We start from the raw sequence: 57,671 nt of genomic DNA on the forward strand, positions 1-57,671 counted from the left end.
TATGGCAGAATCCCCAGGGTCAATCCGTCACCCGCAACCGTTTGCATTCCCATCTGCTTCCTCATCATGGGAACATCCGTCGTCTTTCCGTCCATCAATACAAAGGGGCATGGCCGCGTGGCATGTTCAGAAAACGCATTGGCCCAGGACCCTTTGAAGTGAATGGCACTTGCCAGGAACATCAGCGTCTCTGCATCGACCGTCTCGCGGGATGCAAGATCGCGTATCAGTTCGTTGGTTGAATTGGACACCCAATCATTGATCGCACGGATTGATTCATTTTGTTGGTGCTTGAAATCAAGCTGACTGAATCCGGCAAATCGACTGGTAAGGGAAGCCGCATAGTCGGGACGAAGTTCCAGCCCGGCGCGGAGCCAAAGGTGAGATGCCATTTTGATATCCGCGCCCATTTGATCCTGGTCGTTCATCATCTCGATGAAGGGACGATACAACGTCGAAACGTTGGCATCGCGATACAGTAGCGATTGAAACTCTTCGCGTGTTTTGCCACGACTGCCGGACTCAAGAAGAGCCAGTGCCATATGAATGTTCACGGGCGAACAGAACACGTTTTTGTCGTCTTCCTTGCTCAGCCGACGCAAAAAATCGATAGACAATCGGTTCTGTTCGGTCACAAGCGGCGTAAAATCAACGGGGTCGGCGTTGGCTTGCTCGGAGGTCGATTGGGCCGCAATGATGGTCAGCGGCAGCGTGACGAGAGCAAAGAACAGGCCAAACGCAATAGGATTGACGCGGAAACACATCCGATGAAGTGTCTGGAAAGGGAAACGAAACATGATGAAAATCCTAACGGGATTCGAGTAGAGGAAAAAGTAAAGACAACGATCGAGATGAAATGGATCCTGGCCGATACTGGCTAGCTTCCAAATCCGATGAACATAGCTGGCATGTCGCGAGTTGATGCAGGAGACGGATCGGCAATCGATTGTGTCGGTTTCTCCTCGGCTCTTCGCGGCGGATCCTGACGTGGTGGAACAACGATCCGCTGTTCTGCGATTGTGCGAACGTTTTGAGCCTGCGTGGTGAACGTAGCGATGGCGTTTTGCAACTTAGCAGAAAGCATCGATTCAACGACTTGCATCTGATTCTTGAGGTCACGATGAATCTGTGTCGCTTGATCCAATGTCATTGAAAGTGTGGACAGGCCTTTGGGAGTGGGGATCTCCAACTTCATCTTGCTCAGAATGGGATCGAGCAACGCGTCGACAATCTTGTTGAGTGGCTTCAGAATGATCCCGGCGATATCCTGAGGCTTCTCGAGCACCTCGCGAACATTGAAACGCTTCGTCTGACGAGTGATTGGGTTTTTGATGTTGATTTGCTTGGTGATTACCGAATCAATCTTTCCGACAAGCTCTTCAGCACCTTTGATTGTGTCTCCGCTACGGCGTACGGAGTCATGTACGATGGAGAATGCTGCGAACACCCCATCGATTATTTGGAAGGACGAAGCGATTTTCTGTGTCTCAGCGCTAACCTGAGCAATACCGTCAGCAGTCGTCCGGATCGTCCAACGACTACGCGATGCAACGTCATCCAACGAACTCGTTAAATGAGGGTGGTATTTGGCTAACTCCGTCGCGCTTACCAAAGCCTGTCGATAGGCATCGATCTCGCGTTTGCAGGAATCCAGTTTTGCCCGCCCAATGGCGATGGTTTGACGTAGGTTCTTAACGCGTTGCTTGGCTGGCTTGAGGACATCTCGCTCGAAGGCGTCGGCCTTTTTGCGAACGCTAGCGACTTGCTTTTGGACGCGGTCGATATTCTTCTTCAGATGACGGGCTACGGTGCGGACGTGCGGCAAAGACTGGTAGGGCGTCAGGCGATCGGAGAGGCGTTTGAGGCGGCGATCGAAGTCACGGATCAATGACGTCGTTTTGATGCCCACCTTGATGCCTTCCTCGAATCGCCATGCGGCTTGATCGAGGTCAACCAATTGAGACTGGAAAGTACTGCATTGCGAATCAAGTCGCTTCAGATCCGCATCGATGGCCGCGCAGTTGGGGAAACGCGCAGAAATCGCAGCTGATGCCGACGGGGTGGGCAAAACCAATGATAGACCACAAAGAAGCGTGAGGGTGGTCAGGATATTTCGGAACATGCGTCCAGGCTCGGCTCAAGGGGCGGCAAAATGTCGCGGCCAACATGGCACTGACCCTCATCCCAGCGGACGCGGCGTCCAACAGGGGACACCCTTTGCCAAAGAATCTTCCAAGTTTTGGCGGAATACGGATCTCCGGGGATAAAACTGGCTCATCCGACGGAAGCGCGCGGAACCCAGACTCGAGGTTTTTTGGAGGTTTGGCTCCGGTGTCCAATGATCTCTTAAGAAAGAGTCCCCAACGGACGGTCGTCCGCTGGGAACCGGTAGCACCCTTGGCGCACCGTCGACCGGGATATCCCTTGTCAAGTTGCACCTCTGCAGAGCTCCACTCCGTTTCTCCCGGCAACTGCACGATAACAAGTGAAAATAGCTCCTGCCAGCAATGATTGGACACCGGAGAGATGCCTCGAAAACCTCCTGCGCACGCTTCCGCCAGATGAGCCTAAAACTCTGACGCCGGCGTAGCCGAAACGCTAGACATGGCGCGCTGTACGGCGAGCGAGAAAAAACATGGCGACAGGCAACAACAGCAACGTACCGTAAACGATAGCCATCATTCTGTAGTCGGTGCCATTCGAGGTGTCGCCCTCGGCCAAAACAAAGACAATTCCAAATAGGGCGAAGGCCACGCCGAAGGCGAAGGGTTGCGTCTTGGCACGCCAAAGGCGATGGATCACAACGATGGAAATCGACGAAGAAAGAAAGAGGGTGAACGCCCAAAGCAGCATCGAGAAACGATGTCCCATGAGGCCATCGAGAGTCGAGACGAACAAAACCCAAAGCAGCAAAGTAAGCCCGATTGCTAGTGTGGCAGGCACGAGGGAAGCGAGGAACCGTAGACGCGAATGAGGAGCTGCATCCGATGTCGGCGATGTCGGTGACTGATAGGGGTTTACCGTTTTCATTCAGATCGCTGTCAAGCTTCGGTCGGACAATGAATCATTTTGCGTGGGTGAGACGGTCGCGTTGATTCTCCCATGGGATCTCAGGTAATTCTAACGAAAGACTGCACCATCGTGTGTCGGTGTAGCGAAGTTGCTTCGTTTGGCCGATGGTTACCATTATCGCTGGGTTAGCACGGACACGCTGTTTGGTATCCGGTGACGTTTGTTCGCAGAGTTTAATCGTGACCAGCAGTTGCGATTCAGCAACGGTGAGTGCATGCACCGTTGTGATAGCAAACAGGCTAGCGATGAGCGGAGCGGTACCGATGGCGATCCAACAGGAGTTAACCACAGAGGACACGGAGAACACAGAGAAAGGCGAGCCAATGCCTCGGTGGACTCTGCGCTCTCAGTGGTTCAATATAGCCCTCACCCATTCGACGATAGAGACCGGCGAGGGGATCGATTGAATCGACGTAGCCATGATCCAATCGGCTTGCCGATCACTTACCGTGGCAAAAAATTCTCAACGGCGCGTCGTGCGGCCGACGGCGACTGCGGCGTCGCATCCAAGGTTTACCTAAACGTCTAGCAGCTTCTCGGAACTTTATCCGCATTCAGCCTGAGTGTTATGTCAAAGCAGCAATACTCGATAAAGAGCCTGTGCCTAACAGTTACCCAGGCGGGATTCACACCCGCTAATCTTCAAACCAATTCCAGTCCGCATCGTACACGCGTTGGGATTTGACCTATTGCGTGCGTTTGTGTTCCATGCCTTTGATCCTCAAGTGTGCATTTAGGAATGCAACGATCTCTTGGTATTTTTCACGGTTGGCCGTCAGCAAATCATTGTGAGCCACACCCTCGAAGACGACAAGCTGTTTCGGTTCACGGGCAGCATCGAAAAGCCGTTGAGTTTCTGACAGTGTCGTGTGAGCGTCACAGTCTCCACCGGCAACGAGAATTGGACACCCCGCATTCTCAATATGATCAATGGGGCGCAGTTGCGACGGCAAAACACCCAGCCGAGGGTTCAACTGAACAAGCAGAGCGGGAGTAAGGAAATAGCTTAACGCACCCAGCCGCATCGACACACGGTTGTGCACTGCCTCGCTAATCGTTGGATAGACCGACTCCAGGACTAAGGCGTCAAGATCGAGGGGAGATGCCAAGAGAGCCGCAGCGCCACCAAGAGAACACCCAATCAGACCAATTCGGTGATTTGGATTCCTGCTACGCGCAAACGCCACTGCCGCCACTGCATCGAGCCGTTCGCGATATCCTGCGGTAATGTTGTCGCCGAGAGACTCACCATGTCCCTGGAGGTCAATCAGTAGCGTCGCGTAGCCGACGTCGTGGAGCAACATGGCACGGCCCAACATTGACCGTCGGTCGCCACGAATAGGGTGAAGCAATATCACTGTAGCCGTCGCGTTTTCACAAGGAACGAACCAAGCCGCTAGTGACGAACCAGAACCGGAAGGAATGGTCGTGGATTCGATTCGATACCCACTGGGAGGAGGCCCGACCGCGTGATTCGAAGGCGCAACGAGAGCACCGGCGACGAACCATACCGTGCCAGCGAACGCTATCCCTGAAATCGCACAAACGACAAACAGCAGTTGTCGGATTCGTTGCCGATTCATTGGGCGGGTCACAGAACGGTACCGACGTGGAGCATGTGGCTTGACACCTTTTGATCGAGCATCCCGTCAGATAGGAAATCCAACGGCCAGGGGCGTGACGATGAGTCTAGCAGTGAGCCATCGGCCGATCAATCATTTTTTCGTTGCGTGGATGCTATGAAGCACCGTGCAATGCCGAACGGAAGCGACAGTAATATGACGCGTCCTATTCATAGGATTCGGATCTTGATTGACGCCGACTCCGTGCCGTCATGGGCTTCGCAAAAAGGTTAGGGATCCTGCTGTGGCACAAACCAATCAGGTGTGCCGAACCAGTCATGCATTTCTTTTTCAAACGGAGCGACCACCTGTTGCGGTTCTGGAAACTCGCCCTGGTCCTGAGTTTCGACGATCCACACCGCCAGTGCGGCCCTCATCCGAAGCAGCGTCTCTCGATGTTCCGGCTTCGGCGAATCGGCTAAGTTGTGAATTTCATGAGGATCATGGACCGTGTCAAAAAGCTGCTCTTCTGCAACGCGCGGCGACATCAACTCCGCTGCGGGCCCTTGCAATTTCCCCGCCGCCATCAGCTCACGCATCAACGGCTTGATCGGAAAACATTTCTCTTTGTAGCGGTTCAATGATGTAAAGTGGCGATCGGGATAGTAGTTGCGGATGTAGTGGTAACGCTTGCCTCGCACGCTACGGATCCGGTTCACTGTTTCGTCGATACGGTCACGTGCTGAAAAAGCATACTGCCGTTCGGGACCAACCGCGTCACCCAGGAAAGCACGCCCCTGCATTCCCAGCGGACGGTCGATACCCGCAAAGCCAAGCGTCGTCGGGGTCACGTCAATCAGACTGATGACTTGATTGCTAACCGTCCCAGGTTTGTAGTTTGCGGGTGCCGGAAAGTCTTTGGGCCAATACACGATCATCGGCACATGCAAGCCCGTGTCGTAGCACCAGTGAATGCCACGAGGTTCGATGCGGCCGTTGTCTCCAAAGAACAGGATCACCGTGTTGTCCGCCAGTCCATCCTCGGCTAACTGGTCCAAGATTCGTCCAATGGTCTTGTCCATTCCCGAAATGGAGTTCAAGTAGCGTGCCCACTCCTTCCTCACCAGCGGATGGTCAGGGTAATAGGGTGGCGGTGTCACGTTGTCTTCCGTGGCGATCTGCTCGTGCGTTCGCTCACCCTTCCATTCGACGCGAGGCTGCTGCCATGTCTGACGATCATAGATGTCGTACTCGGCCTCGAGAGTATTCACCTGAGCGAAGAACGGTTGGTGCTCCTTCAGATCTTCCCATCGGTTCGAATCGTAGAGCGGCCCTTCGTTGACAAAGTTCAAGTCCAACTTCCCAGAGCCTACTTCCTGGTCTCCCACCGTCTTGATGTTTGCCGTGAAATACCCCGCCTGCTTCAGGCGGTGCGTGATTGGACGCACTCCTTCCGGCAATCGATATCCATCATCGCGATGTGACCGCATGTTGTGGGTGTCGGTCGTCGTTTGATACATACCGACAAAGAACGCGCTGCGGCTAGGCGCACAAACCGGTGAGGTGGAAAACACATGCGTGTACCGCATTCCCCTTTCCGCCAGGCGATCGAGCACCGGCGTTTGGACATTCCTGGCGCCATAGCAGCCCAAATCGAGCTTCAGGTTCTCGCCGACAATCCAAAGGATATTCGGCTGAGCAGCGGCGGAAAAACCGGAAATCGAAAGGGGCGTCATTGCCAGAATGGACGCAAGCAGCCAATTTTTCATGTCTCTCTCTCTCAGAATGCCCCAAGAACGTGAGGGGTGAATGGATTTGGGTCCGCAGCGAGCCGGAGCACGAAGTCGCCCCCGGTCACGATACGAGCGAACACTCAAGCATCATGTATAATGCAGCCGTGCCGTTTGAAGAAGACATCCACGTCCCACCCCAATGGCCTCCGCTAACTCTCCCACCTCCTCCCGCCCCCAAAAGCAAGCATGTTACGGCGCACCCCTGCCCTTTTCGTTATCGGTTTGATGCTATGGAGTCCCACGACGTCACAGGGACAAGCCACCCCAAACGCTTATCGATGGATCGAAGGCGAAACGGGTAATGCCAATGGGGAAGTGAATGTGACCGGCTGGGGCAACACCGAGTTTCTGTCGGAGGGCCAGTGGTTGCATTGCAGTATCGCTCCGAACGAAGTGGACAAGCAAGTCGCCGATGAGGGACTGCTGATTCAGTATCCCTTCGAGGTAACCGACGAAGCAACGTACCAAATTTGGAGCCGGATCGGGTTCGAGTTTGCCAGATCACCCTTTGATTGGCGAATCGACGATGGCGAGTTCCAGCGAATCGAAGCGGACGAACTGACGTCCGATTTGATGGAGATCGATTTTTGGTGTGAAGTCGCATGGCTGCAGTTAGGCGAGCAGTCGCTTACCAAGGGGAAGCACCGCCTCGAGTTTCGTTTGCCAAAAACGCAAGACGAACAGGGCAAGCGGCAACGAATCCTGTTCGCGTTGGATGCCGTTTGCATCACCGCCGAGAATTTTTCGCCGAACTCAAAATACAAGCCTGACGAAGAGAGCTGTGATGACCGCGATCGACGGGCCAGCAAACACGTTTTCAAATTCGAAGAAGGTTCGCAGCCAGGCCAGCGAGTTTCGTTGTCGCTCAAGGGGCTTTGGGAAGTTTGCCGCGATGACGAACAGCTGCCGGGACCGGTTGCCGCGCCGATCGACTCGTTACCGACCACAACGCACTTCAAAGCGATCGAGGTCCCCGGCGACAAGAACCAACTTCGTCCCGATCTGCGGTTCGCTCATCGACTCTGGTACCGAACGCGCGTCGCGGTGCCGAAGTCCATGGCTGGCCGATCGTTCTTTTTGGACTTTCCGCAAAACAATCTGAACACCACCGTTTATGTCAATGGAGAGCGATGTGGATTTGAAAAGAACCCGTTTGTGCATTTTCAAATCGATGTATCGAAAGCCATTCGCGTCGGCGACGTGAACGAAATTTGGGTCGGTATTCGTGATGCATACTACGGTCGTTCAGCAGATCCCAAGCGCCCCATGAAGCTGAGAAAAACGTTCAACCTTCCACCAAAATTCCTCAGCGATGGCTTTCAAGAACTTGATTATCCGATTTGGAATTGCCCGCAATCAGGCATCTTGAGCACACCTTCGCTGATCGCCGCTGGCGGAAACGTCTACACAGCGGACGTTTTTGTCAAACCCTCCGTCGCCAAGAAACGACTGGATTGCGAAGTGACCCTTCACAATCCCTCGGAACAAGACTTTGCCGGCCAGATACGCGTCGATGCAATCGAGGATCAAACCGGTCACGTTGCGCATTCATTTGCTCCGCAGCCCGTCAACGTGCAAGCTGGAAACACCTTAACCCATGATCTGTCGAGCGATTGGGAAAACCCGGAATTGTGGTGGCCCGATTCGCCGCATTTGTACCGGTTGCGAGTGACGCTGGAAGCCGAGGGCCATCCCGTGGACGTGTCCGAAACACGTTTCGGATTCCGAGAATGGCTGCGAGCGGGAACCCAGTTCACACTCAACGGCGTTGTCTGGCACATGTGGGCCGATTTGGTTGGCGAAAAAAGCAACCCGGACGCTTGGCTGGAAGCTTACCACCGAACCCACCAACGCACGATGCGCATGTCGACGGCCGGCCAAGCATCCCATGACGCACGATGGATGGGAATGGAGCCGCACAAAGCACTGGATTTCTTTGACCAAAACGGTGTTGTCGTTCGTCGTAACACCACGCTCGACGGCGAAAAGATCGGCAGCGCGTTCAGCGAAAAAGATGCGGAAACGATCAAGCAACAGAACGGCGTCGATATCAAACTGGCGCTGATGGAGAATTGGCGTGACCAATGCGTTGCCCAGGTCAAGGGTGAACGCAATCACCCGTCGATCCAGATCTGGACGATCGAAAACGAATTTGCGTACATCAATCTGATCAATTTGCTCGGCAATTCGCCCCGAATGGACCTTTACGAACAATTGATCACCAAGACACACGACGCGGTGATGGCCGTCGATCCGACTCGTAGCGTGATGATCGACGGTGGTGGAGCGACCAAGGAGAACACGCTCGGCGTTCATGGCGATCACTATGTCGCCACGCTTGACAATCGTTATCCTGACTTGGCCTACCAACCGTTTGTCGAGGGCGGCGGGCGCGGGCGTTGGAAATGGGACCAAATGCGCCCCCGCTTCATCGGCGAGGATTGGTATGCGAACGGTATCAATCCGGCCGACTACGCGACCTGGGGGGGTGAAGTTGCGTTCCAGGGCAAAGCGGCGACCAAGGACGCGGTGGCGTTGATCTATCGCATGCTCAACGAAGGCTACCGCTGGGGTGGCCACTATGCCGCGTGGCATTTCTGGCTCGGAAACGACGGCGGAGAGGCACAATGGGGATCGAACGTCCCGCGAGCAGCCTTCGTTCGCCAATGGGATTGGACGTTCGGTTCCAATCAAAAGGTGAATCGCACCTTCGGTCTCTTTAACGACACGCAGTATGCCGACCCCATCACGTTCACTCGGCAGTTGCTGATGGATGGAGTCGACGTCGCTGCAAAATCCTCGACGCATCATGTTGCTCCTGGGACGGCCGAAAAATTTGACGACACACTCACGATACCGAAAGTAACCCAGCGTCAGGAAGCGAAGTTGCAACTGGCGTTGACGGTTGACGACAAGCTTGTGTTTCAGGACACCAAGGCCGTTTCCATTTTGCCCACGGTCAGCGCCGAGGGAATCGAACCTGGGATGCTGGCCGTTTGGGATCCCGGTGGAGAAACAACCGAGTTTCTTCGTGGGGTTGGTGTCGATTTCTTGGCGATGGATTCGTTTGACCAGATGCCTGACGAAGTCAAAGTCCTGCTAATCGGACGAGATGCCATCGACGAATCCGACTGCACGTCAACGAAGCTTTCTGTACTCGCAGCGCGAGGTCACGCGGTGGTGGTCTTGGATCAATCACATCCGCTGAAGTACCAAGCCATCCCCGCCGAAATGAAACTCGCACCGGCGACGAAACTAGATTCGTTCGACAACGAGATCGTCACCCACAACGGTACGACCGCGTTCATCGAAGTCGCGACGCATCCAGCCCTGGCAGGTCTCCTCGACAAAGACTTCTTCACCTGGGGCCCCGACCATCTGGTATTCCGAAATGCCTACCTGAAACCAACTCGTGGTGCCAAGAGCTTGATCCAGTGCGGCCCGCGATTGGAATACAGCGCTTTAGTGGAATTACCGGTCGGTCAGGGCGTGATGTTCTTGAGTCAATTGGATGCTGGCTCGAAGCTGAAACACAATGTTGTCGCGCAGCACGTGGTGATGAACCTCCTTCGTGCAGCAAGAGACTATCGATTGGAGTACGCAGAGGTTGCGTCTGCGATTGCCGACGAGGGCTTGTCGGAAGCTGTCGCAGCGATTGGGCTGCAGCATGCAAATGTGGCCGATGCCCAAGCCGCGATTTCCGACCCGCAGAAGAAGATTGCCCTTGTTTCGGCGACCCCTGAATCACTCAAACAACTCGCGGCCCACCCTGAAGCTTTGAAGTCGTTTTGGACATCCGGAGGCACCATCGTTTTGTGTGGGCTCACGCCCGAGGGTCTCAAGGATTTCAATCGCATCGTCGGTGTCGAACACCAAATTCGCCCGTTCGTCTGCGAACGCGTCACGTTTCCAACCGTTCGCCATCCGCTGACCTCCGGGATCACCAGCGGGGACATCGTGATGCTCTCGGGCAAACGCGTTTTCGGCTGGACCAAAGATGAATACCTCTCCTCGGACGTTTTTTCCTACGTGGTTGATTTGGATGAACTCTCCTCCTTCGCCAAAAGCAACTTCTTCGCAATGGACAAAATCACCAACGGCTTTGTTGGGGCAGATGGGTGGCCTCAAATCATTGATTTCGAGTACCCCAAAGACGGATCCCCTTACGAATTCCGCATGGATTTGGGCCAATCGGAAACGGTGGTCAGCTACACGCACGATCCATCATTGAACTACAACCCAACCACCAAAATCGCACTACAGTTTGACGGCAAAGACCGAGTGGAATTTGACCTGGATGGATCAGGAGAGGCTCAAACCTTCCAAATTGAACCGCCACGAAAAACAGAACGTGTCGTTGTGCAATTGGTCGCGCAAGACTTTGATCCCACAAAACGCCCTTTAATTGGAATCGATAACATCCAACTGAACGTCCAACGTTCCGCAAATTGGACCTCGACGGTCAAGCCGATGCTGAATCTCGGCGGCTTGGTTCAATACGCCAAAGGCGACGGGGGTGTGGTTTTGTGCAATTTGAAATTTCTCGCTAACGAAACCGTGCCAATCAACCAAGTCAAGAAACGAGCGATTCTTGCTGCGGTCCTGCGAAACCTAAAGGCTCCCTTCTCCGGCGGAGCAACCGTGATCGCCGGCAGCGATCTTGTTTGTAACCCACTCGATCTTCACACCAAAGCGACAACGTTTAAAGACGAACGTGGTTGGTACGGTAACAAGAAATTCACGTTCAAATCCTTGCCGTCTGGCAAGCATGAACTCGCCGGTGTGACCTACAACATCTACGACATGCCGACCTCGCCGGTGCCCGAAGTGATCATGCTCGGTGGCGATCGAATTCCGCAAAATCTGCCGTTGGAAGTCAATGGCATTCCGGCGAACTGCCAAGCCGAGGCATTGTTCTTCCTGCATACGGCTCGCGTCGATCGGCGGTTAAGTGACCGCGAAAAGAAAGCCGGCAAGCAATTGGAGATTTGTCGCTATGTCATCCACTACGAAGATGGAAGCAGCGAAACGATTCCGGTGATCAGCGGAATCCACATTGACGATTACCGACAAAGCAAGCCTGGTTCGTTACCCGCTGCCCAATTAGCGTGGTCGGCGCCTTATGAAAATTCCGATCAGTCGGCGGCATTGTTTGCGATGCAGTGGAACAATCCACATCCGGGTAGACGGATTGCAACCATCGACATGCGTTACGGCAGCGAAGAGCGGGCCGGAGTGCCCTGTTTGATCGCAGTGACTGCGGTGACGGTGCCCCCGCACGCCCCATGACGGCGTCTCGCAAGACGTCGCTGGATCGACCCGCGACGGCGAGGAACCTAACCATGCTTGGCGGTCCAACACCGGGTGGGGTCGAGCCGCTGCAGATCAACACTTGCCTTGCCCCTTAAAATTATTTGGATGGCACAAGAAATGCAGAAGTGTTGGGGATTGCTGCTGTACCTGCTCTCGGTCCTACCTCCATCCGTCCTCCGCAACATTTTCCGTAAACCACAATGACTTCGATCCATTCTACCGTATCGTCTCCCTTTCCCTCATCCAAGCGAGAGTGTCGACCAAACATGGCCCCTTCTTCACTGTTTGGCGATTTGAAGCCTTGGCCACGCCCCCGCGTGACGCTGCTGCTTACGATCTGTATCGCCATTGCGTCGGGCGCGAGTGCCTATCTGTCCTGGAGCGCTTTGACTTCGTCACCGATCGCCGGTTGCGGCAATGGCGAGTGGTTTGACTGTGGACATGTTACCAGTAGCCAGTGGTCACTGTGGCTCGGTGTCCCAGTGAGCGTATTAGCACTGGGGTTGTATGTGACACTAACGCTCGGTTTGGTCGCCGGCGCCAGCGGTCGATTCAATTCAAAGGTTCGCCAAATGGGATGGGCCATCGTCACGACCGCCGCGCTCGCGGCGGGGATCACGGCGGTTTGGTTTATCGCACTCCAGCTTTTCGTACTCGAACACATCTGTGTCTACTGCATGATCGCTCATGCGTGCGGCCTTGTCATCGCCGTGACCATGCTGGTGGCTAGTCCGTTTCAAGCCAAAACGATGGTGACAATGTCGGGGCTTGGTTTCGTTGGATTTGCGGTCTTGGCTGTTGGCCAGCTGTTTACCGAGCCGCCCGAAACATTTCGGATCGAACGTTTTGATAGTCCCGCTGTTCCCGAAACGGAGCTGTTTGAGTTCGATCCACCAGCGACCGACGACGAGGGCTTGTTTGAAGCGCCGATGATAGGCATGAGCATTGGTAAAGTAACGCGGTGGATGGCCGCTTGGCCGGGGCTGATGACCAGCGGCGTTTTGGTGCTGCAGGAGGGTGGCGAAGAGAAACCGGAGCAACGCGTCGCAGCGGTTCATGGCGGGACCATCCGGTTGGCGGTGGCACAGTGGCCGCATAGCGGTCCCGAAGATGCCAAGTATGTCTTTGTGGAGCTATTTGACTACTGTTGCTCGCATTGTCGCCACACTCATAAGGCCATTTCCGGGGCCAAAGAAGCATTGTCGGGTCAATTGGCGGTCATCTGCCTTCCGGTACCTCTGAACTCGGCATGCAATCCTACCGTGCGGGTCACGAACGCAACGTATAACGAATCGTGCCAATTGTCGACATTGGCCGTTGCCGTTTGGCGAGTCGACAGCGATCGCTTTTCGGATTTCCACAACTGGATGTTCGAAGGCGACGAGATTCCGAGTTTTGCAGCAGCGAAGGCGAAAGCGGAAACCATCGTGGATGCGGAAAAGCTGAAAACAGAATTAGCCTCGGGAGTCCCTGACAAGTACATCGCCAAACACATTGAGATTTACCGGCGAGTCGGCGAGGGGACGATTCCCAAACTGATGTTCCCGCAAACGAGCGTTGTCGGCGAATTCTCATCGGTGGAGGGATTGGTCGACCTGATTCGGCGAGAATCGAAGTAGACACGTCCAAACCGTCGACTCCGACCCTCGGCTTCCGCCCCCTCCGAGTGAGGCGTTGTTCCCAACCGCCTGCAAGACGTTACTCCGACGGAGGTTGATTTCCCCTCCATCCCGCGCGAAATTGCTTCAGTAGCTCTGCGACCAAGGCTGGGTACTGAGCTGCCACGTTGCGAGTTTCCATTGGGTCGACGTGGTGGTCGTAGAGTTCAACGAACAGTGGCTCGACCTCGGGGTGCTTTGTGTCCTTCCAGACCACGATCCGGTAGCGGTCGGTTCGCATCGCGTAGCCCATCAGATCGTCTTCGAACAGCTCTCGATCCCACTTGTCTCCCATCTGTTTCTTGATGCGTTTTTCGACCTCCGTCAGTAGTGGACCGAAGAACGTTTCACGCATCGCTGGGCGAAGCGGAAACGCAGCCCACTCTCGTAGCGCAGGGCTTGGGAATTGACTGAAGGCTGCTGTCTCCCAATCCCGGGATGGATCCACGATCAACGGTTGGAAGCTCGTCCCTTCTAAATGAGCGGGTGGCTCGATTCCCGCCAGATCACACAGCGTCGGGTACATGTCGACGAGTTCGACCAAGGCGTCCGTCGTCTTTCCACGCGTTGCCGCGGGCATACTGGGTGTCCAAATCATCATCGGAACGCGTGTGCCGATTTCATAGTTGGTCGCTTTGCACCAGATTCCCATTTCGCCAAGGTGGAAACCATGATCGCTCCACAGCAGGATAATCGTGTTGTCTCGCTCGCCGGATTCCTCCAATGCCGCGATCATCCGGCCAATCTGGGCATCGACGTAGCTGACACAAGCCAGATAGGCATGCTTCAGCGTGCGTGCGAGGTCGGGATCGAGGTCGCCGATTTTTGGGATACCGCTACGGACGCGCAATTCGAATGATGGATGAAGTCCCACCGCGGCGCCCTCCCGTGGCCCTGACGTTTGCGTGGCCATGGGAATCTGCTCGCGGTCGTAAAGATCCCAATAGCGCTGCGGTGCGATCCAGTTGAGGTGGGGTTTACTAAACCCCAGCGCGAGGAAGAACGGCTTGTCCCCTTCGGCAACCATCTCTTGCATCGCCATAATTGCGAGATCGGTGTTATGGCCATCGATGTAGGTATTATCCGGAACATCCGCACACTCGTAAGCTGGCCCTACCGCGAGGCCATACTTTGCCACCTCACCGTACTTGGCGAACATCTTCTCGCGAGCTTCCTGCTGGATCGCTACGTTCTCGGGAAGGGCAAAACTACTTCGATTTGCGTTGCGGCGCCCCACGGTTTGTTTCGCCGTAAATCTCCGATTCCAGGATCCCTCGTCATTGTCACCATGATGGAAGATCTTTCCGAAATTGACGGTGTCGTATCCATGCTGCGCAAAGACTTGCGGCAACGTCAGGATGTCAGGATTCAACTCGCGAATCTTGACATAGTTGTGAGTGATCCCGTTGGTATCGGGACGAGTCCCGGTCATGAGACTCGCTCGCGATGGCCCACAAATCGCTTGTTGGCAATAGGCGCGATTAAAAAGGAGGCCTTGTTTCGCCAAAGCGTCGATGTTCGGCGTCACCGCAATTTCGGATCCGTAGCATCCCAACTCAGGGCGCAAGTCATCGATTCCTAGAAACAGGATGTTTGGGTGGTCGGAGGTTTCGCCACGAACCTCGCGAGTCGCTGTGCTGCAACAAGCGAAAGCGACCAGAATCACCAGCGGAGAAAGAGGCTTCATGATACTTCGTTCCTATCGAACGACACGTCCGGAAGCGGATCCACCCATCAGGGCTTCCACTTCACTTCGAGTCGAGTAGTTAAAATCACCTTGAATCGAATGCTTCAAGCACGAGGCTGCGACAGCATAGTTGACTGCCATCTGCGAATCACTGAGTTCCGGCGTGGTCAAAGCAAACAGAAGCCCCCCCGCAAATGCATCGCCCCCGCCAACTCGGTCGACGATGTTCTTGATTTCGTAGGCTCGGTAATTCCCGTCCGAGTCGAGTGGCGCGAAAGCTGGCTGATCGGATGCGGCGTCGTAGAGCATGGCCCCCCAATTATTGTGGGATGCTGAAAGACTCTCGCGCAGAGTGATGGCCACCTTGCTGACATTCGGGAATTGAGTCACGACCTGACGCGCAACCTCCGGATAGCGGGACGTATCGAGTTTGCCACTGTGCACGTGGGTGTTGCCAGCTCGAATGCCAAGCACATCATGGCAATCTTCTTCGTTGGCAATCACGACATCGATGGAGGGCAAAATGGTTTGCATCGTTTCTCGAGCCAATTGACGAGTGGATCGGGACGAATCCCACTTCCATAATTTCCCACGAAAATTCAAATCGATGGAAACCGAACAGCCAGCCGCCTTCGCTTTTTGTGCAGCGACCAAGGTGGCGTGAGCAGCGTTCCTTGACAATGCAGGCGTGATTCCGCTCAGATGCAACCACTGGGCATCATCGAAAACCGCATCCCAGTCGTAGCGATCCGCGGGCGTGATCGCCACCGCCGAGTCCGCACGGTCGTAAATCACGTTACTGGGGCGCTGGTTGGCACCGGTTTCCAAGAAATAAAGCCCCAGCCGTCCCTCATCCGTGCGCAGCACATGCGTGGTATCGATTCCCATCGCGCGAACGGAATCCATGGTCGCTTCCGCCAAGGCATGTTTCGGTAGCGCCGTGACATACCGAGCCTTCCCACCGAAGTTGCAAATCGACGCTGCAACACTCGCTTCCGCCCCGGCATACGTGACTTCCAAGCCGCGGGTCTGACGAAGGCGAAGATTCCCAGGTGCCGCCAATCGGCCCATGATTTCTCCAAACGTGACGATCGGCTTGCTCATTGATTGTCCTTCGTTAAGCGTTTGATGACCTCTGCGGCGCGGGCGGTGATTCCGGCCCAATTCTCGTTATCCACCCACTCTTTCTTGACGATCCATGACCCGCCGATCGCCGGCACATTGGGCTCGCACAGATACGCCGACATGTTTTCAGCGTCCAATCCGCCTAACGGGAAATACTGAATGCCCAAATGTTTGTAGGGCGCTGCCATGCTGCGCAAGTAGGGAATCCCCCCCGAGGCTTCCGCCGGGAAAAACTTGACGAATCGGCAACCGAGTTCGATTGCTGCCTCGAGTTCCGAAGGAGTCGCAATGCCCGGCGCAAAGGGCAGCCCCGCTTGCTGTGCCGCACGGACCACACGGGGATTCATTCCAGGAGCAACGCCAAAATCCGCCCCCACCGCTTTGACTTCTTCCGCCGTTTCCGGCGAAAGGATCGTCCCCACTCCGACAAACATTTCGGGGACGTCCGCACAAACCGCCTTCAATGCATCCATCGCTGCGGGAGTCCGGAGCGTCAACTCGATCGCGTCAATTCCACCGGCCAACAACGCGCGCGTCAGCGGCACCGCATGCTCGGCGTTCTCAACGGAGAAGCCAGCGACCACGCGAGATTGCTTCAACCGCTGCAGGAGTTCTTCGGGAAATGCCATTACGGAGCCGCTTCCATGAACTCAACGGGCGATCCGCTGTGACGGGCTTGGAGGTCCATCGTTTCTTTCCTAAGTTTAGGGGGAAATCAATACCGAAACACGCTTGAGCGTCAAGTATTCCTGCAAACTGTAGCGAGAGCAATCATTACCGACACCACTCTGCTTAACGCCACCGTGAGGCAATTGCACGGCATAGTGCACTTCGTTCACACAAACACTTCCCGCTTCGATGTCGGCCGCCGCACGCAGGCCGCGTGACAGATTCGTTGTATAGACGTAAGCCGCTAATCCATATTCGGTATCGTTCGCCATCGCGATCACGTCATCCTCGTCGGTAAACCGAATCACCGGCAGCACAGGGCCAAAGATCTCGTCGCACGTGAGTCGCATGTCCGGCCGAACATCTCGCAGAATCGTTGGCTCCAAGTAGAAACCCGTAGCGGGTTGCGACGGAATTTTCCCGCCGCACACGATCGAGGCGCCTTGTTGCTCGGCCAACTCCACCAATTCGAGCACGCGACCGCGGTCCTTTGCGGTCAACATCGGGCCCATCCTACGACCTTCGCCGCGCCCTGCCCCAAGCGTGATCCCCGATGCATGTTGCTTTGCGGCCTCGATAAAGGACTCGTAGACCGATTCGTGGACGAAACAGCGGTTGGGCGAAACGCAAACCTGACCTGTGTTGGCAAACTTCAAGTCCACCACACTCGTCGCCGCGGCCTGAATGTCGGCATCATCATAGACGACCACCGGGGCGTTGCCGCCAAGTTCCACGGAGAAGTGCTTCACGTTGGTGCAGGATGATCTCATCGCGCCGACGCCAGCACGCGTGGAGCCGATCATGGTAAACATCGATGGGATATCGCTTTCCAACAGCGGCCCGGTCACATCATAGTCCGTGCCACTGATGACGTTCACGACGCCATCGGGTACACCCGACTCGACCAGCAATTCGGCACACCGCAGGGTCGCAAGGGGTGTCAACTGCGATGGTTTGATAATCGCCGTACAACCTGACGCCAGTACGGGCCCCAATTTGTAACCGAGGTTCAGCAGCGGAAAGTTCCACGCCAAGTAACCGACGACCACGCCGAGTGGTTGACGTTGAATGTAGTGCAGGAAACGCCCATCGGGATCAGGGATCACGGGTTGATCAATGCGAGCCGCTTCTTCGCAGAAAAAGCGAAGGCAGGTGATCAGCATGCCGAAGTCATACTCCGCATTGTCGAGTGGCTTGCCCGTTTCGGCAATCAAAAGATCAAGGATCTCGTCCCGATGTTGCTCGAGTCGCTTCGCATAGCCCAAGATAAGTGGCTGTCGCTGAGACAACGGCATCCGCGACCATGTCTTAAAAGCAACCCGAGCGGACGTGAGAGCCAGTTGGATGTTTGCCGCATCCACTTCGGGCGCCTCGCCGATGACCTCTTCGGTCGCCGGATTGGTGACGGGAAATGTTTTCCCCGTCGTGATCGGTTTTCCGTTAATGAGCATCGAGAAAGGTTTTTTTGTCATCATTCTTGCAGGGTTCGAGGTAGGAGCATCGAAGAGACAGGTGCCAAAGCGTGAGGGAATTCGAACGAGTGCGTCAAAAGCTGAGTGACGGTGCGAAGGGCAACAGCAGGGCCTACGCCTTGACTTCGGTTTCCCGCACTTCAAAAGACTTCATCGCATCCTCCTTCACCGTCACGCCAAGTCCCGGGCCGGTTGGCACTTGCGCCACTCCGTTCTCAACCCTGACAGGAACGTCAAACAACTCGTCACGCAGTGCATTGGGGGTACGGTCATATTCTAACAGGGATGGGGCAACTTCCTTACGGCCCGGCTCACGATACCCCGAAGCCAAAAAGTGAGTTGCCGCAGCGAGGTTCAACATCGTCCCCCAGCAGTGCGGCACCACGTTGATCCCCATCGAAGACGCCAGGCTGCGGATTTTCAACGCCTCGGAGATGCCACCACAATAGGCCAAATCAGGCTGCGCAATTTGAACACCGCCGGTGGACAACAGCCGCTGAAAGCCGTATCGCGTCTGCTCGCACTCGCCGGTTGCAATGGGGATATCGACTTTATCTTGCAATTGTCGAAATTGGTTCTCGAACTCGGGCGACAGCGGCTCTTCGAACCACCCAAAACCGTGTTCACTCAACACCCGTCCGATCTGAATCGCTTCGGGCAAGTCGTAAGCATGATTCGAGTCGGCCATCATCGTCATGTTTGGCAACGCCTTACGCATCGCTTCCACTTGGCGAATGTCAAATGCCAGGTTCTTGCCGACCTTGATCTTTAGCGCCTGAAATCCCTGCTGCTCATAGCAAGTCGCCTCCTCGACGATCGACAAGATCAGATCCGCTTCGGACATCTCTTTGAAATACATACCGGTCGCGTAACAAGGAACTTGGTCGACGTAGCGACCGCCCATCAAATCCGAGACCGACACACCGAGCGTCTTGCCGCGCAGATCCCAGAGCGCCATGTCGATTCCTGACATCGCGCCCATCATGATGCCACCGCGTGCAAAATCGAGACTGGCTCGCCACATCGTGTGCCACAACACATCGGTCGCGAGTGCGTCTTGCCCCATCAACCGCGGTGCGTAGAAACTGGTGATCGCAGCTTGGTAGACTTCCGATGGGCCATAGCACTCACCCCACCCGGTCGTACCGTCTTCGGCGACGATCTCCACCCACAACGTGTTGCGGGTGTCGTAGAACCACTGGGAAAAACCGAACGGCGTTTCCAAATGGTCTCGCAAATGATGGGTCCGGATACACTTGATTTTCAAAACTTCTGCCTCATGGATTCGAAAGATTCAATCGTCTGTTTCTGCTACGCGTTAGCGACCCAAACCATCTGCTCTTGCACCAGCGTCTCTTCTGGTTTCAGTGTCGAAGCGTATGCCATGACCACCGTCGCAATGATGATCACCAACACGCCAAGCGACATCAACTTCAACGGCCCATGCATCCCCTTCCATTCACCAGTCAAGAGTGCGGCGATGTTGCTGACAATCAGTGAAAGTCCCAACATCACAGGCCAACAAATCATCGTCCCAATGTCACCCATCAGCGCGACACCTTGCCCATAGATTCCCAGTGCTGCAAACCACAACAGCCCCGCAATCACCGCCCATTTCAGCGCACTCAACCCACCTGGCGTCTTAAAGGAACCAAACGACCTGTTCTTGATCAATAGAAAAACGGCATAACCGGCATTCATGAGATAGGCTCCCGACAACACGACCACCCAACGAGCCAATGCCGTGTTTCGTTGCAGCGCACCCGCCTGCTCGGCAATCCGGCCCACTTCCGATGTGTTGTCAAAACCAACGGCAAGCATCGCAGAAAAGATTCCACTCAACGAGGCAATGATCAGCCCCATGCGAAAGGCCTTGCCTTTCTTGATACCTTCCAGATCGACATTCGCTTCGGCGAGCTTTCGGTCACGCTGCAATCCGGCGATCGTCACAATCACCACGGCAACCGCCAACAACAGCAACCCGGCAAATAGAAAGGGCAAACTCGCGGGATTGACCGAATCAAACTTCAAAAACAAGGGGATCAGCGCACCGGCAATCGAACAAAGCCCCATCACAATTCCATAGGTCAGCGACATGCCGATGTAGCCGACCGAAACACCGAACATGATCCCCCCGACGCCCCAAACAAAGCCGAGCATCGCGCCGGTGACAAGTTCATCCGCCGGAGCCTGAGCCAGGACCGCGCCGAGATCCGGCACCACCAACAACGCCCAGAGGAGCGGAAAAACCACCATGGCCACCGTCGCATGAACCAGCCACCATGCCTCCCAGGCGAGCGGCTTGACATACTTCATGCCCAGCCCAAAGGTACCTTGAAACAGACTGGCGATCAGCACCAGCACCAAAGGAAAAAGGATGTCGCTCATTGCCATTGCTGTTCCTAGCCCATTTTCGTTGAGACTTGAGTCCCCGAGAACGCCCGTACCCAAAGCGGCTTGGCGAACCGGGAATGAGGTTGTGGAATCACGAAACGCTCGGTCTACTGATTCGGCGCCCACTTGCCATGGCAGACCGCGCCTTCGAGACGACACCCGCAGTTCGCGGGTATTGTATTACAATAACAACCTTGGTCAATGGGGAATCCCTTGAAACGAGCCCAATCTCCTCGAAATCTCTGCGCCCAAGTGGTTCACGAACTGGGCAACCGAATTCTTGCCGGCGATTTTGAGCCGGGCCAGCCCCTCCCTCAGGAAACAACCCTGTGCGATCAATTAGGGGTCAGCCGGACCGTCGTCCGCGAGGCGATCAAGTCACTCTCCGCAAAGGGACTCGTGCAATCACGCGCCAAACTGGGGACCCTCGTGCAACCCGCACGAGGCTGGAACTACCTCGATCCCGAAGTGCTTCAATGGCAGTTGCAAGCAGACACCAGTGGACGCCAACTCTTTCACTTGACCGAATTTCGACGAACGATCGAACCCGCCGCCGCCGCTCTCGCAGCGGAACGCGCTAGCGACGAAGAACTGCAGGACATTGCGGATGCATGCGATGACATGCGACGCAATGCGGACGACGTCGATGCCTTCCTGGTAGCCGATCTCCGCTTTCACACGTTGATCCTACACGCCACCGGCAACCCGTTCTTTGCACCCGTGGCCAACGCAATCAGTGTTGCGCTCGAATCGAGTCTGCGCGTGACGAATCGCCAACCTGCTGACAACCGCACGTCGGTCCCTGTGCACCAAAAAGTGATGAAAGCGATTGTGGCACGCAAACCGAACGCAGCCCAAGCAGCCATGCGTGCGTTGCTGAACGACGCAGCGAGTCGAATCGATCGTGCCTCAAAGAAAACGTAAGCCCCTTGGCGGCCAAAGACTTGATCGCTTCGCGAACCACCGTTCGGCTGACACCCATCTGCTCGCACAAGGTCGACTCCTGCGGCAACAGAATTCCTGGAGCAAACTCACCGGCCAAGATTCGGCTTCCCAAATCATGAACGACTTGGCCACATAAGTTCCGACGCGTCCGACGAGGCTGAATCACGATATCGACTATTTTTTTTCATGGAGGATCGTTGACCTCCCTATTGTATTACAATAATATGATCCAGCAAGGGGCTGATCCGGATTCGAACTCCAGGTCGATACCTGCGATCCATCGCTCCCCGACTGCGGAGCCCCCTGCCCCACCCTTCAACCTCAAGGCTCGCCCATCATGAAATTGCTTCTCACGGCAACGGCCGCCGCGGCTTGCTTGACCTGCTCCGTTGCCTTCACCTGCTCGGTGGCATGGCCAGCCGAGAAGCCAAACATCGTACTGCTGTTCGCAGACGATGCGGGGTACGCCGACTTTGGATTCCAAGGCAGCCGCCAATTCAAGACACCTCACTTAGACGAGCTTGCCGCTTCCGGCGTTCGGCTGAACCAATTTTATGTGACCGCTTCCGTTTGTGGCCCGTCGCGGGCGGGCCTCTTAACGGGGCGATACCAACAGCGTTTTGGCTTTATCGAAAACAACGTGCCGGGCATCATGAGTCCCAACGGCCGTTTCAGCGGTGAAGAAATGGGGCTGCCCCTTGATCTGCCTACGATGGGGAACCACCTGCAATCGCTTGGGTATCGCACCGCGATTTTTGGCAAATGGCACATGGGAGAAGCTGACCGATTTCATCCGACCAAGCGTGGCTTTGATGAGTTCTTTGGGTTTCGTGGTGGGGCACGAAGCTTTTTCGCTTACCCAACCAAGCGAATGCCAAATCTCGGTCGACGACTTGAACGAGGCTATGGTGATTTCAAAGAACACGAGGGTTATCTGACCGATGCGTTAGCCGACGAGGCTTGCGACTACATCGAGCGAAGCAAAGACAAGCCGTTTTTCGCCTACGTCTCCTTCAACGCGGTTCATACGCCGATGGAACCCGACCCAAAAGATCGAGAGGAGTTCCCCTCACTTCAAGGAAAACGTCGACAAGTCGCGCAAATGACTCTATCGCTTGACCGAGCCTGCGGCCAGATCATCCACAAACTCAATCAGCTTGGCCTTGCCGAGACCACCTTGGTTGTTTTTGCCAACGACAACGGCGGCCCGACCGATGCAAATGCTTCAAGCAACTATCCGCTCGCCGGAACGAAGGCCACTCAGCTCGAAGGCGGCATTCGTGTTCCAGGAATGATCGTATGGCCTGGGAAACTCGCACCGGGATCCGAGTACCCTCATCCGGTCAGCACACTCGATCTTCTCCCTACCTTTGTGAAGGCAGCTGGAGGTGAACCGGCCAGCATGGATGGACTCGACGGCGTGGACCTCTTACCTTACTTAACAGGAAGCCTCAGCGAACGTCCCCATCCGACGCTTTACTGGCAGATGGACAGTCGCGGCAGCATTCGCGACGGCGATTGGAAGATGATGCGATTTCCCGATCGCCCAGCCTATTTGTTCAACCTTGCCGACGATCCGTCCGAGCAGAACAACCTTGCCGACACCCATCCTGAATTGCTGAAGTCGCTGTACGAGAAACTGTTTGCTTGGGAACTCGAATTGCAGCGTCCACTCTTTATGCTCCGACGCCAAGAAGAAGGCTGGGTGAGTACGCTGTTTGATACCTATCGGAAACCACCGCCCCAAAACGATTGAAGTTCTGAGCATGAAGAAACTACTACTCATCGGCTGCTCGCTCCTGTTGGCAACCAGCAGCGGTGCCCAGCAACGTGGCATCATCAACAACGCCGAAAGCCCTCACGTTTCGCTGCGCAGCATCAATCTCGGTGATTGCAGGTGGACCGACGGTTTCTGGCATGACAAATTCACCCTCTGCGAAACCGTGATGATGCCGCATATGGGCAACATCCTCAAAGGCGATATCGGCCACGGCTACAATAACTTCAAAATCGCTGCCGGGCTGAAGAAGGGGCAACATCAAGGCTTTGCTTGGCACGATGGCGATTTTTTCAAATGGATCGAAGCGGCCACCTACATTTACGCGATCAATCAAGATGAAACGATCCTGGCGGATCTGGATGAAGTCATCGAAGTGATCGGCAAGGCTCAGCAGGACGACGGCTACCTGCACACCCAAATTCAAATTGAAGGAATTGGGCATTTCTCAAACCGCAGGTATCACGAAATGTACAACTGCGGCCACTTGTATACGGCTGCGTGCATTCACCATCGCGTTACCGGAAAAACCAACTTCCTCGACATTGCCAGGAAGAATGCCGACCTGCTCTATTCGCTATTCCAGCCGCAACCCAAACCTCTGTCGCGGTTTGGCTTCAACCAAACGCAAATCATGGGCTTGGCCGAGCTTTACCGCACCACTCAAGACAAACGTTATCTGCAACTTGCGGAGATTTTCATCAACAACCGCGGCAAGTCCCGAGTCGTCGATGACCCCAGTACCGAAGGGTATCCGATCGGTGATATGGTTCAGGAGCGAGTTCCGTTACGCAAAGAGACCGAAGCGGTCGGCCATGCCGTGCTTGCGCTGTATTACTATGCGGGCGCGGCCGATGTGTATGCGGAAACCGGCGAACAGGCATTGATCGACGCCTTGGACCGGCTGTGGGACAACGTTGTCCATAAGAAGATGTATGTCACTGGCGCACTCGGGCAAACTCACTATGGCGCCTCGTCCCGTCGCGACAAGATTGAAGAGGGGTTCATCGACGAATACATGATGCCCAACATGACCGCCTACAACGAAACCTGTGCGAACATTTGCAACTCGATGTTCAGCTACCGCATGTTGGGCATCAAAGGGAAATCAAAGTATGCAGATGTCATCGAGCGGGTGTTGCTCAATAGCGGCCTTTCCGGAATCAGCGTGAGTGGTACCCATTACTACTACGCCAATCCGTTGCGCAAGATCTATGGCGCCCGTGACTATGCGAAAATGAACACGGAGTCTCCCGACCGCCTGCCCTACTTGAAATGTTTTTGCTGCCCTCCGAACCTTGTCCGAACGGTCGCCAAGTCGTCGGCCTGGGCCTACAGCCTTTCGGAGAATGGAGTCGCCGTGAATCTGTATGGCGGAAATGAATTGTCCACAAAACTACTCGACGGCTCCGAGCTCCAACTAAAACAGGAAACTCAGTATCCGTGGAAAGGCGACGTGACCATCACAGTAAACGCCTGCAAAACCGATCCCTTTGAATGGAGACTTCGTATTCCGGAGTGGGCCGAAGGCTCCAAGATCATGGTCAATGGGAAAGACGTCGGCGTCGAAGTCACGGCGGGAACCTATTCGAAAATCCAACGCAGTTGGAAAGCGGGTGACATCGTCCAGCTTACGATGCCGATGGACGTCAACCTTGTCGAAGGCGATCCACGTATTGAGGAAGTGCGCAACCAAGTCGCAGTCCAGCGCGGCCCGATCGTCTACTGTATCGAATCCACCGATCTGCCCAAGGGGACAAGTATTCTTGATGTCTACTTGCCGTCGGACGCGGAACTAAAAACCGAGTACAAACCTAACTTTCTCGGAGGGGTGGCGACGATCACGGGCGAAATCGCAATCCGCAAAGACGAGCGTGAGGGTATGTACCGAAACGTCGGCAAGCCACAATGGAAAACGGTCACGACACAGTTTGTACCCTACTTCGCTTGGAGCAATCGAGGCGATAGCGAGATGACAGTCTTCGTGCCTGTGATTTGGAACGAGAAGATGATTGACTCCAACGGCAAGGTCAAATGAAGAACCTATTACAAATTCTGTGCAGCCTCAGCATCACCATCGCCAGCGCCGCCCATGCGCAGCAGGGGATCATCGACAATTCGCAAAGCCCGCATGTCAAACTGCGTAGCATCAACCTTGGCGATTGCCAATGGACGTCCGGTTTTTGGGCTGATAAATTCAAGTTGTGTGAAGAAGTCATGATGCCGCATATGGGCAGCTTGTTGAAAGGCGACGTCGGCTTCGCTTACGACAATTTCAAAATCGCCGCCGGGCTCAAAGAAGGGCCACATCAAGGCATGAACTGGCACGATGGCGACTTCTACAAATGGATGGAAGCGGCCACCTACGTCTACGCCCAGAACAAAGACCCAAAGATCCTCGACGAGCTGGACGAAATCATCACCGTCATCGGCAAAGCTCAGAGGGAAGACGGTTATCTCTCAACACAAACTCAACTCGATGAGAAAAAGCCGGCTTGGTCCAATCGGCAATTGCATGAACTCTACAACAGCGGTCACCTGCTAACCAGCGCGTGCATTCATCACCGCGTTACCGGCAAGAACAACTTTTTGAAGATCGCAGTCAAACACGCGGACTATCTTTACGACCTCTTCCAACCGCGACCGAAGGAATTGGCGCGTTTCGGATTCAACCAGACACAAATCATGGGCTTGGTCGAACTGTACCGCACGACGAACGATAAGCGGTACTTGGAGTTGGCCGAGATTTTCATCAACATGCGCGGAGCATCGACCGTACAACCCGACTCGATGGCGTCGTACAAAGCTATCGGCGACATGGTCCAAGAACGGACACCCCTACGAAAATCATCGGAGGCAGTCGGTCACGCCGTTTTGGCGCTGTACTTCTACGCCGGAGCAGCGGATGTGTATGCGGAAACCGGCGAACAGGCGCTTGTCAAAGCGCTCGACCGGCTTTGGGACAGCGTCGTGCACCACAAAATGTATATCACAGGGGCGTGTGGACAAGCACATCACGGAGCATCGACCAAAGTTGATTTTGTTCATGAGGCATTTATCCGGGACTACATGATGCCCAATGCGACAGCCTACAATGAGACCTGTGCAAACATTTGCAATGCGATGTTCAGCTACCGCATGTTAGGGATCCATGGCGAATCCAAGTATGCCGATGTCATGGAACTGGTTTTGTACAACAGCGCGCTTTCGGGCATCAGCCAGGAAGGCACACACTATTACTACACAAACCCGCTTCGTAGAACGCGTGACAAGGAGATGGATATCACGGATTATCGAAACCGCGCACCCTACATCCCCTGCTTCTGTTGTCCGCCCAATCTTGTCCGCACCATCGCTAAGGTTTCGGGTTGGGCTTACAGTCTCTCGGACGACGGGATCGCCGTCAACCTTTATGGTGGCAACAAGCTTGACACCCAGCTGCTCGATGGCTCCAAACTGCAACTCTTACAATCGACGCAGTATCCTTGGGATGGGACCGTGCAACTCACGATCCAGTCGTGTCAAGACGATCCCTTTGCAATCCGATTGCGTATTCCCGATTGGGCCGAAGGAAGTTCGCTTCGGGTCAACGGCAAGGACGCAGGTGTTGAAACGACCGCAGGCATGTACGCCAAGATTCAGCGACCTTGGAAAGCGGGTGATGTCGTAACGCTTCAGATGCCACTGGAAGCTAAACTGATCGTTGGCCATCCACTGATCGAAGAAGTCCGTAATCAAGCAGCCATCAAACGTGGCCCAGTTGTCTACTGCATCGAGACTCCAGACCTGCCGCAAGACACATCGATTTTGGATGTCTATCTGCCCTCCGATATCAAGCTACAAACACAACAAGATCCCGCCTTCCGTGATGGGCTAACCACCTTGGGCGGCAACGTGCTGCTCCGTAGCGATCACTCGCAAGACATCTACACGACGCTCAAGGATCCCAACTGGAAAACGATACCGACCCAGTTCGTTCCCTATTACGCATGGTCCAACCGTGGAACCGCGGAAATGACCGTTTGGATGCCCCTCGTTTGGAAATAGCCACCAACGAGGAAGGAGATTTTTAGGGTTCATCCGTCTCAAGCGAGCCCGGGGGATCTTCCTTGGCATAATACCGGCGGCTAGCGTCTTGCCGCTCACCATGGGAAATCCAGCAGCCATTTCTCGCACGACACTTACCCGTAGCGGCCCCGCAATGAAAACAATTGTTTCCAAAATCGCACTGGCACTCTTTCTCACGCTGGCGTTTTCATCAACCCGTGTCCTTGCAGATCAGACTCGCCCCAACCTTGTTGTCATTCTTTGCGATGACCTCGGCTATTCCGACGTCGGGTTCAACGGTGCAACGGATATCAAAACGCCGAAACTGGATCAACTGGCACTTGGCGGTACGGTCTGCATCTCGGCGTATGTCACGCACCCGTTTTGTGGCCCCAGCCGGATGGGATTGATGTCGGGACGCTACCCCCATTCGTTCGGAGGCCCCTACAATTTGCCCCCGGATGGGAATTGTCCCGAGGGGATCCCCGAAAGTGAAACCCTGATAAGCACGGTGCTGAAGCGAGCCGGGTACTTCACCGGTGCCGTTGGCAAATGGCACATGGGCGTGGCAGCTCCGTTCCATCCGAACCAACGAGGCTTTGATGACTACTACGGTTTTTTGGGGGGCGGACATGAGTATTTCCCCTCTCACTATCGCCCCATTTATGATCGTCAACGGAACAATGGAGTGGCGAATATCCGCGAGTACGTGCGTCCGTTGGAGCATAACGGCAAGGAAGTCAAAGAGGATCAATACATCACCGATGCGCTTTCGCGCGAAGCCGTGCGATTTGTCAACGAAGCCGCAGCCAAAGAGCAACCGTTTTTCCTCTATTTGGCTTACAATGCACCGCATACACCCTTGCAAGCGAAAGAAGAGGACATGCTGAGATTTGCGAACATCGATGACTCCAATCGACGTACGTATGCAGCGATGGTCTATGCGGTCGATCGTGGCGTGGGTCAGCTTGTTGATGCGCTGCTTGCCACAAGCCAACTCGATAAGACGCTAATCGTGTTCCTAAGCGATAACGGCGGGAAATTGAGTGCGGGAGCGACCAATGTGCCTTTGAGAGAGGGCAAGGGAAGCGTCTATGAAGGTGGTTTTCGCGTTCCGATGTTCTTCCATTGGCCGGGTACGGTCGCAGCGGGAAAACGCTTTGCCCACCCCGTTTCAACGCTTGACCTTTATCCGACCTTCGCACGCCTTGCTCAAGCAAGTATTCCCGCCGGGAAACAACTTGATGGCAAAGACATCTGGGACGCGTTGCTGGATGGACGCAATCCACGAAGTGGCGAGACGATCTTTGCCCTACGCCATCGCAATGGTTACAGCGATGTGGGCGTACGCCAAGATCAATGGAAAGCGTGCCGTGTTGCAAACCAACCCTGGAAGTTATTCAACATCGAACAAGACATCGTCGAACAGCACGATGTTGGATTGCAGCATCCAACGACGCTACGTCAAATGGTCCGCCAGGCCGAGCGTTGGAGTCAAACCCATACACAAGCCCGTTGGTTTGATTCACCCAAAGTGAAAGACGGATGGCAAGCAGCGAACATGCCAAACTACGACGAAACCTTCCGAATAGACAAGTAGCACTCGAACGATGAAACGAAGAGATTTCTTGGGCAAGACCGCCGGTGGGGCGTTCGCAGCTGGACTCCTTCCGTCCGCGGCGAACGCTTCGGGTCCGTCACGACCACTCTCGGATCGATCATCGGATCGATGGTACAAAGTTGCCAGCGAGGAAATGGGGACGCCGATCCGAAAGAAAACGGTCGATTGTGATGTCGCGGTGATGGGCGGCGGCTTGGCCGGGATTTGTGCGGCAGTCGCTGCGGCTCGAAACGGCGCGAAGGTGGTGCTGGTCCAAGATCGCCCCGTTTTGGGTGGCAATGCATCGAGCGAAATCCGCGTGCACGTCAACGGCGTCACTCACCTACGTCCTCGTGGCATTCCCGAACGCGAAACGGGGATCATCGAAGAAATCTTGCTCCACAATCGTTTTCGCAATCCCCAGGAATCTTATCCGGTCTGGGACCACGTCCTGTATGACTTCGTGGTCCGCGAACCGAACCTTGAATTGATGCTGAATACCCAGGCGATTCAAGCAAACACGGCGGGATCCACGATCACCTCCGCTCGCTGCTGGCAATTGACGACCGAGACCGAGATCACCCTCCGCGGGAAACTCTTTATTGATTGCTCTGGCGATGGGCTGCTTGCCGCGTCTGCCGGAGCCTTGTACCGAACGGGACGCGAAGCCTCGTCCGAGTTTGGTGAAAAGTACGCACCCAAAGTCGCCGACGGATGGCAAATGGGCGCGTCCATTCTGCTGTCGGCCAAGGACATGGGCAAACCGATGCCCTACGAACCGCCGTCGTATGTGATCAAGTATGAAGCCGAAATGGCGCATCCGAAACGCAAGATCAAACCATACGAAGGTGGCATCTGGTGGGTTGAGCTGGGCAGCGAATTTGACATCATCGCGGAGCAGGAAACGAACCGGCATAAACTGATGGGCTTCCTGCACGGTGTTTGGGACTACATCAAAAACTCGGGCGAGTTTCCCGAAGCAGAGAATCAAGCGCTCGATTGGGTGGGATCCCTTCCCGGTCGACGCGAGTCACGTCGCTTCATCGGTGACTACATCCTTTCGGAAACCGACCTGACGGAGCATCAACACTTTGACGATGCGGTCGCCTACGGCGGATGGTCACTCGACGAACACAACCCCGGCGGGATCGAAAACCTGAGCGAGCCGCCGAGCTACTTCCACGAACATTTTTCGGAGGTTTACGAAATACCGTTTCGCAGCCTTTACTCAAAGAATGTATCGAATTTGTTGTTCGCCGGCAGGAACATCAGTCAGACGCACATCGCGTTATCCTCGTCACGCGTGATGGGCACCTGTGCGCTGATGGGACAGGCGGTTGGGACTGCCGCGATGCTCTGCCTTCGTAACAACGTGGGTCCTCGAAAGTTGGCGGAAAGTCACATCAATGAATTGCAGGAGCAATTGCTGCGAGAAGATGCCTTCATCCCAAATCGACCCGCAAACGATGCCAATGACTTGGCGAAAACAGCGAGTGTCCTTTTCGCTTCGTCAACCCTCTCGGGCGACCCCGCCACGCTGACCGATGGCGTGGCCCGTGATTTCAAGGACCAAATCCATCATTGGGAATCCGATGGCCTTCCCGCCGAAGTTCAATTGGAATGGGATCGCCCCGTCTCGCTCTCGACCATCGAGATCAAATGCGATACGAATGTGAAAAAGAACATCCTGATGCGAAAGGATTCACGAGTGGACGAGACCTTCACAAACACCATTCCGAAGGAATTGCTGAAATCACTGGAGGTTGAGGTGCGAGTCCAAGGTGATTGGATTCATGTCGGTTCGTTGGAGAAGAATCGGACACGCCGGATTCGCTTTCTGTTTGAGACCCTCTCGGCGACGGCCGTGCGCATTCGCGCGAAAGAGACTTACGGAGCCGAGAACGTTCGACTCTACGAGGTTCGTTGCTATCAGGCGAGAGTCTAGACGGTGATCCGATTTATTCTCATTCTATCGATGCTTATGATCAGCGATGCCCTCGCCGGTGACTCGAGCATTCGTGAAACGTCACGCTCGGTGCATGTCTTGGACCTCGATGCCCAAAATGCCGATGCAACATCACAGAGACTGTTTCAAAAGCGGAACGAAGCGGGACAACCGTTCGAATATTGGGTTGAGACTCAATCAGTGTTCTGTGTTGATGAACAATGTAAAGTGGTCACCGTTCGCATCGCATGGGATGAACTGGGGCACTACAAACGCTTTGAGTTGGCAGCGGGTGTGCAACTGGAAAAAGCGGAAGGCAAGCCCTTCTCCGAGGCAGACTACCAAAAATTGCACAACATCCTGGCGGACCAAGACTCAGCCTTGAAGACCATCCTGCCCACCGAGATTTTGAATCATGAAAGCAGCGACAACGATGTCGATGGAGTCTCGGCGGCGACGCCCCTGTTGTACGAGGGCGCTGTTGTCAAAGGTGCAGCGTGGACCTGTTACACGCTATGGCATTGCGCCAATGGCCAACTGAGGCAAATCATCCACGACCTGACCGCAGATCAGTGCACCGTCGCCGAAATTCGGACTTATCTTCAAACGGGAGACGAACAGCATCAGCTGTTTGCGATGGAACAGATGATGCGTCGCAAGCTGTACGACCCATCCTCACTCGATGCGGTCACTTCCCGGATCCCCGAAGGATCTCGCACCGTGATAAAAATGGCGCTGCAGTACCTGAATCAAGCACCCGACGATGCCTACTTTCCATCGATGACACAGGCACTCACCGATAGCCGAGCCGAGCAACGGACGATGGTGCTGAACGACCTGCTACACTGCTCGCGCTCGCCGCCAACCCACTTGATCGAACAATGGAGTGGCCAACTGGCGGATTCTCGGTCCTACCAGCACGTTGCTCTACTGCTACGTCTGCTGGAGAGCCACGATGCTTCATCCCGCACCGTAACCAACCACGTCCTTGGGCTACTGGACGATCCAAACTTCCTGATTGCCCGCCGAGCCTACTGGTTTCTCAAACAACGCTCCTTGATGGATGCCCAACAGGAACGACTGGATGCATTCCATCATCAACATGCTCAGCGGCTATAGCGACTTGGATTCCTTGGCCGCTACAAATCGTTAACGCAGTCAGTCTTGATAAGTTGTGAACAAGTCGACAAATTCCTGATGGATCTCGGGACGCTTCTCCTTCAGATCCTGGCTTTCTCTGGGGTCTCGCTCGAGGTCATACAACTCCACCGGAGCATCGAGACCATAGCGAACGGCTTTCCAGGAACCACGGCGCGCCGCTTGGTAGACTTCTCCAATGATTCCTGAATTTGGATCACCCGCTTGTTTTCCAAACTCCCAATACAACGTTCGATCCGGAATCGAACTCGGTTCGTTGCGCAGCAGACCCGCGATAGAAACCCCATTGGTTTTGACGCGAGGGACTTGATTCAATGACACGTCGGCTAATTCCGCCAACGTAGGCAACACGTCCGCAAACGCCCAAGGTGTATCGTCGACGCGTGGTTTGGAGATCGTACCGGGCCAACTGACAATCATTGGAACGTGAATTCCACCATCGTAAACGTCTCGCTTCATTCCCTTGTAGGGCTGGGATGCACGAAAGAATTTGGGATCACCGCCACCTTCGTCATGAGGTCCATTGTCAGAGGTAAAGAAGATCAGCGTCTTCTCAGCGATTCCTTTGGCCTGAATTACCGCAACGATCTGACCGACATAATCATCGAGCGCCGTCACCATTCCGGCCAACGTCGCATCGGGATTGGGAACGGGCGTGGGATAGTACCACGCATATTTGTCGCTGGGGGTGCCCGTTGACATGCCGAGGTACGGACGAGGTGCAAAGGTGGCTTCGTACGGGGCGCTGTATTTTTTTGGAACCGCCAGTTCAGCATGGGGCGAAGAGAACGCAAGCAACACAAAAAAAGGATTCTTGCGATCCTGACCGATGTACTCGACCGCCTGCTTGGTAAACAACTCCTGGGCATAGGCTCCCTGGTTTCCACCTTCGTTGGATTCGATCCGCAGTTTCCTTCCATCTTTCCACAAAAACGGGGGATATTGCCGATGGCCTTCGAGGATCGAGTACATGCCATACCATGTATCAAAACCCATCGCCAACGGATCGGTCACTCCCATTTGCGATCCGATCGAGTACTTTCCGAACAAAGCCGTATCGTATCCGGCATGCTTCAGCACATCCGCGATCGTCACGTCGATCTCTTTCAACTGTACCGTGTTCGAATTGTTCTCCATCAACCGACCATCACGTCCGGTAAACAACGACACTCGAGACGGCGAGCAGACCGTGTTACCCGCGTAGGCTTGAGTGAATCGAATACCGCTGCGGGCCAGTGAATCAAGATGTGGAGTCTTGATCGGAGTGTCGCCATAAACACCGATCTGATTGAAACCCAGATCATCCGCCAGAATAAAGACAACGTTGGGTTTCTCAGCGGGCTGCCCACCGCAGACGGCGCCATTCAAACTCGCGAGGCAAACAACAATGGTGAGCAACATCCGATACGACATGCCGGTTCACTTTCTGATTTGGGGGAACTCGTAACGCTTAGCAATCACCATTGATCGGGCACGCTAACATGGCTGCACCCGCCGCGACCAAACCGCCACGTCGTGCCGAAACCAACCCAATAGCTTTCGACGGATGCCTGCGAAAACGTATAGGTCTGTGTCGCATTGAACGCACCACCCGCAAAGAGATCAAGATCGACGCCCGGCAACACGTCGGTCAGCCCAATGCCCCCACTGATCCGGTGCTCGTTGATGTTGGGAAACAGAGCTTGGATATAGTCGACACCAGCTTGGGGAGTGATCGGGCCGAAGCTTGGAGCAACGATGTTCTTCGTTGTGTTTTCGGCGTAGGCATAACCCGCTCGGAGCTTGCATCTGCTGCTGGCCGTGTATTGAAGACCAGTCTGCAAAGCAAATTGGTCATCCCAAATGGCACCAAAAAAATCCGTGTTGGACCAATCAAAAACCATGAAGTCGACCGCTACCAGCAGTTTGCCGCCTAGCAGCGACTCGTCGGCAATTCCGATTCCGTATTTGTTGGGCAGCGAGACATCGAAATCCTGAAAGGGAGCGGTCGGCAGACCAATCTGCACATAATCATCGAAGGTAAATTTCTGCTCGGTATGCCAATACCCGCCGAGTGTCGTCGTGTCTCTGACGTCATAGGTGAACCCCAACGCGCCACGCAAGTTGTAGGCCGGTGTGGAGGCGCTGATTCCGGCAAAGATCCCATCCATGGAAGCCGAACCAACCGTTCCCAACATGCCAATCGAGAGTCGGTCCGTCAATTCGACCCCCGCGCCGACAGCCGTCTGCAAGACAGCCATTTCCGCTGAGGTGCCCTTGCTTTCTGGCACATAGCGATAGTTTACGCCGAGTCCCGAAGCGGTCAGCAGCCCTACGCCGACGGTGGCAGGCAGCCCCAATGCAGTGAAATCCTGGCTCAATGAAATGTTGCCAACGATCGAACCGGGGCGATGCGACTTCGCTTTGAACGGCTGGATCGATCCGGCCCCGATCCCGATCGTGGCATCATTGTCCAAGTTGATCGTGGGCTCGACCCAAGCGCCGCCGAAGCTGAATTGCGTGCCTTTTTTCTGGGCCAGCGTCGCTGGGTTGAGCGCCAACGTCGTTTGAAGATCCTGAGGGCGTGCGATTCCCGCACCTCCCATACCACCCGAAGCTGGCAACACGCTGGCCTGCAGCTCAACCCCAAAAGCCTGCCCAAAACTCTGCTTCGGGGCAAGCACCGTCAAGTGACAAGCCAAGACCGTCACAACCGCTAGAACTTTACCAATCGACACGTCCTGCACTCCTTTGCCCGCGGACTCTCCATCCGCCTGCAACGCTGAAGGCGAACCCTTTGCTGAATCGGCACGGCACAGATCCTCTACCTACGAATTTCAGCGCAATCAGAGTGATTCAGCGGCCATCAACCCGATGAATCTGCAACACGCGAACAACCGGCAAAGTCAAACAGCCAACCTGTATTCGATGACCCACCGATTCTGCGGAGGAGCCAGGATTTCAACCAGCACGGGCTCCAGGCAACTTCTTGACGCTGTTCGTTCAATCTTCGGCGGCATCTGCGTCATAGGGACTGTCGGAGCCGACGAGCTGGCAATTATCGCATTCGTTTTTTCCAGTCGGCTGACCGGGAGGGTGCCGTGGAGACGAGGCCAGCGATGCTTGAACAGCAGCATATGCGACCATGCCGTAGGTCGCAGACAGTGCGATTCCCCAAAAAGCCATGTCAAGTGTGTCATCCCATGCGTTGTCGACCGGAGCATAGTGGAGAAGAATTTCAGGAAGAGGAGGGTGCGCGCGTTCGTAGGCATTCAGAGCGGCGTAGTACCCCAAACTGTGCATGAACGTCCACGCGAGCGTTGAGATGTAGTGAACGACCATCGCCATTCGGATTCGCAATCGAAGCCGGAGATGGAGCAAACAGGTGATTGCGGTTGGGGTAACAGAGACAAGGTCAGTCCAATCCGAACTGCCAAAGGTCGCCTCGATACGAAAGGCCGCGAGATGCAACGCAACGAGTGCGGTGATTCCGAGAAGATCAAGAATCTTGAATTGACGCATTTTCAATTCGTTCTAGGCGGTTGCAACGGGCGGCGTCTTTCCTGGCATTTCTGGCCATCGTACAGATTCGTCCTGTTTGCGTCTATCTTCCGCTGCGGCTCTCCGCTTCTTGCACGCTCCGCAAGAAAGCTTGCCTCATGGAGTCGTCACGGACGTGGCGATCGTCGGTGCATTGTTCGAGATGACGCGAATGCGGTTCGTCTTTGCGCTAATTTACTTTGTCGTGATCGGTAGTTTCGGCTATTCTGTGTGCCACAGCCAACTCTGTTTTTCAAACCAGATTGAATTCGGGAGTGAGCAAAATGGCGTCAGCCGCGGAGGATTGACGTCTCCCCGTTGGAGTTCAAGCTCGAGATTGTGACAGCGCAGAATGCATGGTGAAGCTTGAACTCCAACCTTCGCAGGATGCGATAGCAACCGACCCTCTCCTTAGGAAGAAACCTATGAAAACACTGCAATTACTTACCATCACGTTGCTTGGCGTCTTGCCATCCCTCGGCATCGCCGAGTCACCCCGTCCGAATCTGTTGTTTATCTTTGCCGATGATTGGGGCTGGGGGGATCTTGGCTGTCATGGTCATCCCTATGTTCAAACACCGAACATTGACCGACTTGCTCGTGAAGGCACCGACTTTCATCGGTTTACGGTCGCCAGTGGTGTGTGTTCGCCGAGCCGAACGGCGGTGATGACGGGACATTTCCCAGCTCGCTACAACATCGACGGGCACTTTGCTTGGGTGGAGACGAATGCGAAACGCAACATGCCCGATTGGCTTGACCCCGCTGTGGTTACCTTGCCAAAACTATTGCATCGCGGTGGCTATGCGACAGCACACTTCGGTAAATGGCATCTTGCCAACGACATGATTCCTGATTCACCGTCGCCCGGCGTTTACGGTTACGACGCGTACGGCGCATTCAACTGCTCGGGCGAACAGATGCCGGTTCACGAAGATGCGGCCGGCGCGATTGCGTTCATCGAAAAGAGCCACCAAGCCGGCAAGCCGTTCTTTATTAACCTCTGGGTCCATGAACCTCATACCCCCTTTCACACGGTTCCAAAGTATCGCTGGCGTTTTCGAGACAGCGGACTCGAAGAAGCCGACGAAATTTATGCTTCGGTCCTGTCACATGCCGATGATCGAATCGGCCAGGTGCTCGATACACTCGATCGGTTGGAGTTGACAGAGAACACGTTAGTGATCTTCAGCAGTGACAACGGACCGGCTCGTGCGTCAGGCTCAACGGAGTTGTCGCTGACGTATGATACGGCCACAGGTGCGGGATATGGTATCGCTGCCTCCAAAGGCATCACGGCTGGCCGCAAGGGTTATAAGGCTGCGTTGTTTGAAGGCGGGATCAATGTCCCCTTCCTCGCCCGGTGGCCTGGGAAGATTGCGGCTGGTGAAATTGATCGCTCTTCGATGATTTCGGCAGTCGACTTGTTGCCCACGTTTTGCCAGATCGCAGGCGTTGAACTGCCACCTGACTATCAGCCTGATGGCGTCAGTCAGCTCGCTGCTTTGACGGGCACACCGTCGCAGGGACGAGAGGCCCCACTTTTTTGGAAAATGTCGGGACGATGGCCACCGAGAGTGACCCCCTCTTACCACTGGGTTACGTACGCTACGGTCAATCGCAATTGGAAACTGCTGACGAACGAAGCGCTCAACCACTCGGAACTCTATGACATCGTCTCCGATCCGTATGAAAAAAACGACGTTGCCCAAACGCGTCCCGAGGTGGTCGCGCAGTTGATCCAGTCGATTTCGCAATGGAAAGCGACTCTGCCTACCAAGCCGAGCGGCAAGGTGTTCTCAATCCAGCGAGAAGCTTCGACCGAGGCCACCGCACGACCGAAACACTAGTGGACCGTCAGCATTCTATTTTGGGGTAGTGGATCTTGTTAAAGATCCTAAAACACGAGTATCTTGAACAGAATCCACTAACGGCAACCTACAATGAAAAACAAGTTGATTATCACCCTCGTCGGATCTTTCGCTTGCCTTTTTGGGGGGATGACGAACGCTGCGGAACCGGATCGGCCCAACGTGCTGTTCATCGCAATGGATGACTTGAACGATTGGATTGGCTGCCTGGGGGGGCACCCCCAGACCATCACTCCGAATCTGGATCGATTGGCCGCCACCGGAACCCTTTTCACGAACGCACATTGCCCTGCACCTGCGTGTAACCCCTGTCGTTCTGCGATCTTCACCGGTCGCGCGCCCAACCGCAGCGGTATGTATGACAATCGGCAACAGATGCGCGAGGTTATGCCCGACGAGGTGCTGATCCCACAATACTTTCGCAACTCGGGGTATCGTGCAGCCGGGTCGGGCAAGATGCTGCACTACTTTATCGATGCGGCTTCTTGGGACGAATACTTCCCAAAAGCGAGTTCGGAGAACCCGTTACCCGAAACGTTCTATCCGAAAACTCGCCCCGTCAACCTGCCACGTGGTGGCCCTTGGCAATACGTCGAAACCGACTGGGCAGCACTCGATGTGACCGACGAAGAATTCGGTGGTGACTGGTCCGTCAGCAAATACGTGGCCGATCAGTTGAGCCAGAAACACAAGCAGCCGCTATTTTTGGCGTGCGGATTGTATCGCCCTCATGAACCCTGGTTTGTGCCGAAGAAATACTACGAGCCGTTTCCGCTCGAAAGCATCCAGTTGCCGCCTGGCTATTTGGCGGATGATCTCGACGATGTTCCCCCCGCTGGCGTCCGCGCGGCTCGAAATCGTTACTTCGAACACATCCTGCAGCACGATCAGTGGAAACAGGGCATCCAAGGGTACTTGGCCTCGATCCATTTTGCCGACGCGATGCTGGGCCGTGTACTCGATGCGCTCGAATCAGGCCCAAACGCTGACAACACCCTCGTTGTGCTTTGGTCCGATCATGGTTGGCAATTGGGTGAGAAGGAACACTGGCAAAAGTATACACCTTGGCGTGCGGTGACGCACGTTCCCCTGATGATCCGCGTGCCACCGAGCATTTCGAAGGCCTTGCCCGATGGCACAACGGTCGGCGCGGTCTGTGACGCGCCCGTGAATCTGCTCAGCTTGTACCCGACGCTGATCGATCTGTGTGGGCTCGATTCGAAACCAGACAACGATGGCCCGAGTTTGTTGCCATTGTTGATCACCCCTTCTAGAAAGGACTGGTTGCACCCGAGCGTAACCTTCTTGGCACAACCGGGCAGTTACAGTGTCAGCGGTCGGACGCACCGCTACATCCATTACCACGATGGTAGCGAGGAATTCTACGAGATCGACAGCGATCCCTATGAGTGGACGAACCTCGCCTCGGATGAGGCGTCGACGGCGCTGCTTGCCGATTTTCGAGAACGATCGCCGAAGACGTTTCACGAGCGAGTCGAACCGTCGATCGATTCACTCACGAAGCTGCTTTGGGTTCCCGACCGCGATCAGCCAACACCGCCATCCGTTCCGGATGGCAATCCATTTTCCGTTTACTTCACCAATCAACGCGACCAACCGGTTCAGTTGTGCTGGATGGATCTGGCAGGCAAACCGAAGTCTTACGGAACGATTGAATCGGGTGAACAAAAAGCCCAACAAACGCGTCCTGGTGCGGTTTGGCTGATTCGCGATGCGGCAACCCAGCAACCTCTGGGTTACTTCGTCGTTGACGATCGGACGGCTCAAGCGATCGTGCCCAAGTAGCCCTCTAAAGCCTGGGCTTCTTGACCGGTTTTCGAATCGAACGCCCTTTTGAGAAACACCCAACTTTGCTCACAAACCCTTCGATGGAATCGTCATGAAGTACGCATTCCTAGCCCAGATGATTCGTTGGAGTGGTAGGCTTTAGCCGATTGCGGCTGGACCTTGCTGAATCGGCTAAAGCCTACAACTCCAACGTGCGCAGTCTGTTCCTTACTCAATCGATGTAAGCTGATTGCATACAAAGGGTTACGGGGAATAGGTTTGGACGGATGAATAATCCGGGCTAGCTGGACAGCGCCACTTTGTGGGCATTTGCTGTAATTTGCCGAATCAATCTCGGACTGAGCGGCGAGCGTGGGCGATGCCATCTGGCACTGCCATCTGGCAACACACGCCACGCCCGCGAACGTCATGTTGCGATGCTTAAGACATCAACAACTGCCGAGCCTTGTCGTCATCGACGTCGGTGATGAACGCAATGCCGGTCTCCTCTTCCGTTTCGCGGTTCGCCGCAACGATGTCGCTGCGGTCGACTTGAGAAAGCGAGAATTTTCTTGCACCGGCCATCAACTGCTGCAGGCCTGCGGCCAATTTATCAGCCAACGTCCAGATCGCTATCGCACCGTAGGGCACGTTCTTCATCTCGTCTTTGCCTAACCGATTTTGCACTTCATGGTAACCAGCAAAAATTTCATCCGCTGAGTGTCCAATCTCTCGCACCGTCGCAGGCAATTTATCCCATGTGCCATGAACCGTATCACGGCGGACCAATTCGCCATCAACAATCGCTTCCCCCTCTTCGCCCTTCAACACACCTTCGACGTTCGAGCCAACAAATCCAGGGATCATCAAAGCACGCCCCATGCAGATTAACTTCGTAAAGGGTGCGCCGAGGGCCAAGGCTTTGAAGAGATGATCTTCACGAGCCAACCCGCCTGCGAACGCCATGTCGACGACGTTCTTCCCGGCATTGGCCAAGATTTGTCCATACTGATTTGCTTTCGCATGTAGCAACACCGAGGGCACGCCCCAGGTTTCCATCATGTTCCAGGGACTCATTCCCGTTCCACCGCCGCTGCCATCGATCGTTAACAAATCCAGGTTCGTTTCGCTGGCATACTTGATCGCCATTGCCAGGCCTTCCATGCCGTACGATCCGGTCTTCAACGTAATCCGCTCATATCCAAGACCACGCAGGTAGTCAACCGATTGCATGAAGTTCTCATGCACCGCGGCTTCGCTTCGAAGATCGGTGTAGCCGAGCCGACTGTGACGAGCAAACGCGCGGATGGCATTTCGATCAAACGCATCCTTCACTTCCGGTAGCGACGGATCGGGGTCAACCACATACCCACGTTCTTTCAGGAACATCGCGTAGTCGTACGTGCTGACTTGGATCTCGCCGCCAATGTTCTTTGCGCCCTGTCCCCACTTCAGTTCGATCGTGACTTTATCGCCATACTTGTCCACGACATATTCCGCAACGCCGTTACGAGTATCTTCCACGTTCAACTGAACAATGACGGCTCCAAAGCCATCGTAGTAGCGCAGGAAGGTGTCAATGCGGCGATCAAGTTCGGGGGCTTTCTTGACGCATCCCTTTTCGATGACGGATTGTCGGTCGACACCAACAACGTTTTCTCCAACCACGATCGGAAAGCCCACCAGAGCGGCACCCGTTGCGAACGATTCCCAATACTTCGCGGCAATAATCGTTGACCCAAGTGCTCCGGTCATTAACGGCACGCGAGCTTTGGTCTTTATCTTGGACCCGTATTCGGTTTCGACCGAGACGTTTGGGAACACGCAATCGTCGGCCGAGTCGGACAATCCCGGCGGAAGCCCCTTTGCACCGTAAACACCACCTTGGATTCGCAAATTGTTGTAATTCACGCCGACGTGCGTGGTGTTGCCGCTGCCGGCCGTGACCAATCCAAAGTCACGGGGATAGAGCAGTTTGCGCCCCACCAAGCTGCCAAGCCAAGTCTCGCACTTTCCTTTACAATCCGCTCGGCACAGGGTACACAACCCCGACTCACACGGATTACCACGGTTGGTTGTTCCCAATACGTCATTTGATCTGATCCACTCCGCCACGGTAAACCTCACAACATCCAAGAAGAAAATGGCATACAAGTCGACATCAAGATGCCGACGCACGATGCCAGATTATAGGCGGATGCAGTAGTGCAAATGCACAAACAGTCAAGACTGCGACTAATTGACACACTTGCCGTTCTCATGCCCTCGGCACTCGCGCAAGCAGTAGAACGGGCTCGAGTGAACAACCCGTTGAACCGAGAACGGCCACCGCATCATGGAAAAGGTGCTAGTGGACCGTCAAGCTTAGAACTGCGAGTTGGTACGTAGTGGACTTCGCCAGAAGTCCCTAAGAATATTTGAGTTACGGATTTCTGGCGAAATCCACTACCCTAGAATTTAATGCTGACGGTCCACTAGAAGGTCAACACGGCGTCGACCGCAAAGGTGAACTGATCGTCCTTGTCGCCTGAGTCAAAGGGAAGACCCTTTGGGCCCAGCGGCCCGCCCAAGTCAAAGTAGTCCCACCGGACCTCGGGGCGGATCCGTAGGTTGGGATGTGGTATGTAAGTCAAGCCATAGGTCAACTCGTAGAAGTCACCGACATAGCCGAAACCATCGTTGGCGTTGATTGCAAGAGCGGGGTAGTTGCCTGGACCCGCGATCTTCATGCCATCGTCGTCGCGAATGACTTCGAACCGTAGATTGGACGACCATCGAGGATTGATCGTGTAAAGGAGGTACTGATTCAATCCGTACCACTCCGCGTGATCGCCAAGGTTAACGGGCGTGTTTTGTTCGATCCCCAAGTTATGGACACCCACGTAGCGCAATTTCTTGGTCAGCTGGCGCTGATAAACCAAACTGTAAACAAAACGGTCCTGGTCACCGGGGATCCCATTCCAATCTGGTGTCATGCCGGGATCCTGTGGCCCAAAATTACATGCCCAAGCGATCGAGCTCTTTTTATCGAGACTCTCCCACTTGATCCCCCCCATGAAGTCCCAAGAGTCGTTCAAGTCCTCAAACATAAACCAACCGCGATGTAATCCGGCTTGAACGGAAAGCTGATCGGTCAGCTGATAGTCCGCCAAGAAACCGGTGACCAATTGCGGAACCGTGTAGGCGTAAGAGTAAGAGTGAGAATAGAACGGATTGGCAACCGCTGGGACGGATTCGTAATCAAGAATCGCTGCCATGTGCCCAAACTTGACCGACAGATCGTTGTAGGCAACCTCAAGGTATCCCTGCGGAATGACCAATCCGTAGTCCTGGTTGGCACCGTTGATGCGGTCCTCCAAACCGTGATTGACTCCGAAACGGAAATCCGTGCCATAGGTCATGTCAAGATGACCGCCCCATGCCCAACCGTTGCCGCCATTATCAGCCGGCCGATGGAGCCAGAGCCAGAACTGATTCAGTTGATACCGATCGTCCCAGTCGTTGGTTCCCAAAGGACCGTTGAATCCGTCTTCGGGGTTGCTGGCGTTGGACGTAAACCCCTGTTGCAACCAACCGCCAACTTTGAAACCGGACTGCTGCAGAAAACAAGGTTGTGGCATGCTCCATGGCTCGGCCGCTGCACAGCCAGATGCTTGGCAGCACAAGCCGTCACATGGCATTTCTATCGCATCGCAAGGGCCCGTCGTATCGCAACCACTGCAGCCGACATCGGGGGTCGATCCCAGCTCGCGACACACATTGCAGGCTGCTGCCGCATTTGCCGTTAGAAGAGTGAACACCATTGCCGCAATCACTCCCACGCAGGCGATTCGCGTCATGAGCTTAGCCAAGTTCATCCTCTACACTCCCTGCCTGAGACAAATCAATTAATCGCTACAAGTGGTTGTTCAACGAATACAGTCCGTTGTCCTGCTTCGTCGGTCGGAGTGGAGGACGTACTTGAGATCGAAACGCGTGTGACCCATTGCAAATGGAAAGCTTTCCCTCCGCTGGGTAGGAACCCAACGACAATGAGGATTCTTTGTGCTTGCAGGACGATGCAAGAACCGAGCCAAACCGAATCGTAGCGAACTGTCGACGGTTTCCTCTCAATTGCGGCATCGCCTCACTTAACCTATATTGTGGCGAGCGAGTCGATGGATGAGTGCACATTCCCACGATCTCAGAAGCCATCCACATCCGGACTCGCCTCTCACGCTCAAACGATCTCGAACCACCGACAAGCTCATGCCAATCCAGTGGTTCCCGGGCCACATGCACAAAGCTCGGCTTGAAATCCAGGCAATGCTTCCCAAGGTGGACGTGGTCATCGAAATCCTGGACGCGAGGATTCCCTATTCAAGCGAGAATCCAATGCTCGCCGAATTGCGGGGAAACAAACCCTGCTTAAAGGTTTTGGCGAAAAGCGATCTTGCGGACGAGACCATGACCGCGACTTGGCAAGCCCACTTCGAGGCAACCGCTGGCGTCCGCGCCCATGCGGTCACCACCGAAGACGTTCCCACGATACGACAACTGAAATTGATCGCTGCCAGAATGGTGCCGCACCGAGAGGGCAAGACGATGAACGCCATGATCGTTGGCATTCCTAACGTCGGCAAATCGACAATCCTTAATTATCTGGCGGGGCGCAAAATTGCCAAAACGGGCAACACTCCGGCGATCACCAAGCAACAACAACGAGTCAATATTGGCGACGGCATCACGCTGCTGGACACGCCCGGCATGCTCTGGCCCAACGTCCACAACGTGAATAGCGGATACCGCCTAGCCTTAATCGGTTCCATCAAAGAAACGGCCATCGACTATGCCGATATCGGTTTCTTTGGCGTTCGCTACATGCTAACGCATTATCCAGAACGACTGAGGGAACGCTACGATTTGGATTCGCTGCCCGAGACCGAGTTGGAGACGATCGAAGCAATCGGACGAAAGCGAGGATGTCTCGGCAAGAACAACCAGGTTGATATCGATCGCGCTTCGCGGATTCTTGTCACGGAACTGCGCTCCGGCGGACTCGGACGGCTGACCCTCGAAACACCGGAAATCATGGAGCACGAGAAAGCACGCACGGCAGCCGAGATCGCCGAGAAGGCAGAGCAGGCCACTCAAAAAGATGCCAAGCGAAAAAAGCGATTTCGTGACCAGCAACGAGCGAAGCGAAAATCACGCGAGATGAACTGAGCTTCGCCAAAAGAAGGTCGCGGGTTTCCCGCAATCCGATCTTGTTGTATTCGCATCCCCAAATTCATGTTCAGATCGACGGGCCCACGGACTCGTACAACTTTGCCAAGCGGTGGGCGTGTTCGTCGTAGGCGGACTCAAAAAGTTCCACCGCTCGTTCGGCACCGACGGTGCAACCCGCGGACAACACTTTGGGCGGTTGCCCCGCAGCACTCAACCGGGCGGCCACCTCCGCCTTCATGCAATTGATCAGCAAGCACCCGCCGATGGTCGAACCCGGTGCGACCGGAGTGTCCAGGTTGTCGACGTGAACCATCGCGTCGCCAGCGGGTGCCCCGGTATCAAGCACCAAATCGGCCACGTCCGCCAATTTCAACCCGCCGGCGTGTTTGGTCGCGCTCGCGTCACTATGCGATTGGCTAACCACCGCGACCACGCGGACACCGCGACGTTTGAACTGCTCAGCCATTTCGATCGGCACCACGTTGCAGCCGCTGCTGCTACAGACCAGCGCAGTGTCTTGCGTCGAGAGATCGAAATTACGCAAGATGCGCTCTGCCAATCCCGGCACATTCTCTAAGAACATCGCTTGCCGTTGACCGTTGGCTCCGACGACTAAGTTGTGGAACGTCAATGACAATTCGACGATGGGGTTGAACCCCGGAAACGATCCGTAGCGAGGCCAGAGCTCTTCGATCAGGATCCGGCTGTGGCCGCTGCCAAACGCATGGACCATCCGTCCGGCAAGAATGGTTTCCGCAAACCAATCGGCTGCTTGAGAGATATTCGGTAGTTGTTGCTGGACAATCCCAAGCAAGTTTTCGCTCGCCGAAAGATAGCGTTCCGCAGGAGAGGCCGAAGCTCGATCTAGGGAAGGGGCTCGATTCATAGAAGGGGCTTTACTCAGGAAGGTTTCCTTCGGTCACAGACCAACCGCCATCGACCTCGATGACTTGCCCTGTGACAAACTTGGATTCGTTGGATAGTAAAAAAACGGCTGCCCCATCCATGTCGGTTGGCTTGCCGACGCGGCCACCGTCGAGTGGCTGTTTGCGGCAAGCAAATTCCGAGATGGCTTCGTTTCCGACGGCTCGGGTCGCCATCGGAGTGTCCACCAAACCAGGAGCAATGACATTGAATCGAATGTTGTTCGTCGCGTATGCCGATGCCGCCGAGCGGGTCAGCCCGATGATGCCAGCCTTGGTGGCCGCGTAGGTGATCGTGCTGAAGTATCGTGGCGAAGGATGGTTGGCCAATACGCTTGATAGGTTCACCACCGAACCGCCATCTCCTTGGGCGAGAAACTGCTTGGTCGCAGCGCGGTTGGAATACAGGACACTTGCCAAGTTGAGCCGCAGGGTGAAGTCAATTCCCTCATCGGTCAACTCGTGTAGCGGCCCATCGCCGAACTTGCGTCCGCTGCCACCAGCGACATGGTAGAGAGCATCGAGTCGGCCGAAAACACGAACCGCTTCTTGCACAGCATGCTCAGCCGTCGCCGATTCTGCGGCATCCCCATCGAGGACCCAAACCTTATCGGAAACATGATGGTCATCGAAGCAGCGCTGCGCCGCGGCGATCGATTGTTGCTGGCGTCCCACGACGACGAGGTTTGCACCTTCCTGCAGACATGCCAGCGATGCGGAACGTCCAATGCCACCGGTACCACCGATGATAACGATGGTTTGATTCGCGAGTCTCATGTTCGGAACCCCGTAGAGAAGGACATCAATTGAAACCGCAATGATATCGCCCGTGTTCGTGGCTTCCAGCCGCTGGCTCTCTTTTGCATGCCGGTGGAGCTACCGCCAACTCGCTTGCCAGCAGAGATTACACGAGCAACGATTGGAAAGCAATCAGATTGAATAAAACTGGTAGGATAACGCATGATGGCACGCCCAATGTCTATAAGGGTTGCCCCACCATTACTGGCCCAATTCCAACTTGGTTGCCGCCTCAAAATCATGCTGTTGCGATTCAAGCGATTCACGATCCGTTTTGTCATGCTCTCGAACCGCTGCAGGAAACGTGGCTCTTCCGTTTGGGTAGGCAGCAGCAGCGTTAAAAACGCGGCCCATATCAGCGGTTTGCACCACCCCGGATACGGACTGGAGGATTCGGCAAGATAGCTAGATAAATTGCTGCCCATGACAAGACTCGCCCGACAAGACTCGCCCGACAAGACTCGCCCGACAAGACTCGCCCGACAAGATTCGCCGAAAGCTTCTAAAACCGAAAACCTCGCGTCCAAAGTTAGAGGAGTTGGATTAGTCCAACCCATCCGCCGCACGTCCACGATTTGACTTCAAGTAAAAGAAAGCTGCTGCCGCTACCGTGACCACAATCATGACAAGCCATAACACGATCGTGTACTGTTCCAGTGTTGCCATCGCTACCAACATGACCGTCAAGACGACACCCATGATCAGCAGTAGCCAGTCGAAATGGATTCCAGCCAGGCAACAGCTAAATGCCAATAACAGCAATGCGAAATCCGAGGAAGACTCGCGGCTAATGATCTCCTTTCGTTCCAGCACCGCCAGCACACCGAGAAAGGCCAGTAGCACAGCCCAATGCGCCAGTTCACGACTGATCAGATTCTTCAATCCATGGCCGCCTCGCTTGGCTTTGCGTGTGCTTCGCCACAATCCGAGTGCCGCATAAGTGAACACGACAAACAACCAGTACCACCAGGCACTTTGTTCCAATGCCTGACTCAATCCCATGCCAATCAATGCCAGCATGAGCATGCCACAGAGCACGCCGAACTGCAGCTTCCAACCTGTGCTGGTGTTTGTTTCTTTAACCGAACTCGACTCAGCATTCTCGTTCATCATGGTCCCCCCAAGGATCAAGTTTTCAGCACCTGTACTCCGGATCTCGTGAGGCGAAGACGCTTCGACGTATCTCGTGTGGTCAAAAATCTCGTGTGGTCAAGAAAAGGAAACAAGCAATACAAACGACGTTTTGCGAGATCGAGTCGTTTGAGGAGTCCAAGTTTTCGATCGAGATCGATACCGTACTGAGCAATTCTACTTCATTCAGGCGACGAAACCAACCAAGTGGGTGCGCAACCGCGGACTATACGGAGCCAAGCAAACTGGTTTCTCTCGCTCATTCCGTTGGAAGTAGCGAAGCGACCCCTTGAACGCCAGCTACATTTCTATCGAATTCGATTTGCTGGGTTGATTCGATTTGGCCCGTCGCATAGGTTCGAGTGAACGAGAAACTGCATCGCACTCAATCCTATTCGACGGAATCAAACATGGCGAGACCGCAATTCGAAGCGTTGGCTGCCGAGGGGGGCAACCGCTCGTGGCAGAGCTACCGCAGGGGTCGCTTGTTTGGCGAAACCGCGGCGCCACTGCTGGCGTTCATGCCCGGATCCTTCATCGCCGTTGCGGGCTTGGTGTTGACGAGCATGACTTCAGTTCTTGCATTCGCACAGAACGAGCCAAGCGAAACCGCTCGCACCGAAGTCGATGCCAAGTACCCGTACTGCATCGTCGATGTCGAAAACCTCGAAGCTCGCTCGCTGGCAACCGCCATCGAAACGTTTAATCAACAATCGATGGAAAGCCCCATTGGACGTTTTCAACCAGCGGTCACGGAAGACGAGACGCTTGATGCGATCAGAGCGTTCAGCATGCAGCCACATCTTCCCGTGAACGTGAAAGCAACGCTCGACAGGATTGCCCAAACGAAACAGCTACCAGCTACGGCTTACTTTCGACGTTTCACTCGTTACGACGATGGCCAGCGGATGAATCGAGTGTGGTGGGTGAGGTTGGTTATCACAAGTGACGAACCGCCCGTCTACGGCGTACCCGTTCGCACCAAGGAAATCTCCTGGCGATCCTACACCCAAATGGAACGCCAACAGAACGCAGCACGCGGTGTGATGCTGCTCAATCGATTCTCGAGCTACTTTGAAGTCGAGCCGAATATCCTGTTGAAGGCCGAATTTCCAAAGGATGCCCAGAAACGTCTGATTGCCGACACCAAGGCGGCCATCGAGGGGGACTCCGCCGCACTTGCGCGAGCCTTTGAATGGAACGGCGTCAGCGATTCGACTCGTGAATTTGCTACCTCCGAGCTGGAACAAATGCGTCAAGCGAACATCGAGTCGATCAAGATTCGCCCCCGCAATTTCAAGGCCCCCATGGTCCATTGGTCGGCGTACCAACATTACCAACCCAACCTTCCCATCGTCGGCTACATGGACATCGATTACCGAGACGCCAGCGATCAATCGCAACCCCTGAGGACGCTGTCGTTGGAAATCGGCAAGTTGGGCGATGAGTTGCGGATGGTCCATTACATCAAAGACGGGAAACCCAAATTGCCCAAGGAGCTCGTCAAGGGACTTTCGATCCGTGGTCAAATCGAACCACTCGCCGATGGGACCTACCTTCTCACTAACATCATCACGAATCCAGGCAGCCTCCTGTCGGCGCATCTCGCCAATGAAGAAGTCTGGAAACGATCACCCTCGCTCCAATTCTAGCATGCATCCCATCACGTTTTTCTACGCCAACCACTGCTCAAGTCATGACTGCCGAACAAAGCGACGACGTTCTTCGAAAGAGGTTTGATCGATTTGCTACGACCCACTGGAGCGTCGTTCTGTCGGCCAAACAAGGTAGTGAATCTCAAGTGCACGAAGCACTCGAGACACTTTGTCAAACTTACTGGTACGCACTCTATGCTTACGTTCGCCGCAGCGATTACGCATCGCATGATGCCGAAGAGTTGACTCAGGAATTCTTGACGCGGCTGGTTCAGCGTGATTTCCTCGGGTCGGTGGAGCCTCAGCGAGGTCGATTTCGCTCGTTCTTACTTGCTGCCATGAAGCATTTTTTGTCACACGAGCGAGAAAGGGCGAAGGCTCTGAAACGGGGAGGTGGCCGAGGCGTTCTATCACTTGATTTTCACCGGGCTGAAAAGGACTATCGATCGGAACCGGTCGACGCGATGACTCCCCAGCGTTTATTCGATCGACGCTGGGCGCTGACAATCTTGGAAAACGCGATGACGGTTTTGCAAGAGCGGTACGCGGCGTCAGGAAAATCAGACTTATTCGTTAAACTGCAGCCCTGTTTGACGCAGGCGTCGGATTCACCGTCCTATCGCGTCATCGCTAACGAATTGTCCCTGTCCGAAGGAGCCGTCAAGGTTGCCGTTCATCGACTCAAACGTGACTACCGCCGTTTGCTGAAACAACAGGTGAGCCAAACGCTCGAGAACCCAGACGACGTTGAAGACGAACTCCGAGATCTCTTTGCAGCGATCCATTCGCAAACCTAATGGAGGGAACCTGCGATCAATCGCCGAACCACCCTAAGAAATTCGTATATTTTTCTTGGTAACCTTTTACTCGCTTTCCGTCTGTAACTTGTGAACTCAACCACAACGGCCAGGAAAATGTGCGATGAACGATCCCAAGACTTGCCCCCAATGCGGCGCCACGTTGCCATCCGACGCTCCAGCGAAACTATGCCCCGATTGTCTATTGAAACTGGGGTTCGCTTCCGATTTGCAGAGCGGGGAGGCGGAAAGCGGCATGGCAAGTCACGTTGCCGAGACGATGGCTCATCCAGTCGATTTGCAGCCGGTTTCCCAAGCCCGAACGCTGGTCAGCGGAGACCAATTTGGTGGATATCAAATCATTCGCCGTCTCGGACAAGGAGGAATGGGAACCGTCTACGAGGCTCAGCAAATCGACAACGGACGGCGGGTCGCGTTGAAAGTACTGAAACACTCGCTGGAATCCCCCGAGGCTCGGCGTCGTTTTCTGCGTGAAGGTCGCTTGGCCGCTTCGGTCAATCATCCCAACAGCGTCTATGTTTATGGCACAGAGGAAATCGACAACAAACCGACGATCGCCATGGAATTGGCTGGTGGTGGGACGCTACAGCAGCGCGTCCAGCATGAAGGAGCGTTGCCATTCGGTGAAGCCGTAGACATTTCACTCCAACTGATCGCGGGATTGGAAGCGGCGCACGTGAAAGGGGTCTTGCATCGCGATGTGAAACCAGCCAACTGTTTCCTTGACGACGATGGAACCGTCAAGATTGGCGACTTCGGCCTTTCCATCTCGACATTGCCACGAAGTGAATCGCAGCTAACGATCGATGGCGAGTTTATCGGCACTCCAGCTTTTTCGTCACCGGAACAATTGCGAGGCGACGACTTGGACCTGCGGTCGGATGTTTATGCGGTCGGCGGCACGCTGTATTATCTGATTACCGGACGAGCTCCCTTCGACGCAAAGAGCATGATCCAGCTGCTGGCTCGCGCGTTGGAAAGTGCGCCGACACCGATGAGCAGTCCTCATGGCGCCGTTCCCGATGGCTTATCAAGAGTCGTGATGCGATGCCTACACAAACGCCCTGCCGCGAGATACGGAACGTACAGCGAACTGCGTGCAGCACTTCAACCCTTCCGTTCGATCGCACCGACGCCCGCAACGATGGGCTGGCGAACGATCGCAGCCGCGTTAGACATCGGGATTTGGTCAGCCGTTTTATGGGCGGTAACACTGGTCGCAACCCTGTTGTTTGGAACAGATGTGGGAATTCCTTTTCTGGATTCCCGTTTTGTCGAATATGCAGCTTGGTTCTCACTCGTAACGATCCTATTCGAGATTGCCTACTATGGAATCAGTGAAGGAATTTGGGGAGCGTCGCCTGGAAAAGCAATCTGTCGACTACGAGTCGTCAATCCCAGGAACGGTGATCGGGTTGGGCTGGGGCAAGCGTTCGTTCGTGCATCGATCTACATCATGGTGCCGGGGATTGCAAATCTGAGTTTCGCCGTTTGGATGTCGCCTCAAAACGACTATTACCCAGGCAACTACGAAATGCCGTGGATTGCTCCCGTTCCCTGGATTGCAAGCATCAGCCCGATGATTCTAACTCTGCTGCTATTTTCAAGCGTACGGCGCCGTAACGGGTATGCGGGATTGCATGAATTGGCCAGTGGCACACGAGTCGTTCAATCCTCGTCGGAGCAACAACGCCCTCTGATTGCAATCGAGGTGGGGTCATTCACAGACTCCGAGGGGACCTCCAAGATTGGTCCCTATTTCGCTCTGGATCGTCTCTATCAAACCGAATCGGAAGAGCTGGTGCTTGGTTACGACGCACAACTACTGCGCAGAGTCTGGATTCATTGCACCAAGAGCAAGGACAAGATTGAAAGTGAGGCGATACAAAAGACTCGTCGCGTCGGGCGACTGCACTGGCTGAATGGTCGTCACACAACCGACGATTGCTGGGATGCGTTTGAAGCACCGCTCGGAGTGCCTCTAACACAATTGTTGGACGACCCACTCCCTTGGAAGCAAGTTCGCTATTGGCTGGTTGACATTGCCGAGGAGTTGCAAGCCGCACGCCAGGACGGATCCTTGCCGCACAGTCTCTCACTCGATCGTATTTGGATTACCGATGATGGGCGAGCAAAGCTATTAGAATTCGTTGCACCGGGCGGTACGTCGCAGCCAATCACCCCCTTCACAATCGAGGCCGAGGTCATCGAAAACACTTCGCTGCATGTGTTCCTCAACCAGATTGCAATCGCAGCGCTCGAAGGAAAAATCGTGACGGCTGACGAGGCTGCTCGGCGCCGCGTGTCCGCTCCGCTACCGGTTCACGCTCGCCAGGTGTTGGAGGAGGTCGTGTCGTGCCAAAGCCCAGATCTTCCCGTCCCGAATCTCCACCGCTTGTTGCAAGAAACGCCATTGATCTCAAGAACTCGCCGTGTGGGTGTGCTAATCGGATGTATCTTGTTCCCCTGTTTTGCAGCGAGCACCCTGCTGCTCGGGCTGATGATCAATCAACCGATCATCGACAAGGATCCGGAAGTGCTCACCCTGCGTGATAGCTTGTTGCGTTTACAAGTGCTCGAAAATCCACACAGTACATGGAATGAGGAAAAACAAGAAGAGATTGAGTCACTAAAGACCTATGTTGCGGGCCAAACACAACAAAGACTGGCGGATCCCGATGCATGGAAATCCCTTGCAATGCGAGGGCTGATCCCCGCTGCACAGCAGCGATTGGCCGAACAGATCGCGTCGGAAATGCCACCACCTTCCGATCAGCAGATGACCGCTGCGACCACCCAAGTCAAAGAATTGCTCGGTGCCCCGTCCACCTTGATAGGATTCCCGGTCGTCCCCTTCGCTGTGCTTGCGGGGCTGATGCAGCTTCTGATTCTGATTGCCATCCCAAGCCTGTTGTGGGCATTGTTGTTTCGTGGCGGGCCATTGCTGCGAGTTTTCGGTATCGTGATCGTCAACGGAGATGGAAGCCGAGCATCAAGGATGCGTGTGCTTTGGCGCTCGGTTATCAGTTGGTCGCCGCTCCTATTGCCATTCCCACTGCTTTGGATTCTTTCCAACAAGGAAACAACCGCGTATTTGTGGTCCATTCCAATCATCACTGCCGCATCGTTTATGATACTCAGTTGGGTATCCGCATTGATCCCCTCTCGCGGCATCTCCGATCGACTGGCGGGCACCTTCCTTGTCCCTCGGTAACTCGATTTTCTCAACAAACGGCAGTAGCCGAGCTGACACCGATATCGGATGACGCGGCAAATTCAAGAAAGCGCTCACCTGCCAAAAACTTTTCGAGCTCTTTCATGGACCTCTTGTCTGCTTGGGCAGCCAACGGCGAAATTGCCGCTTCCAAATGGAATCTCGGAATCACTCCGCAGACTCAGGAATCGCCTTACCCATCAAGCTGCACGAAAACGCCATGGCGCAGACGAGCGGAAAAATGTGAGTCAGGGCTCGCAAGAACGCACCACGACCATCAATCAAAGATTCCACAATCAATGGAAGTACAAAAGACGCAAGCATCCCCGCTGCCAACACCGCTGCATTGATCGCGATCACTCTCTGCTTCTGAGTCTTGTTCATCATCAGATTCTTTGTGTAGATAAGTCAGCCACTCGGTTACCACTGTAGCATAATCGTTTTCCGTCGGATGGTCACCGATGGCTTGACGCCATGAAATGCTAAACACTTCCGTTCCGAGTACAACGGCTCTGGTGCATGAAGCCTACCTGCGCCTGGTCGGTGATAAGAATGTTCAACGGTGGGACCGTTATGGCCACTTTTTTGCTGCGGCAGCCGAAGCGATGCGGCGGATTCTGATTGAAACCGCTCGTCGACGGCAAAGAACTCTGGACCTATCCTTACGGGGATAGGCGAATCGAGAGTTATGATCTCCGTCGTTAATTTCACCTTCTCTGATTGCTTTTCACCACGCCCAGTCCCTGTAAATGATCCGCGTCATCACGGTGGGTTAGCGCTGCATCTGTCTCGGCATCCTTCCTTCGATACGCATGCACATGGGGCACGTATTCGCCCCCCACCCACCGGAAGTTGCGAAAGATCACATTCGAGTCCTGCCACATTCTGTTCTGCGGCGACAGTTCCAGCACTCCCACCTCATTGATCGTGTCACCAATTGATGCACCGGTCTTCTCATTCTGAAAGCGGGACGGGGGCAAGGTCACCGTCTGCCATCCACTATCCGCGTCCAATGCAACCTTGCAGGAATAGGTCTGAAAGTCAGCCACCCAGTAGTTCTTGTGCAACTTCACGGTGAAGTCTTCACCCGTCTCCGTTTTCATATCAAACTGCAGTGAAGCCCCCTTGGGTGCGCGAAACTCGGGATCACTCGGCGCATAGGTAAAGGGACTCACGCCTTTGGCGGAAAAACCAGGCTTGCCCTCTGGCCCCACCACCGCGTTAAGCCGCTTATCGATTCGTCCGGGAATCGGATCGGTACCGGTCGAGTTGCACGTCCAGCTTCCTACCCCCTCCTTGCCGTCGTAGAGGACACGACACGGTTCCTTAATTGTTGCCACCGCACCTAGGCTTGACGGGATCACGGCTTCCAGTGGACTCGAGATGACGACGCCCGACTTGTAAAAGATATTCGCAAAGGCAAACAGATATTCTCTCGCGTTCATCACGGGGATCGTTGCGGTATACAGGCCTCCCGACTCGCGAACCGTCGCATTACGCCAGTGCCGATTGACAGCGAAAGGCGTTTCAAGTCCGCAGAACACCTCAACCTTCACCACGTCCTGCGCGTTCGCGGGTTTCACTCTCAACATAGGAACAGCATCCTGCCCCAATGCGATGGCCGTTTCCGGATTGTCGGGCCAAGTGCCCTCACCCTTGAGGTGCACATCAAACCAGGCGGGCAGGTCATGCACAAAATCCAAGCCGATATGATGGCGGAAACGCGGCGTCAGTGCCCACGCCCTGGGCACACCTGCCGGAATCAGATCCAAGGACTGCTCCGCACGATCCATATAGCCATGGCGGTCGTTGGAGGAGCTCAAAAACAACATGGGAAACTTCACGTAGGGAGCCGACGCCTCCGGAGCCAGCGACGCACGCCAGCGTAAATCATTTGCGCTGGGCCGATACTCCGGCATCCCGACCGAGTATCTCGGATCTTCATAGGCATAGGTATTCCACCCCGCACCATAGATGGCGCAACCCGCCTTAATGCGCGGATCAAAGGCAATATTCCACATCATCGAGCCGCCCATGGAAATTCCGTAGGCCCCGATCTTGTCCGCATTCACCTCCGGCTGACGCTCCAGATAGGTCACCGCCCGCATCGAGGCCTGCGTCCACAGATAGTAGGCGTCGCTCCGTGGTGTGGGCAGGGTCACCTGGTGGCCCGTCCGTTTCTTATGGTCACCGTTCTCAACCCCGTTCCAAAGCGTATAACGCTGCCGCTTCGGCCACTCGCCGCCCCAGTTAAACGTCATCACCGCATAGCCGCGACCGGTCAGCTTCTGGAGCCAGCTTTCATTAACCGTCTGTCCACCGCCATGGATATGAACCAAACCCGGCAGATTTCTGCCGCCGGCGGGCGCAGCGTACATCCCGTAAATCCGTACATATTTGCCGTCAAACTGCTCGCCGTTGAAATAGACCTCTTTATAGCGAACGCCGTCTTGCTCCCACGTTTTCAGGACTTCCTCATCGAGCGGCTCCGCGCGAGGATCATAGCCCTCCCAAATTTCGGGAGGTGACATCGTCTTCACAGGAGCTGTTTCTGCTCCTGATGCAGAGGCGGCAAATACCAACAGCCCAGCCATCACGGTTAGCAATACTTTCACCCTATCTTCTCTCCATCCAAATGACTGATTCAATCACGTAAACTTGACATTCTCCAGACGCAGAAGGTTCTTGGTTCTGACGGCGTCGAAGAAGGCGGGATTCTCTTTCATCGCTTGCTCCGCCATGGGGGTTCGAGTCACCGTGGGAGCAACCGCATTGACGCGAATCCCATGCTCCGCCCACTCCGCTGCCATCGTTCGCGTGAGATTGTTGACACCGCCTTTTGCGCCGCTGTACGGGCCGCGGTCGGGTGCCCCGACCACTCCGGCCTGTGAAGAAATGTTGACGATCGAACCACCGTCACCCTGAGCCATCATTTGTCGAGCAACGACTTGGCTGCAAAAGAACACACTCTTCAGATTGGAATCGACAATCAGGTCATATTGCTGTTCGTCGTAGTCCAGTATCTTCTGCTGCTTGTTGTAGCCGGCGTTGTTGATCAGAACGTCAAGACGTCCGTACTGTTTCACAACGGCCGCCATAAAGGTGTGGATCGACGCTATGTCCGTGACGTCCAGCACATGAGCGAAACATTGACCGCCTGCTTGCTCGATTTCATCCGCGAGCGACTCAAGCTCGGCGGTCGTACGGCTTCCAACCGCGATACGCGCTCCCGATTTGTGAGCATCCCATGCGATGGTTCGACCGATGCCACGACCGGCACCCGTGACCACCACGACTTTGTCCTGCAAGCTGAAACTCGGCAAACTACTCATGTTGATTCTTGTTTTCGAGGCAATATTCCAGAATCCGTCCGCTCATAATGTGGATCGTAACCGCTTTGAATGGGCAAATGCCTACTGAACTTGAATTTGCTGACGAATACGCTCGATACAATGGCGAGACTCGCCGTGCCCATTGTTAACCATCGCATTTCAAGCGAAAATCGATAAGTCCGACGATTTGCCGGACAACCCATCACCTTCGGGTACTCGTGGTTGGAAAATTGGACGCAAACCTAATGAAGAAAATCCTCTTCGGCAAGCTTTTTTACCAGCTCAACCGACAGTTGCATCTCTACATCGGCGTCTTCCTGTGCCCATTCCTGGTGCTGTTCGCAATCAGCACCCTGTTGATGAACCACCCAAGTCCGCGCGATCCCGACAACCCCAAGTTCACGGAATCCACCTCGACTGTCCCGCTAAGCATCCCCGCGCAGGTTAGCGACAACCTGACACTCGCCAAGCAGAAACTCGACGAGGCCAAGGCGATCACCGACAACCCTGTCGCCAAGAGGGCCGCGCTCCAGGCCGGCAACCAGGCCAACAGCGCCGCCGCCTCGGAGCTCACCGAGCACGCCCTGCAGGAACTCAACCTCTCAGGCGAGCTCTTCTCGTTCGGCCCGGTCCGCGGCGGTCAAAAGAAGATCACCCTGATGGTTCCGGGCCGCACCACGATCGTCACACTCAACGTCGCCAAGCAGGAAGCCACCCTGCAGTATCGCGACTTCAACTTCATCGACACCATGTCCTACTTGCACCGCAACCCGGGACCGCACAAAACCAAGGGCCCCAATTGGTCCGGCTCCAAAGCCTGGAGCTGGGTCGCCGACTGGACCGTCTACCTCACGCTCTTCCTGACCGTCACCGGTATCTACCTGTGGCTGGTCATCAAGGCCGAACGAAAGGCCGGGCTTGCCTTGCTGGGCTTGGGTTTCGCCTCCTTCGCCGCCATCACCTACGCCCTGCTCGCTGCATCGTGACTCCGCGCCAGCCTCGAACACGCGTGACACAAACCCTTCCCACCTCAAGCCAAAACGCGGATGCACGATGACCGAAACCAACGAACACAAGCCCGAAACCAACACCCCCGAATCCGCTTCGACGGGTACCGCCACCCCAACTGAAATCCTCTCCCCTGCTCCCTCGACCACACTCAAAAAGTGGAACCGTAAGATCCACATCTACCTAGGC

At 54.9% G+C, this 57,671-nt stretch carries 40 protein-coding genes and 2 pseudogenes (2 of these 42 cut by a window edge); 18 read left to right on the plus strand and 24 right to left on the minus strand.

Annotation, left to right across the window (positions count from 1 at the left end):
- The 5 genes from Poly41_RS03055 to Poly41_RS03075 all read right to left on the minus strand — a co-directional run.
- Window positions 1-797: the 5' portion of a serpin family protein gene (locus tag Poly41_RS03055; protein WP_146524423.1), read on the minus strand. It extends 484 nt beyond the left edge of the window; only the first 797 of its 1,281 coding nucleotides appear in the window; it begins with the start codon at window positions 795-797; its stop codon lies beyond the left edge, outside the window.
- Window positions 798-877: 80 nt separating this feature from the next.
- Window positions 878-2,122: a hypothetical protein gene (locus Poly41_RS03060; RefSeq protein ID WP_146524424.1), complete on the minus strand. Its 1,245-nt coding sequence runs from the start codon at window positions 2,120-2,122 to the stop codon at window positions 878-880.
- Between the two features lie 476 nt (window positions 2,123-2,598).
- Entirely contained in the window at window positions 2,599-3,030 is a 432-nt protein-coding gene (locus Poly41_RS34750) for a hypothetical protein (RefSeq protein WP_231615354.1), read from the minus strand.
- Window positions 3,031-3,758: 728 nt separating this feature from the next.
- Window positions 3,759-4,655 (minus strand): alpha/beta hydrolase, encoded by an 897-nt coding sequence (locus Poly41_RS03070; RefSeq protein WP_146524426.1) that lies wholly within the window; start codon window positions 4,653-4,655, stop codon window positions 3,759-3,761.
- Window positions 4,656-4,924: 269 nt separating this feature from the next.
- Complete coding sequence (locus tag Poly41_RS03075) at window positions 4,925-6,403, minus strand: sulfatase family protein (protein WP_146524427.1); 1,479 nt, start codon at window positions 6,401-6,403, stop codon at window positions 4,925-4,927.
- Window positions 6,404-6,613: 210 nt separating this feature from the next.
- Between Poly41_RS03075 and Poly41_RS03080 the strand changes: the two genes are divergently transcribed.
- Window positions 6,614-11,716, plus strand: coding sequence for a glycosyl hydrolase 2 galactose-binding domain-containing protein (locus Poly41_RS03080; protein ID WP_146524428.1), 5,103 nt, complete (start codon window positions 6,614-6,616; stop codon window positions 11,714-11,716).
- A 290-nt stretch (window positions 11,717-12,006) separates the two neighbouring features.
- Window positions 12,007-13,359: a vitamin K epoxide reductase family protein gene (locus tag Poly41_RS03085; protein ID WP_197231030.1), complete on the plus strand. Its 1,353-nt coding sequence runs from the start codon at window positions 12,007-12,009 to the stop codon at window positions 13,357-13,359.
- 79 nt (window positions 13,360-13,438) lie between these two features.
- Here the strand turns inward: Poly41_RS03085 and Poly41_RS03090 are convergent, their stop codons facing one another.
- The 6 genes from Poly41_RS03090 to Poly41_RS03115 all read right to left on the minus strand — a co-directional run bounded on the left by Poly41_RS03090 (window position 13,439) and on the right by Poly41_RS03115 (window position 20,739).
- Window positions 13,439-15,085, minus strand: coding sequence for a sulfatase (locus tag Poly41_RS03090; RefSeq protein WP_146524430.1), 1,647 nt, complete (start codon window positions 15,083-15,085; stop codon window positions 13,439-13,441).
- 12 nt (window positions 15,086-15,097) lie between these two features.
- Window positions 15,098-16,189 (minus strand): sugar kinase, encoded by a 1,092-nt coding sequence (locus Poly41_RS03095; protein WP_146524431.1) that lies wholly within the window; start codon window positions 16,187-16,189, stop codon window positions 15,098-15,100.
- Window positions 16,186-16,839, minus strand: a complete 654-nt coding sequence (gene eda, locus Poly41_RS03100; RefSeq protein ID WP_146524432.1) for a bifunctional 4-hydroxy-2-oxoglutarate aldolase/2-dehydro-3-deoxy-phosphogluconate aldolase — start codon at window positions 16,837-16,839, stop codon at window positions 16,186-16,188. Before eda ends, Poly41_RS03095 begins: the two co-directional genes overlap by 4 nt.
- A gap of 75 nt (window positions 16,840-16,914) precedes the next feature.
- Window positions 16,915-18,354, minus strand: a complete 1,440-nt coding sequence (locus Poly41_RS03105) for an aldehyde dehydrogenase family protein (protein WP_231615356.1) — start codon at window positions 18,352-18,354, stop codon at window positions 16,915-16,917.
- A gap of 109 nt (window positions 18,355-18,463) precedes the next feature.
- Entirely contained in the window at window positions 18,464-19,618 is a 1,155-nt protein-coding gene (locus tag Poly41_RS03110; RefSeq protein ID WP_146524433.1) for a mandelate racemase/muconate lactonizing enzyme family protein, read from the minus strand.
- 44 nt (window positions 19,619-19,662) lie between these two features.
- Window positions 19,663-20,739: an L-rhamnose/proton symporter RhaT gene (locus Poly41_RS03115; RefSeq protein WP_146524434.1), complete on the minus strand. Its 1,077-nt coding sequence runs from the start codon at window positions 20,737-20,739 to the stop codon at window positions 19,663-19,665.
- Between the two features lie 219 nt (window positions 20,740-20,958).
- On the opposite strand from Poly41_RS03115, the gene Poly41_RS03120 reads away from it, so the two are divergent.
- Window positions 20,959-21,669, plus strand: coding sequence for a FadR/GntR family transcriptional regulator (locus tag Poly41_RS03120; RefSeq protein ID WP_146524435.1), 711 nt, complete (start codon window positions 20,959-20,961; stop codon window positions 21,667-21,669).
- Between the two features lie 55 nt (window positions 21,670-21,724).
- Here the strand turns inward: Poly41_RS03120 and Poly41_RS03125 are convergent.
- Window positions 21,725-21,856: pseudogene (locus Poly41_RS03125) on the minus strand (FadR/GntR family transcriptional regulator); the annotation flags it as partial.
- A gap of 171 nt (window positions 21,857-22,027) precedes the next feature.
- Here Poly41_RS03125 and Poly41_RS03130 point away from each other — a divergent pair.
- The 6 genes from Poly41_RS03130 to Poly41_RS03155 all read left to right on the plus strand — a co-directional run bounded on the left by Poly41_RS03130 (window position 22,028) and on the right by Poly41_RS03155 (window position 32,178).
- Window positions 22,028-23,446 carry a sulfatase-like hydrolase/transferase gene (locus Poly41_RS03130; RefSeq protein ID WP_146524436.1) on the plus strand — a complete coding sequence of 473 codons (1,419 nt, stop codon included), beginning with the start codon at window positions 22,028-22,030 and terminating at the stop codon, window positions 23,444-23,446.
- A gap of 10 nt (window positions 23,447-23,456) precedes the next feature.
- A complete protein-coding gene (locus Poly41_RS03135; protein WP_146524437.1) occupies window positions 23,457-25,505 on the plus strand; it encodes a glycoside hydrolase family 127 protein in 2,049 nt (682 codons plus the stop codon).
- A complete protein-coding gene (locus Poly41_RS03140; protein ID WP_146524438.1) occupies window positions 25,502-27,514 on the plus strand; it encodes a glycoside hydrolase family 127 protein in 2,013 nt (670 codons plus the stop codon). The genes Poly41_RS03135 and Poly41_RS03140 overlap by 4 nt, the downstream gene beginning before the upstream one ends.
- A 154-nt stretch (window positions 27,515-27,668) precedes the next feature.
- The gene (locus Poly41_RS03145) at window positions 27,669-29,114 is read left to right on the plus strand and encodes a sulfatase family protein (protein ID WP_146524439.1); all 1,446 of its coding nucleotides are present in this window, start codon (window positions 27,669-27,671) and stop codon (window positions 29,112-29,114) included.
- Between the two features lie 10 nt (window positions 29,115-29,124).
- Complete coding sequence (locus Poly41_RS03150; RefSeq protein ID WP_146524440.1) at window positions 29,125-31,059, plus strand: FAD-dependent oxidoreductase; 1,935 nt, start codon at window positions 29,125-29,127, stop codon at window positions 31,057-31,059.
- A gap of 3 nt (window positions 31,060-31,062) precedes the next feature.
- Complete coding sequence (locus tag Poly41_RS03155) at window positions 31,063-32,178, plus strand: hypothetical protein (protein ID WP_146524441.1); 1,116 nt, start codon at window positions 31,063-31,065, stop codon at window positions 32,176-32,178.
- Between the two features lie 39 nt (window positions 32,179-32,217).
- Here Poly41_RS03155 and Poly41_RS03160 read toward each other — a convergent pair whose 3' ends face one another.
- From Poly41_RS03160 to Poly41_RS03170, 3 genes are all read right to left on the minus strand, one after another.
- Window positions 32,218-33,630 carry a sulfatase-like hydrolase/transferase gene (locus tag Poly41_RS03160; protein WP_146524442.1) on the minus strand — a complete coding sequence of 471 codons (1,413 nt, stop codon included), beginning with the start codon at window positions 33,628-33,630 and terminating at the stop codon, window positions 32,218-32,220.
- Window positions 33,631-33,674: 44 nt separating this feature from the next.
- Window positions 33,675-34,934 carry an OmpP1/FadL family transporter gene (locus tag Poly41_RS03165; RefSeq protein WP_146524443.1) on the minus strand — a complete coding sequence of 420 codons (1,260 nt, stop codon included), beginning with the start codon at window positions 34,932-34,934 and terminating at the stop codon, window positions 33,675-33,677.
- A 265-nt stretch (window positions 34,935-35,199) separates the two neighbouring features.
- On the minus strand, window positions 35,200-35,718 hold the full coding sequence (locus Poly41_RS03170) for a hypothetical protein (RefSeq protein WP_146524444.1): 519 nt from the start codon (window positions 35,716-35,718) through the stop codon (window positions 35,200-35,202).
- A 443-nt stretch (window positions 35,719-36,161) separates the two neighbouring features.
- Between Poly41_RS03170 and Poly41_RS03175 the strand changes: the two genes are divergently transcribed.
- Window positions 36,162-37,586 carry a sulfatase family protein gene (locus tag Poly41_RS03175; protein WP_146524445.1) on the plus strand — a complete coding sequence of 475 codons (1,425 nt, stop codon included), beginning with the start codon at window positions 36,162-36,164 and terminating at the stop codon, window positions 37,584-37,586.
- A gap of 93 nt (window positions 37,587-37,679) precedes the next feature.
- On the plus strand, window positions 37,680-39,413 hold the full coding sequence (locus Poly41_RS03180; RefSeq protein ID WP_456237816.1) for a sulfatase-like hydrolase/transferase: 1,734 nt from the start codon (window positions 37,680-37,682) through the stop codon (window positions 39,411-39,413).
- 423 nt (window positions 39,414-39,836) lie between these two features.
- Here Poly41_RS03180 and Poly41_RS03185 read toward each other — a convergent pair whose 3' ends face one another.
- Together Poly41_RS03185 and Poly41_RS03190 are read right to left on the minus strand one after the other, a co-directional pair.
- On the minus strand, window positions 39,837-41,381 hold the full coding sequence (locus Poly41_RS03185; RefSeq protein ID WP_231615357.1) for a glutamate synthase-related protein: 1,545 nt from the start codon (window positions 41,379-41,381) through the stop codon (window positions 39,837-39,839).
- 488 nt (window positions 41,382-41,869) lie between these two features.
- Window positions 41,870-43,234, minus strand: a complete 1,365-nt coding sequence (locus tag Poly41_RS03190; RefSeq protein ID WP_231615358.1) for a porin — start codon at window positions 43,232-43,234, stop codon at window positions 41,870-41,872.
- 409 nt (window positions 43,235-43,643) lie between these two features.
- On the opposite strand from Poly41_RS03190, the gene ylqF reads away from it, so the two are divergent.
- Window positions 43,644-44,600 carry a ribosome biogenesis GTPase YlqF gene (ylqF, locus tag Poly41_RS03195; RefSeq protein WP_146524447.1) on the plus strand — a complete coding sequence of 319 codons (957 nt, stop codon included), beginning with the start codon at window positions 43,644-43,646 and terminating at the stop codon, window positions 44,598-44,600.
- 70 nt (window positions 44,601-44,670) lie between these two features.
- On the opposite strand, the gene Poly41_RS03200 is transcribed toward ylqF, so the two are convergent.
- The 4 genes from Poly41_RS03200 to Poly41_RS03210 all read right to left on the minus strand — a co-directional run bounded on the left by Poly41_RS03200 (window position 44,671) and on the right by Poly41_RS03210 (window position 47,437).
- Complete coding sequence (locus Poly41_RS03200; protein WP_146524448.1) at window positions 44,671-45,489, minus strand: sugar isomerase domain-containing protein; 819 nt, start codon at window positions 45,487-45,489, stop codon at window positions 44,671-44,673.
- A 10-nt stretch (window positions 45,490-45,499) separates the two neighbouring features.
- Complete coding sequence (locus Poly41_RS03205; protein ID WP_146524449.1) at window positions 45,500-46,303, minus strand: SDR family NAD(P)-dependent oxidoreductase; 804 nt, start codon at window positions 46,301-46,303, stop codon at window positions 45,500-45,502.
- A 222-nt stretch (window positions 46,304-46,525) separates the two neighbouring features.
- Window positions 46,526-46,693, minus strand: coding sequence for a hypothetical protein (locus Poly41_RS33805; protein WP_197231032.1), 168 nt, complete (start codon window positions 46,691-46,693; stop codon window positions 46,526-46,528).
- Window positions 46,694-46,867: 174 nt separating this feature from the next.
- Window positions 46,868-47,437, minus strand: a complete 570-nt coding sequence (locus Poly41_RS03210; protein ID WP_146524450.1) for a hypothetical protein — start codon at window positions 47,435-47,437, stop codon at window positions 46,868-46,870.
- 428 nt (window positions 47,438-47,865) lie between these two features.
- Between Poly41_RS03210 and Poly41_RS03215 the strand changes: the two genes are divergently transcribed.
- The 3 genes from Poly41_RS03215 to Poly41_RS03225 all read left to right on the plus strand — a co-directional run bounded on the left by Poly41_RS03215 (window position 47,866) and on the right by Poly41_RS03225 (window position 53,142).
- Window positions 47,866-49,107, plus strand: coding sequence for a hypothetical protein (locus Poly41_RS03215; RefSeq protein WP_146524451.1), 1,242 nt, complete (start codon window positions 47,866-47,868; stop codon window positions 49,105-49,107).
- Window positions 49,108-49,151: 44 nt separating this feature from the next.
- Window positions 49,152-49,907 carry an RNA polymerase sigma factor gene (locus Poly41_RS03220; protein WP_146524452.1) on the plus strand — a complete coding sequence of 252 codons (756 nt, stop codon included), beginning with the start codon at window positions 49,152-49,154 and terminating at the stop codon, window positions 49,905-49,907.
- Window positions 49,908-50,031: 124 nt separating this feature from the next.
- Window positions 50,032-53,142 (plus strand): protein kinase domain-containing protein, encoded by a 3,111-nt coding sequence (locus Poly41_RS03225; RefSeq protein ID WP_146524453.1) that lies wholly within the window; start codon window positions 50,032-50,034, stop codon window positions 53,140-53,142.
- 168 nt (window positions 53,143-53,310) lie between these two features.
- Here the strand turns inward: Poly41_RS03225 and Poly41_RS03230 are convergent, their stop codons facing one another.
- Window positions 53,311-53,529 (minus strand): hypothetical protein, encoded by a 219-nt coding sequence (locus Poly41_RS03230; protein WP_146524454.1) that lies wholly within the window; start codon window positions 53,527-53,529, stop codon window positions 53,311-53,313.
- A 92-nt stretch (window positions 53,530-53,621) separates the two neighbouring features.
- Here Poly41_RS03230 and Poly41_RS03235 point away from each other — a divergent pair.
- Window positions 53,622-53,786: pseudogene (locus Poly41_RS03235) on the plus strand (ECF-type sigma factor); the annotation flags it as partial.
- A 63-nt stretch (window positions 53,787-53,849) separates the two neighbouring features.
- Here the strand turns inward: Poly41_RS03235 and Poly41_RS03240 are convergent.
- Window positions 53,850-55,757, minus strand: a complete 1,908-nt coding sequence (locus Poly41_RS03240) for an alpha/beta hydrolase family protein (protein ID WP_146524455.1) — start codon at window positions 55,755-55,757, stop codon at window positions 53,850-53,852.
- Window positions 55,758-55,790: 33 nt separating this feature from the next.
- Entirely contained in the window at window positions 55,791-56,474 is a 684-nt protein-coding gene (locus tag Poly41_RS03245) for an SDR family NAD(P)-dependent oxidoreductase (protein WP_146524456.1), read from the minus strand.
- Between the two features lie 245 nt (window positions 56,475-56,719).
- Between Poly41_RS03245 and Poly41_RS03250 the strand changes: the two genes are divergently transcribed.
- Both Poly41_RS03250 and Poly41_RS03255 read left to right on the plus strand, forming a co-directional pair.
- The gene (locus tag Poly41_RS03250; protein WP_146524457.1) at window positions 56,720-57,460 is read left to right on the plus strand and encodes a PepSY-associated TM helix domain-containing protein; all 741 of its coding nucleotides are present in this window, start codon (window positions 56,720-56,722) and stop codon (window positions 57,458-57,460) included.
- Between the two features lie 67 nt (window positions 57,461-57,527).
- Window positions 57,528-57,671, plus strand: the 5' end (the start) of a protein-coding gene (locus Poly41_RS03255) for a hypothetical protein (protein WP_146524458.1). 564 nt of this gene lie beyond the right edge of the window; only the first 144 of its 708 coding nucleotides appear in the window; it begins with the start codon at window positions 57,528-57,530; its stop codon lies off the right edge, out of view.

Origin of the sequence: Novipirellula artificiosorum (assembly GCF_007860135.1) — a bacterium.
Lineage (GTDB): Bacteria > Planctomycetota > Planctomycetia > Pirellulales > Pirellulaceae > Novipirellula_A > Novipirellula_A artificiosorum.

Bases quoted from the DNA above. Each gene is read 5' to 3' on its own strand.
- Poly41_RS03060 (WP_146524424.1), bottom strand. From the start codon at position 2,122: ATGTTCCGAAATATCCTGACCACCCTCACGCTTCTTTGTGGTCTATCA.
- Poly41_RS34750 (WP_231615354.1), bottom strand. From the start codon at position 3,030: ATGAAAACGGTAAACCCCTATCAGTCACCGACATCGCCGACATCGGAT.
- Poly41_RS03070 (WP_146524426.1), bottom strand. From the start codon at position 4,655: ATGAATCGGCAACGAATCCGACAACTGCTGTTTGTCGTTTGTGCGATT.
- Poly41_RS03075 (WP_146524427.1), bottom strand. From the start codon at position 6,403: ATGAAAAATTGGCTGCTTGCGTCCATTCTGGCAATGACGCCCCTTTCG.
- Poly41_RS03080 (WP_146524428.1), top strand. From the start codon at position 6,614: ATGTTACGGCGCACCCCTGCCCTTTTCGTTATCGGTTTGATGCTATGG.
- Poly41_RS03085 (WP_197231030.1), top strand. From the start codon at position 12,007: ATGGCCCCTTCTTCACTGTTTGGCGATTTGAAGCCTTGGCCACGCCCC.
- Poly41_RS03090 (WP_146524430.1), bottom strand. From the start codon at position 15,085: ATGAAGCCTCTTTCTCCGCTGGTGATTCTGGTCGCTTTCGCTTGTTGC.
- Poly41_RS03095 (WP_146524431.1), bottom strand. From the start codon at position 16,189: ATGAGCAAGCCGATCGTCACGTTTGGAGAAATCATGGGCCGATTGGCG.
- eda (WP_146524432.1), bottom strand. From the start codon at position 16,839: ATGGCATTTCCCGAAGAACTCCTGCAGCGGTTGAAGCAATCTCGCGTG.
- Poly41_RS03105 (WP_231615356.1), bottom strand. From the start codon at position 18,354: ATGATGACAAAAAAACCTTTCTCGATGCTCATTAACGGAAAACCGATC.
- Poly41_RS03115 (WP_146524434.1), bottom strand. From the start codon at position 20,739: ATGAGCGACATCCTTTTTCCTTTGGTGCTGGTGCTGATCGCCAGTCTG.
- Poly41_RS03130 (WP_146524436.1), top strand. From the start codon at position 22,028: ATGAAATTGCTTCTCACGGCAACGGCCGCCGCGGCTTGCTTGACCTGC.
- Poly41_RS03135 (WP_146524437.1), top strand. From the start codon at position 23,457: ATGAAGAAACTACTACTCATCGGCTGCTCGCTCCTGTTGGCAACCAGC.
- Poly41_RS03140 (WP_146524438.1), top strand. From the start codon at position 25,502: ATGAAGAACCTATTACAAATTCTGTGCAGCCTCAGCATCACCATCGCC.
- Poly41_RS03145 (WP_146524439.1), top strand. From the start codon at position 27,669: ATGAAAACAATTGTTTCCAAAATCGCACTGGCACTCTTTCTCACGCTG.
- Poly41_RS03150 (WP_146524440.1), top strand. From the start codon at position 29,125: ATGAAACGAAGAGATTTCTTGGGCAAGACCGCCGGTGGGGCGTTCGCA.
- Poly41_RS03160 (WP_146524442.1), bottom strand. From the start codon at position 33,630: ATGTCGTATCGGATGTTGCTCACCATTGTTGTTTGCCTCGCGAGTTTG.
- Poly41_RS03170 (WP_146524444.1), bottom strand. From the start codon at position 35,718: ATGCGTCAATTCAAGATTCTTGATCTTCTCGGAATCACCGCACTCGTT.
- Poly41_RS03175 (WP_146524445.1), top strand. From the start codon at position 36,162: ATGAAAACACTGCAATTACTTACCATCACGTTGCTTGGCGTCTTGCCA.
- Poly41_RS03180 (WP_456237816.1), top strand. From the start codon at position 37,680: ATGAAAAACAAGTTGATTATCACCCTCGTCGGATCTTTCGCTTGCCTT.
- Poly41_RS03190 (WP_231615358.1), bottom strand. From the start codon at position 43,234: ATGACGCGAATCGCCTGCGTGGGAGTGATTGCGGCAATGGTGTTCACT.
- ylqF (WP_146524447.1), top strand. From the start codon at position 43,644: ATGCCAATCCAGTGGTTCCCGGGCCACATGCACAAAGCTCGGCTTGAA.
- Poly41_RS03200 (WP_146524448.1), bottom strand. From the start codon at position 45,489: ATGAATCGAGCCCCTTCCCTAGATCGAGCTTCGGCCTCTCCTGCGGAA.
- Poly41_RS03205 (WP_146524449.1), bottom strand. From the start codon at position 46,303: ATGAGACTCGCGAATCAAACCATCGTTATCATCGGTGGTACCGGTGGC.
- Poly41_RS03210 (WP_146524450.1), bottom strand. From the start codon at position 47,437: ATGATGAACGAGAATGCTGAGTCGAGTTCGGTTAAAGAAACAAACACC.
- Poly41_RS03215 (WP_146524451.1), top strand. From the start codon at position 47,866: ATGGCGAGACCGCAATTCGAAGCGTTGGCTGCCGAGGGGGGCAACCGC.
- Poly41_RS03220 (WP_146524452.1), top strand. From the start codon at position 49,152: ATGACTGCCGAACAAAGCGACGACGTTCTTCGAAAGAGGTTTGATCGA.
- Poly41_RS03225 (WP_146524453.1), top strand. From the start codon at position 50,032: ATGAACGATCCCAAGACTTGCCCCCAATGCGGCGCCACGTTGCCATCC.
- Poly41_RS03230 (WP_146524454.1), bottom strand. From the start codon at position 53,529: ATGATGAACAAGACTCAGAAGCAGAGAGTGATCGCGATCAATGCAGCG.
- Poly41_RS03245 (WP_146524456.1), bottom strand. From the start codon at position 56,474: ATGAGTAGTTTGCCGAGTTTCAGCTTGCAGGACAAAGTCGTGGTGGTC.
- Poly41_RS03250 (WP_146524457.1), top strand. From the start codon at position 56,720: ATGAAGAAAATCCTCTTCGGCAAGCTTTTTTACCAGCTCAACCGACAG.